51 protein-coding genes and 3 pseudogenes (1 of these 54 only partly in view) are annotated in these 57,060 nt (G+C 70.5%); 38 read left to right on the top strand and 16 right to left on the bottom strand.

All coding sequences use genetic code 11. The features are described 5' to 3' along the window. Window positions 1–472, top strand: partial view of a hypothetical protein gene (locus tag ACFWJB_RS29990; protein ID WP_386926153.1) — the 3' portion only. It extends 368 nt beyond the left edge of the window; 472 of the gene's 840 nt are visible here — the last part of the coding sequence; its start codon lies beyond the left edge, outside the window; the stop codon is at window positions 470–472. Here ACFWJB_RS29990 and ACFWJB_RS29985 read toward each other — a convergent pair. Together ACFWJB_RS29985 and ACFWJB_RS29980 are read right to left on the bottom strand one after the other, a co-directional pair. Then, window positions 396–1,736, bottom strand: coding sequence for a D-arabinono-1,4-lactone oxidase (locus ACFWJB_RS29985; RefSeq protein WP_386926151.1), 1,341 nt, complete (start codon window positions 1,734–1,736; stop codon window positions 396–398). The two genes, ACFWJB_RS29990 and ACFWJB_RS29985, sit on opposite strands and share 77 nt — an antisense overlap. Then, the gene (locus ACFWJB_RS29980) at window positions 1,675–2,937 is read right to left on the bottom strand and encodes an MFS transporter (protein WP_386926149.1); all 1,263 of its coding nucleotides are present in this window, start codon (window positions 2,935–2,937) and stop codon (window positions 1,675–1,677) included. Before ACFWJB_RS29980 ends, ACFWJB_RS29985 begins: the two co-directional genes overlap by 62 nt. A gap of 141 nt (window positions 2,938–3,078) precedes the next feature. On the opposite strand from ACFWJB_RS29980, the gene ACFWJB_RS29975 reads away from it, so the two are divergent. Both ACFWJB_RS29975 and ACFWJB_RS29970 read left to right on the top strand, forming a co-directional pair. Continuing rightward, entirely contained in the window at window positions 3,079–4,206 is a 1,128-nt protein-coding gene (locus ACFWJB_RS29975; RefSeq protein ID WP_386926147.1) for a ferrochelatase, read from the top strand. An 8-nt stretch (window positions 4,207–4,214) separates the two neighbouring features. Then, window positions 4,215–5,033, top strand: a complete 819-nt coding sequence (locus ACFWJB_RS29970) for an inositol monophosphatase family protein (protein WP_386926145.1) — start codon at window positions 4,215–4,217, stop codon at window positions 5,031–5,033. 95 nt (window positions 5,034–5,128) lie between these two features. On the opposite strand, the gene ACFWJB_RS29965 is transcribed toward ACFWJB_RS29970, so the two are convergent. After that, complete coding sequence (locus ACFWJB_RS29965) at window positions 5,129–5,302, bottom strand: hypothetical protein (RefSeq protein ID WP_362490793.1); 174 nt, start codon at window positions 5,300–5,302, stop codon at window positions 5,129–5,131. Between the two features lie 470 nt (window positions 5,303–5,772). Between ACFWJB_RS29965 and ACFWJB_RS29960 the strand changes: the two genes are divergently transcribed. The 4 genes from ACFWJB_RS29960 to ACFWJB_RS29945 all read left to right on the top strand — a co-directional run bounded on the left by ACFWJB_RS29960 (window position 5,773) and on the right by ACFWJB_RS29945 (window position 9,335). Beyond that, complete coding sequence (locus ACFWJB_RS29960; RefSeq protein WP_007387794.1) at window positions 5,773–6,426, top strand: response regulator transcription factor; 654 nt, start codon at window positions 5,773–5,775, stop codon at window positions 6,424–6,426. 6 nt (window positions 6,427–6,432) lie between these two features. After that, window positions 6,433–7,680 (top strand): sensor histidine kinase, encoded by a 1,248-nt coding sequence (locus ACFWJB_RS29955; protein WP_385466983.1) that lies wholly within the window; start codon window positions 6,433–6,435, stop codon window positions 7,678–7,680. Between the two features lie 406 nt (window positions 7,681–8,086). Then, window positions 8,087–8,383: a DUF4193 domain-containing protein gene (locus ACFWJB_RS29950; protein ID WP_003993510.1), complete on the top strand. Its 297-nt coding sequence runs from the start codon at window positions 8,087–8,089 to the stop codon at window positions 8,381–8,383. Window positions 8,384–8,396: 13 nt separating this feature from the next. Continuing rightward, window positions 8,397–9,335: a hypothetical protein gene (locus ACFWJB_RS29945; protein ID WP_386926142.1), complete on the top strand. Its 939-nt coding sequence runs from the start codon at window positions 8,397–8,399 to the stop codon at window positions 9,333–9,335. A 13-nt stretch (window positions 9,336–9,348) separates the two neighbouring features. Here the strand turns inward: ACFWJB_RS29945 and ACFWJB_RS29940 are convergent, their stop codons facing one another. Continuing rightward, the gene (locus tag ACFWJB_RS29940) at window positions 9,349–9,810 is read right to left on the bottom strand and encodes a DUF3093 domain-containing protein (RefSeq protein WP_386926140.1); all 462 of its coding nucleotides are present in this window, start codon (window positions 9,808–9,810) and stop codon (window positions 9,349–9,351) included. A 57-nt stretch (window positions 9,811–9,867) separates the two neighbouring features. On the opposite strand from ACFWJB_RS29940, the gene ACFWJB_RS29935 reads away from it, so the two are divergent. The 8 genes from ACFWJB_RS29935 (at window position 9,868) to ACFWJB_RS29900 (ending at window position 17,336) form a co-directional block, all read left to right on the top strand. Further along, window positions 9,868–10,452: a PaaI family thioesterase gene (locus ACFWJB_RS29935; protein WP_385466974.1), complete on the top strand. Its 585-nt coding sequence runs from the start codon at window positions 9,868–9,870 to the stop codon at window positions 10,450–10,452. Beyond that, on the top strand, window positions 10,449–11,000 hold the full coding sequence (gene dut / locus ACFWJB_RS29930; protein WP_386926138.1) for a dUTP diphosphatase: 552 nt from the start codon (window positions 10,449–10,451) through the stop codon (window positions 10,998–11,000). Before ACFWJB_RS29935 ends, dut begins: the two co-directional genes overlap by 4 nt. A 1-nt stretch (window position 11,001) precedes the next feature. Continuing rightward, window positions 11,002–11,754, top strand: coding sequence for a DUF3710 domain-containing protein (locus tag ACFWJB_RS29925; RefSeq protein ID WP_385466968.1), 753 nt, complete (start codon window positions 11,002–11,004; stop codon window positions 11,752–11,754). 213 nt (window positions 11,755–11,967) lie between these two features. Next, complete coding sequence (locus tag ACFWJB_RS29920; RefSeq protein ID WP_385466965.1) at window positions 11,968–12,660, top strand: ABC transporter ATP-binding protein; 693 nt, start codon at window positions 11,968–11,970, stop codon at window positions 12,658–12,660. A 123-nt stretch (window positions 12,661–12,783) separates the two neighbouring features. Next, on the top strand, window positions 12,784–15,333 hold the full coding sequence (locus ACFWJB_RS29915) for an ATP-binding protein (protein WP_385466962.1): 2,550 nt from the start codon (window positions 12,784–12,786) through the stop codon (window positions 15,331–15,333). Beyond that, entirely contained in the window at window positions 15,327–16,034 is a 708-nt protein-coding gene (locus tag ACFWJB_RS29910) for a response regulator (protein WP_386926136.1), read from the top strand. Before ACFWJB_RS29915 ends, ACFWJB_RS29910 begins: the two co-directional genes overlap by 7 nt. Before the next feature lie 72 nt (window positions 16,035–16,106). Then, complete coding sequence (locus ACFWJB_RS29905) at window positions 16,107–16,505, top strand: OB-fold nucleic acid binding domain-containing protein (protein ID WP_362490820.1); 399 nt, start codon at window positions 16,107–16,109, stop codon at window positions 16,503–16,505. A gap of 3 nt (window positions 16,506–16,508) precedes the next feature. Beyond that, window positions 16,509–17,336, top strand: a complete 828-nt coding sequence (locus ACFWJB_RS29900) for a DUF3159 domain-containing protein (RefSeq protein WP_386926134.1) — start codon at window positions 16,509–16,511, stop codon at window positions 17,334–17,336. A gap of 66 nt (window positions 17,337–17,402) precedes the next feature. Here ACFWJB_RS29900 and ACFWJB_RS29895 read toward each other — a convergent pair whose 3' ends face one another. Both ACFWJB_RS29895 and ACFWJB_RS29890 read right to left on the bottom strand, forming a co-directional pair. Beyond that, entirely contained in the window at window positions 17,403–18,080 is a 678-nt protein-coding gene (locus tag ACFWJB_RS29895; protein ID WP_385466952.1) for a potassium channel family protein, read from the bottom strand. Then, window positions 18,080–18,751: a potassium channel family protein gene (locus ACFWJB_RS29890; RefSeq protein WP_385466949.1), complete on the bottom strand. Its 672-nt coding sequence runs from the start codon at window positions 18,749–18,751 to the stop codon at window positions 18,080–18,082. The genes ACFWJB_RS29895 and ACFWJB_RS29890 overlap by 1 nt, the downstream gene beginning before the upstream one ends. 507 nt (window positions 18,752–19,258) lie before the next feature. Here ACFWJB_RS29890 and ACFWJB_RS29885 point away from each other — a divergent pair. Continuing rightward, a complete protein-coding gene (locus tag ACFWJB_RS29885) occupies window positions 19,259–21,319 on the top strand; it encodes an APC family permease (protein ID WP_385466946.1) in 2,061 nt (686 codons plus the stop codon). Between the two features lie 67 nt (window positions 21,320–21,386). Continuing rightward, complete coding sequence (locus ACFWJB_RS29880; RefSeq protein ID WP_386926131.1) at window positions 21,387–22,739, top strand: class I SAM-dependent RNA methyltransferase; 1,353 nt, start codon at window positions 21,387–21,389, stop codon at window positions 22,737–22,739. Window positions 22,740–22,760: 21 nt separating this feature from the next. On the opposite strand, the gene ACFWJB_RS29875 is transcribed toward ACFWJB_RS29880, so the two are convergent. Continuing rightward, window positions 22,761–23,186 carry a DUF475 domain-containing protein gene (locus ACFWJB_RS29875; protein ID WP_381522804.1) on the bottom strand — a complete coding sequence of 142 codons (426 nt, stop codon included), beginning with the start codon at window positions 23,184–23,186 and terminating at the stop codon, window positions 22,761–22,763. Between ACFWJB_RS29875 and ACFWJB_RS29870 the strand changes: the two genes are divergently transcribed. Together ACFWJB_RS29870 and ACFWJB_RS29865 are read left to right on the top strand one after the other, a co-directional pair. Further along, window positions 23,067–23,459, top strand: a complete 393-nt coding sequence (locus tag ACFWJB_RS29870) for a transposase (RefSeq protein ID WP_381522801.1) — start codon at window positions 23,067–23,069, stop codon at window positions 23,457–23,459. The two genes, ACFWJB_RS29875 and ACFWJB_RS29870, sit on opposite strands and share 120 nt — an antisense overlap. A 23-nt stretch (window positions 23,460–23,482) precedes the next feature. Further along, window positions 23,483–23,739, top strand: a pseudogene (locus tag ACFWJB_RS29865) (LuxR C-terminal-related transcriptional regulator); the annotation flags it as partial. Between the two features lie 358 nt (window positions 23,740–24,097). Here the strand turns inward: ACFWJB_RS29865 and ACFWJB_RS29860 are convergent. Further along, window positions 24,098–24,394, bottom strand: coding sequence for an antibiotic biosynthesis monooxygenase (locus ACFWJB_RS29860; protein ID WP_228126090.1), 297 nt, complete (start codon window positions 24,392–24,394; stop codon window positions 24,098–24,100). 118 nt (window positions 24,395–24,512) lie between these two features. Continuing rightward, window positions 24,513–27,053: an MMPL family transporter gene (locus ACFWJB_RS29855; protein WP_386926127.1), complete on the bottom strand. Its 2,541-nt coding sequence runs from the start codon at window positions 27,051–27,053 to the stop codon at window positions 24,513–24,515. 153 nt (window positions 27,054–27,206) lie between these two features. On the opposite strand from ACFWJB_RS29855, the gene ACFWJB_RS29850 reads away from it, so the two are divergent. From ACFWJB_RS29850 to ACFWJB_RS29835, 4 genes and pseudogenes are all read left to right on the top strand, one after another. Next, complete coding sequence (locus tag ACFWJB_RS29850) at window positions 27,207–27,803, top strand: TetR/AcrR family transcriptional regulator (protein ID WP_133886499.1); 597 nt, start codon at window positions 27,207–27,209, stop codon at window positions 27,801–27,803. A 288-nt stretch (window positions 27,804–28,091) separates the two neighbouring features. Further along, window positions 28,092–28,945: pseudogene (locus tag ACFWJB_RS29845) on the top strand (IS5 family transposase). Between the two features lie 61 nt (window positions 28,946–29,006). Beyond that, window positions 29,007–29,201 (top strand): hypothetical protein, encoded by a 195-nt coding sequence (locus ACFWJB_RS29840; protein ID WP_003973114.1) that lies wholly within the window; start codon window positions 29,007–29,009, stop codon window positions 29,199–29,201. Further along, window positions 29,198–29,487: pseudogene (locus ACFWJB_RS29835) on the top strand (type II toxin-antitoxin system death-on-curing family toxin); the annotation flags it as partial. The gene ACFWJB_RS29840 and the pseudogene ACFWJB_RS29835, both read left to right, overlap by 4 nt. A 427-nt stretch (window positions 29,488–29,914) precedes the next feature. On the opposite strand, the gene ACFWJB_RS29830 reads toward ACFWJB_RS29835, so the two are convergent. Next, window positions 29,915–31,480 (bottom strand): ABC transporter substrate-binding protein, encoded by a 1,566-nt coding sequence (locus tag ACFWJB_RS29830; RefSeq protein WP_133886498.1) that lies wholly within the window; start codon window positions 31,478–31,480, stop codon window positions 29,915–29,917. A gap of 447 nt (window positions 31,481–31,927) precedes the next feature. Here ACFWJB_RS29830 and ACFWJB_RS29825 point away from each other — a divergent pair, with 447 nt between their 5' ends. Further along, window positions 31,928–34,525 (top strand): collagenase, encoded by a 2,598-nt coding sequence (locus ACFWJB_RS29825; RefSeq protein ID WP_386926124.1) that lies wholly within the window; start codon window positions 31,928–31,930, stop codon window positions 34,523–34,525. Window positions 34,526–34,690: 165 nt separating this feature from the next. Beyond that, on the top strand, window positions 34,691–35,926 hold the full coding sequence (locus ACFWJB_RS29820; protein WP_386926122.1) for a protease: 1,236 nt from the start codon (window positions 34,691–34,693) through the stop codon (window positions 35,924–35,926). Between the two features lie 172 nt (window positions 35,927–36,098). Here the strand turns inward: ACFWJB_RS29820 and ACFWJB_RS29815 are convergent, their stop codons facing one another. Further along, window positions 36,099–37,091: a LysR family transcriptional regulator gene (locus tag ACFWJB_RS29815; RefSeq protein ID WP_011030530.1), complete on the bottom strand. Its 993-nt coding sequence runs from the start codon at window positions 37,089–37,091 to the stop codon at window positions 36,099–36,101. A gap of 242 nt (window positions 37,092–37,333) precedes the next feature. On the opposite strand from ACFWJB_RS29815, the gene ACFWJB_RS29810 reads away from it, so the two are divergent. From ACFWJB_RS29810 to ACFWJB_RS29800, 3 genes are all read left to right on the top strand, one after another. After that, the gene (locus ACFWJB_RS29810) at window positions 37,334–37,849 is read left to right on the top strand and encodes an ATP-binding protein (RefSeq protein WP_386926120.1); all 516 of its coding nucleotides are present in this window, start codon (window positions 37,334–37,336) and stop codon (window positions 37,847–37,849) included. Between the two features lie 236 nt (window positions 37,850–38,085). Beyond that, on the top strand, window positions 38,086–38,280 hold the full coding sequence (locus ACFWJB_RS29805) for a ribbon-helix-helix protein, CopG family (RefSeq protein WP_386926118.1): 195 nt from the start codon (window positions 38,086–38,088) through the stop codon (window positions 38,278–38,280). Between the two features lie 5 nt (window positions 38,281–38,285). Next, complete coding sequence (locus ACFWJB_RS29800) at window positions 38,286–38,438, top strand: hypothetical protein (RefSeq protein WP_386926116.1); 153 nt, start codon at window positions 38,286–38,288, stop codon at window positions 38,436–38,438. A 228-nt stretch (window positions 38,439–38,666) separates the two neighbouring features. Here ACFWJB_RS29800 and ACFWJB_RS29795 read toward each other — a convergent pair whose 3' ends face one another. After that, window positions 38,667–39,782, bottom strand: coding sequence for an RDD family protein (locus ACFWJB_RS29795; protein ID WP_386926114.1), 1,116 nt, complete (start codon window positions 39,780–39,782; stop codon window positions 38,667–38,669). Between the two features lie 271 nt (window positions 39,783–40,053). Here ACFWJB_RS29795 and ACFWJB_RS29790 point away from each other — a divergent pair, with 271 nt between their 5' ends. The 6 genes from ACFWJB_RS29790 to ACFWJB_RS29765 all read left to right on the top strand — a co-directional run bounded on the left by ACFWJB_RS29790 (window position 40,054) and on the right by ACFWJB_RS29765 (window position 47,787). Then, a complete protein-coding gene (locus ACFWJB_RS29790) occupies window positions 40,054–40,365 on the top strand; it encodes a trypco2 family protein (protein WP_385470236.1) in 312 nt (103 codons plus the stop codon). 53 nt (window positions 40,366–40,418) lie between these two features. Then, entirely contained in the window at window positions 40,419–43,316 is a 2,898-nt protein-coding gene (locus tag ACFWJB_RS29785; protein ID WP_386926112.1) for a trypsin-like serine protease, read from the top strand. Between the two features lie 103 nt (window positions 43,317–43,419). Beyond that, window positions 43,420–44,079: a hypothetical protein gene (locus ACFWJB_RS29780; protein ID WP_386926110.1), complete on the top strand. Its 660-nt coding sequence runs from the start codon at window positions 43,420–43,422 to the stop codon at window positions 44,077–44,079. 178 nt (window positions 44,080–44,257) lie between these two features. Beyond that, entirely contained in the window at window positions 44,258–44,683 is a 426-nt protein-coding gene (locus ACFWJB_RS29775; RefSeq protein ID WP_385470230.1) for a hypothetical protein, read from the top strand. A gap of 21 nt (window positions 44,684–44,704) precedes the next feature. Beyond that, window positions 44,705–47,065 (top strand): hypothetical protein, encoded by a 2,361-nt coding sequence (locus ACFWJB_RS29770; protein WP_385470228.1) that lies wholly within the window; start codon window positions 44,705–44,707, stop codon window positions 47,063–47,065. 29 nt (window positions 47,066–47,094) lie between these two features. Further along, window positions 47,095–47,787: a hypothetical protein gene (locus ACFWJB_RS29765; RefSeq protein ID WP_385470227.1), complete on the top strand. Its 693-nt coding sequence runs from the start codon at window positions 47,095–47,097 to the stop codon at window positions 47,785–47,787. A 63-nt stretch (window positions 47,788–47,850) separates the two neighbouring features. Here the strand turns inward: ACFWJB_RS29765 and ACFWJB_RS29760 are convergent, their stop codons facing one another. Genes ACFWJB_RS29760 through ACFWJB_RS29745 form a run of 4 tightly spaced genes read right to left on the bottom strand, consistent with a single transcriptional unit; the run spans window position 47,851 to window position 52,366 of the window. After that, a complete protein-coding gene (locus ACFWJB_RS29760; RefSeq protein ID WP_386926107.1) occupies window positions 47,851–49,011 on the bottom strand; it encodes an acyl-CoA dehydrogenase family protein in 1,161 nt (386 codons plus the stop codon). A 26-nt stretch (window positions 49,012–49,037) separates the two neighbouring features. Continuing rightward, window positions 49,038–50,543 (bottom strand): 3-hydroxyacyl-CoA dehydrogenase, encoded by a 1,506-nt coding sequence (locus tag ACFWJB_RS29755; RefSeq protein WP_386926105.1) that lies wholly within the window; start codon window positions 50,541–50,543, stop codon window positions 49,038–49,040. Between the two features lie 51 nt (window positions 50,544–50,594). Continuing rightward, window positions 50,595–51,398, bottom strand: a complete 804-nt coding sequence (locus ACFWJB_RS29750) for a CoA-transferase subunit beta (RefSeq protein ID WP_386926103.1) — start codon at window positions 51,396–51,398, stop codon at window positions 50,595–50,597. A gap of 50 nt (window positions 51,399–51,448) precedes the next feature. Then, window positions 51,449–52,366, bottom strand: a complete 918-nt coding sequence (locus ACFWJB_RS29745; protein WP_385470242.1) for a CoA transferase subunit A — start codon at window positions 52,364–52,366, stop codon at window positions 51,449–51,451. A gap of 250 nt (window positions 52,367–52,616) precedes the next feature. On the opposite strand from ACFWJB_RS29745, the gene ACFWJB_RS29740 reads away from it, so the two are divergent. The 4 genes from ACFWJB_RS29740 (at window position 52,617) to ACFWJB_RS29725 (ending at window position 56,972) form a co-directional block, all read left to right on the top strand. Next, window positions 52,617–53,525: a LysR family transcriptional regulator gene (locus ACFWJB_RS29740; RefSeq protein WP_385470219.1), complete on the top strand. Its 909-nt coding sequence runs from the start codon at window positions 52,617–52,619 to the stop codon at window positions 53,523–53,525. Window positions 53,526–53,635: 110 nt separating this feature from the next. Next, the gene (locus tag ACFWJB_RS29735; RefSeq protein WP_386926101.1) at window positions 53,636–54,895 is read left to right on the top strand and encodes an acetyl-CoA C-acetyltransferase; all 1,260 of its coding nucleotides are present in this window, start codon (window positions 53,636–53,638) and stop codon (window positions 54,893–54,895) included. A gap of 237 nt (window positions 54,896–55,132) precedes the next feature. Continuing rightward, window positions 55,133–56,467 (top strand): MFS transporter, encoded by a 1,335-nt coding sequence (locus ACFWJB_RS29730; RefSeq protein WP_385470215.1) that lies wholly within the window; start codon window positions 55,133–55,135, stop codon window positions 56,465–56,467. A gap of 46 nt (window positions 56,468–56,513) precedes the next feature. Beyond that, window positions 56,514–56,972, top strand: coding sequence for a MaoC family dehydratase (locus tag ACFWJB_RS29725; protein WP_385470213.1), 459 nt, complete (start codon window positions 56,514–56,516; stop codon window positions 56,970–56,972). Window positions 56,973–57,060 lie beyond the last annotated feature (88 nt).

Here is a 57,060-nt window from a genome sequence, read left to right as displayed (position 1 = left end):
GCCGCTGGTCGCGGCGGCCCTCGTCTTCGGCGTCACCATGGGCGGGATCACCGCCTACGAAGCCGCCTCCGGCCACAACCTGAGCGGCGGGCACAGCACGACCGTCGGCAGCGCCTTCTCCGGCCACGGCAGGTCCGCGCCGGACCCGGAGGAGCCGGGCGGCTCCGGCGACCGGGACGAATCCCCGGCCCCGGCGGACTCCCAGGACCCCGGCACCGGCGACGACGCCCCGGCGGCGACGCCGTCGGGGACCTCGAGCGGCTCCGCGGACGGTGCGCCGTCCGACGGCACCTCCCCGGACGACGGCGGTGACGGCCCGGACCCGGCACCCACCTCGAGCGCCACCGGCGGCGACGGGTCCGGCGCGGCCACGACCCCGGCCCCCGACGCCTCGGCTACGACCCCAGAACCCGGCGCAAGTAGTCGTTCTGGAACCGGCGATCAGGGTCAAGACGGTCCCGCAGCGCCGTGAACTCGCCGAAGCGCGGGTACACCCCGGAGAGGTACGCGGCGTCCCGGGTGTGCACCTTGCCCCAGTGCGGGCGTCCCTCGTGCTCGGTGAAGATGCGCTCGGCTGCGGTGAAGTACGCCCGGTAGGGCGTGCCCCGGAACATGTGGACGGCGATGTACGCGGTGTCGCGGCCCGAGGCGGTGGACAGCGTGATGTCGTCGGCCGGAGCGGTCCGCACCTCGACCGGGAAGCTGATCCTGAGCCCCGACCGGTCGACCATCGCCCTCAGCTCGCGCAGCGTGTCGACGACGGCCTCGCGCGGCACGGCGTACTCCATCTCCACGAACCGCACCCGGCGCGGGGAGGTGAAGACCTCGTAGGGGATGTCGGTGTACGTCCGCGCGGACAGGGCCCTGCTGGAGACCCGCGCGATCGCCGGGACGGCGGCGGGCACCGCGCGGCCGACCCAGTTGGCCGCCTGGAAGACGCCGTTGGAGAGGAACTCGTCCTCGAACCAGCCCTGGAGCCGGCCCACCGGCCGGGCCGGGCCCGCGCTGCGGTTGTTGCGCTTGGTGTTGGTGCTGCCGGTGTGCGGGAACCAGTAGAACTCGAAGTGCTCGTTCTCGGCCCACAACGCGTCGAAGTCGGCGAGGACCCGCTCGAACGGCATCGGTTCCTCGCGGGCCGTGAGCAGGAAGACCGGCTCCACGGCGAAGGTGATCGCGGTGACCACGCCGAGGGCGCCGAGGCCGATCCGGGCGGCGGCGAAGACCTCGGGGTTCTCCTTCTCGGAGCACGTGAGCACCGAGCCGTCCGCCGTGACCAGTTCCAGCCCCTTGATCTGGGCGGCGATCGAGGCCGAGTCGCGGCCCGTGCCGTGGGTGCCGGTGCTGGTGGCCCCGGACACCGTCTGCTCCATGATGTCGCCCATGTTCGTGAGCGACAGACCCTCCCGCGCGAGGGCGACATTGAGCCTCTTGAGCGGAGTGCCGGCCTCGACCGTGACGGTCATGGCGTCGCGGTCGACACGGCGGATGCCGGTCAGCAGATGAGGACGGATCAGCACCCCGTCCGTCGCGGCTATGGACGTGAAGGAATGCCCGGTGCCGACGGCCTTGACCCGCAGCCCGTCCTCGGCGGCCCGGCGTACGGCGTCCGCCAGTTCCTCGACGGACGCGGGGGCGACCTCCCGCGCGGGACGCGCGGAGACGTTGCCGCCCCAGTTACGCCATGTGCGGTTCTTCCCGCTCGTCTTTCCGCTCGCCGTGCGGTGCGTGCTGCTCAACGGTGCCTCCCCGACGCGGAGCCGGCCGCTTGAGCCGGCGGTACCCGAGGAAACCGACCGCGACCGCGACGGCCCCGGCCGCCGCCGGAACCCAGTACCCGGCACGCGCCCCGGCCGCGTCGATCACCCAGCCGCCCGCGGACGAACCGAGCGCGACCCCGACCGCGAGCCCGGTACTCACCCAGGTCATGCCCTCGGTGAGCTGCGCGCGTGGTACGTGCTCTTCGATGAGGGACATGGTCGTGATCATCGTGGGAGCGATGGACAGACCCGCAACGAACAGCGCCGCGGCCAGAAACGGCAAGTTTCCGACCAGTAGGAGGGGGATCATACTCACGGCCATCGCACAGACGCCCAGCAGCCAGCGGCGCTCGGGCGGCCCGGCGAAGCGCAGCAGACCGAAGACCATGGCCGCCGTGCAGGAGCCCGCCGCGTACAGGGCCAGCACGAGACTGGCGGCGGCCTTGTGCCCCTCCTCCTCGGCGAAGGCCACCGTGACCACGTCGACGGCCCCGAAGATCGTCCCCGTCGCCACGAACGTCGCGACCAGGACCTGGAGCCCCCGGGAGCTCAGCGCGGTGCCGCGGCCGGACCTGCGGTCGTGCGGGTGCGGCACGGGCTCGGTGGCGCGCTGGGCGGTCAGCCAGAAGACGCCGGCCGCCAGGAAGCAGGCCGCCAGCAGCGGACCGGCCTCCGGGAACCACGCCGTGGACAGGCCGATGGAGATGATCGGCCCGAAGATGAAGCAGACCTCGTCCACCACGGACTCGAAGGAGTACGCGGTGTGCAGCTGCGGAGTGCCCCGGTAGATGGCCGCCCAGCGGGCCCGGACCATCGCGCCGAGGCTCGGCACGCAGCCGATGCCCACACAGGCCGCGAACAGCACCCAGTCAGGCCATCCGTAGTGCGCGGCCGGCAGCAGCACGGCCGCCGCGGTGAGCGAGACAAGCGTCGCCGGACGCAGCACGCGCCGCTGGCCGTACCGGTCCACCAGCCGCGAGACCTGGGGCCCGGCCACGGCGGCGGCCAGCGCGATGGTGGCCGACAGTCCGCCCGCCAGTCCGTAACGGCCGGTGAGCTGCGAGATCATCGTCACCACGCCGATGCCCATCATCGACAGCGGCATCCGGCCGAGGAAGCCCGCGAAGGAGAAGCCCTTGCTGCCGGGGGCGGCGAACAGGGCGCGGTAGGGGCTGGGCAACGAGGTCTCCGATGAGGGGTCGGTAAGGTGCGATCGCAGTCGATACAGATTACGCGCCGGGGTGCCCCGAAAGCACCCCCTCGGACGCACCCCGACCACCCGGCGATGTCCTGTGTCCGTCCCTGGTGGCAGGATCGACACATGCCTGACGTGCTCGATGCCAGCCCCTACGACGCCCTGCTGCTGCTCTCGTTCGGCGGCCCGGAGGGCCCGGACGACGTGGTCCCGTTCCTGGAGAACGTGACCCGCGGGCGCGGCATCCCCAAGGAACGCCTCAAGGAAGTCGGACAGCACTACTTCCTCTTCGGCGGGGTCAGCCCCATCAACGACCAGAACCGCGCCCTGCTGGACGCGCTGCGCGAGGACTTCGCCGAGCACGGCCTGGACCTGCCGGTCTACTGGGGCAACCGCAACTGGGCGCCGTACCTGACGGACACCCTGCGCGAGATGGTGCGCGACGGCCGCCGCCGCATCCTCGTCCTCGCCACCAGCGCCTACGCCTCCTACTCGGGCTGCCGTCAGTACCGCGAGAACCTCGCGGACGCGCTCGCCGCCCTGGAGGCGGAGGGCCTCGAGCTGCCGGAGATCGACAAGCTGCGGCACTACTTCAACCACCCGGGCTTCGTCGAGCCCATGGTCGACGGAGTCGTCCGGTCCCTCGCCGACCTGCCCGAGGAGGTCCGGGACGGCGCGCACATCGCGTTCTCGACCCACTCGATCCCCACCTCCGCCGCCGACACCTCCGGCCCCGTGGAGGAGCACGGCGACGGCGGGGCCTACGTCCGGCAGCACCTGGACGTGGCGCGGCTGATCGCCGACGCCGTCCGGGAGCGCACCGGCGTCGACCACCCCTGGCAGCTCGTGTACCAGTCGCGCTCCGGCGCCCCGCACATCCCGTGGCTGGAACCCGACATCTGCGACCACCTGGAGGAGCGCCACGCGGCCGGCGTCCCCGCCGTGGTGATGGCGCCCATCGGCTTCGTCTCCGACCACATGGAGGTCCTCTACGACCTCGACACGGAGGCCACGGCCAAGGCCGGGGAGCTGGGCCTGCCGGTGCGCCGTTCGGCCACCGTCGGCGCCGACCCGCGGTTCGCCGCCGCGGTCCGCGACCTCGTCCTGGAGCGGGCCTCCGCCGAGCGGGGCCAGGAGGTCGCGCCGTGCGCCCTGGGCGCGCTCGGCGCCAGCCACGACCTGTGCCCCGTCGGCTGCTGCCCCGCCCGCGCCCCCCGGCCCGCAGCCGCGGGCGCCGACAGCCCCTACGCCTGAGGAACCCCGTGAGCGACGTGACGACCGACCCCCTCCACACGGAGCTGCTGAAGACCGCCCAGGAGGCCGCCCACCGCGCGGGCGAACTGCTGCGCGACGGCCGCCCGGCCGACCTCGGGGTCGCGGCCACCAAGTCCAGCCCGATCGACGTGGTGACCGAGATGGACATCGCCGCCGAGGAGCTGATCACCGGCCTGATCTCCGACCGGCGCCCCGACGACGGCTTCCTCGGCGAGGAGGGGGCCGCCGTCGAGGGCACCAGCGGCGTCCGCTGGGTGATCGACCCGCTCGACGGCACGGTCAACTACCTCTACGGGCTGCCCACCTGGGCGGTCTCCATCGCCGCCGAACAGGACGGCGAGCGGGTCGCCGGGGTGGTCGTGGCCCCGATGCGGGGCGAGACGTACTGGGCGGTCCGGGGCGGCGGCGCCTGGGCCACGGGAGCCTGGACCGGCGAACGGCGGCTCGCCTGCCGGGCGGCGGCGCCGCTGGACCAGGCGCTGGTCTCCACCGGCTTCAACTACGTCGCCGAGGTCCGCGCCGAGCAGGCCGAGATCGCGCGGCGGCTGATCCCGCTCGTGCGGGACATCCGGCGCGGCGGTTCGGCCGCGATCGACCTGTGCGACGTCGCCGCGGGCCGCCTCGACGGCTACTACGAACGCGGACTGCACCCCTGGGACCTCGCCGCGGGCGACCTCATCGCCCGGGAGGCGGGCGCCGTGACCGGTGGGCGCCCGGGTGAGCGACCCTCACGCGATCTGACGATCGCGGCCACCCCCGACGTCTTCCAGCCCCTCCAGCGGCTCCTGGTGGACTTCGGCGCCTGACCGGCCCCGACGCCCCGCGGCGCCGGGGCGACGACCCGACACGACGGGGCCCCGGCGCTGGATCCCGCCGGGGCCCCGTCGTTCTCACGGGTCGGTCAGACGCCGGTCGCCCGTACCTCCACACCGTGCTCGGCAGCGAGGCGGCGCAGGTCGTCGAGCTCGCCGAGCTCGACCTCGACGAGGAACTCGTCCCCCTCGTCGCGGGCACGGGACAGGTCGGACTCGGTCGTCTGTATGCGCTGCAGAAGTCCTGCGGTGAAAGCGTCCATGCTGCGCCCCCTCGTCCTGGGTCGTGGGTCGGTGGCACGGGGGTGTGCCGATTCGGAAGGGGCGATCACGTCTCCGGTGGAGTGCCCAGCGCTGCCCTGCTGGGCGGCGACGGTGCCGGACACCCACGCCCGCTCTGCGGAAGCGGACCGCGTCGCACCGCGTGGCGTGCGGTACAGGCAGAGCGTGATCGCGGGATGTACAGCCGTCCTCCCCCTGCTCCCTCCCGCGGAAACCTCAACGGCACCGGAAAATCTCGCATTCCCGGTCCGGCGCTCCTTTCCGGACGACCGCTCCGCGTCCGGCCGCCGCGCCCCCCGCCCGCCCCCGGCCGGCCTCACCGGCCGCTCACCTGCCTTACCGCCGACTTATGACCGAAAAGGGCAGGATGGAGGCCAACACACCCACGAGCCCCCTGCCCGCGTGCGCCCGAACGGCGCCGGCGCGGGCGGACACAGGAAGGACAAGCGACGTGCGCGTACTCGTCGTCGAGGACGAGCAGCTGCTCGCCGATGCGGTGGCCACCGGACTGCGCCGGGAGGCCATGGCCGTCGACGTCGTGTACGACGGTGCGGCCGCCCTCGAGCGCATCGGCGTCAACGACTACGACGTGGTCGTCCTCGACCGCGACCTCCCCCTCGTGCACGGCGACGACGTCTGCCGCCGGATCGTCGAGCTCGGCATGCCCACCCGCGTGCTGATGCTCACGGCCTCGGGCGACGTCAGCGACCGGGTCGAGGGCCTGGAGATCGGCGCCGACGACTACCTGCCCAAGCCCTTCGCCTTCAGCGAGCTCATCGCGCGCGTGCGCGCGCTCGGCCGGCGCACCAGCGTGCCGCTGCCGCCCGTCCTGGAGCGTGCCGGGATCAAGCTCGACCCCAACCGCCGCGAGGTCTTCCGCGACGGCAAGGAGGTCCAGCTCGCCCCCAAGGAGTTCGCCGTGCTGGAGGTGCTCATGCGCAGCGAGGGCGCGGTCGTCTCGGCCGAGCAGCTGCTGGAGAAGGCCTGGGACGAGAACACCGACCCGTTCACCAACGTCGTGCGCGTGACCGTGATGACCCTGCGCCGCAAGCTCGGCGAGCCGCCCGTCATCGTCACCGTGCCCGGCTCCGGCTACCGGATCTGATCCACCGTGGCAACGACACCCGCGCCCCCCGGAACACCTCCGAAGCCCACCTGGGACCCCCGCCAGGCGACCCCCCTGCCGTGGCTGCGCCCCACCATCCGGATAAGGCTCACGCTGCTCTACGGCGGCATGTTCCTGATCGCGGGCATCCTGCTGCTGTCGATCATCTACCTGTTGGCGGCGCAGGCCCTGACCACGGGCAACGAACCGCTGTTCAAGATCGTCGGCGGCACCGACATCAAGGTCTCCAGCGACAAGTGCCCGGTCGTGAACAACGCGAGCAACCTCTCGCTGTCCACGTTCAACGCGGCGATCAGCGAGTGCATCGACCACCAGCGCCAGGTCGCCCTGGACAACCTGCTCAGCCGCTCCCTGCTGGCCCTGCTCGGCCTCGCCGTGATCGCGTTCGCCTTCGGCTACGCCATGGCCGGCCGGGTCCTGTCGCCGCTGGGCCGGATCACCCGCACCGCGCGCGCCGTGGCCGGTTCCGACCTGTCCCGGCGCATCGAGCTGGACGGCCCGGACGACGAGCTCAAGGAGCTGGCGGACACCTTCGACGAGATGCTGGAGCGATTGCAACGGGCCTTCACGGCCCAGCAGCGCTTCGTCGGCAACGCCTCGCACGAGCTGCGCACGCCGCTCGCGATCAACCGCACCCTCCTCGAGGTGCACCTGTCCGATCCGGGCGCCCCGGTGGAGCTCCAGCAGCTCGGCAAGACCCTGCTGGCCACCAACGAGCGCAGCGAGCAGCTCGTCGAGGGCCTGCTGCTGCTCGCCCGCAGCGACAACCAGATCGTCGAGCGCAAGCCCGTGGACCTCGCCGAGGTCGCCGGCCAGGCCGTCGACCAGGTGCACGCCGAGGCGGAGACCAGGGACGTGCGGATCGAGAGCGACTGCGCGCCCGCGGTGGTCCAGGGAAACGGCGTGCTGCTGGAGCGGATCGCCCTCAACCTGGTGCAGAACGCCGTGCGCTACAACGTGGCCGAAGAGGGCTGGGTGGAGGTCACCACGAGGGTCGAGAGCGGACAGGCGGTGCTGGTCGTGACCAACACCGGCCCGGTCGTGCCGGCGTACGAGATCGACAACCTCTTCGAGCCGTTCCGGCGGCTGCGTACCGAGCGCACGGGCAGCGACAAGGGCGTCGGGCTCGGCCTGTCCATCGCGCGGTCCGTCGCCAGGGCGCACGGCGGGCACATCTACGCGCAGCCGCGCGAGGGCGGAGGGCTCGTGATGCGTGTCACGCTCCCGATCTGAGATCATGACCCCGACATCCGGCCGTGGACCGGGGATGTTCGCTTTGAGCGCAATTTCCAGGTCGGCGTCCAGGGTTCGGCATGTGTGATCGATCACAACGACGGCTTTCCCGTTCTGCACTCTCCGTGATCATGCACCCTGTCGGAAGGCCGGGAAAATCCCGGTTTTCAGGGGTCCTGATCACGGGAAGTACACGGTGGGACGCCTTTGAAGTGCGGCGTTCGGACCGTGTACGGTCCCCATCGCCATCCAAGCCGATCACTCTTGAGGAGTCCGGTTGGGTGTCGATTGAGTAACAGACCTTGATGTGAGGCAAAATCTCCGCTTCGGGTCGGGCACAAGTCCGGCCTCTCATGCGTTACGTGCGCTGGAGACACCCGCAGACACCCAGAGGGGGAGAGCGACCATGGCCACCGATTACGACACCCCACGCAAGACCGACGACGACGTCGACTCGGACAGTCTTGAAGAACTGAAGGCCCGGCGGAACGACAAGTCCGCCTCGGCCGTCGACGTCGACGAGTTCGAGGCCGCAGAGGGCCTCGAGCTTCCCGGCGCCGACCTGTCCAACGAGGAACTGGCAGTCCGCGTACTGCCGAAGCAGCAGGACGAGTTCACCTGCATGAGCTGCTTCCTGGTGCACCACCGCAGCCAGCTGGCCCGGGAGAAGAACGGCCAGCCGATCTGCCGCGACTGCGACTGAGGCGGGGTCGGCCGTGACCGGCTCGACCCCTCCCTGGAAGCGCCGCTTCTCCCGGCGAGGAGCGGACCAAGGGCCGTCCGACGGCCCGTATCGCGCGCGTGACGACGAGCGAGGCCCTACCGATGAGGGAACGGCCTCGCTCGAACCGGAGACCGGCCGGGGTGACCTCCCGGCGACCCTCCCCCCGCCGGCGCCCGCTGCCCGGCGCCGGGCAGCGGAGTTCCGGGACAGGGCGGAGCAGGGCGTCCGCAAGGGCGGCGACCGTGCCAGGGCAGCCCTGGCGCATCTCGCGGACCGGGTCGTCGACCTGGCTCCGCGCGTTCCCGTACGAGATTTGGCGACCCTGCGCGAGCAGTTCCCCGGGCTCGGCCCCGAGCAGCTCGCCGACCGGCTCGTGACCGGCGCCACCCGGGGCACCGCCACCGTCGGCGCGGGAATCGGCGCCGCGGCGATGCTCCCCGTGCCCCCCGCGATCCCCACCGAACTGGCCGCCGAGATCACCGGCGTGGCGGCGATCGAGCTGAAGCTGATCGCCGAACTGCACGAGGTCTACGGCGTACGCCCGCCGGGCGCGCTGGCGCAGCGCAGCACCGCGTACCTGAACTCCTGGTCCGACGAGCGCGGCGTCGAGATGACCAGACCGGCGACCCTCACCACGGCGATGAACAGCCACATGAAGCGCCAGCTGCGCCAGCAGATCATGAAGCGCATGGTGCGCAACCTGCCCAACCTGATGCCGTTCATGGTGGGCGCGGCCGTGGGCGCCGTCATGAACCGGCGCGACACCAGGAAGCTGGCCGACCGCATCCGCGCCGACCTGCGCAGACGACAGGTGCCGTGGGAATCCCTGGAGGACCTTCCCGCCCTGGAGAGCCCCAAGGACGCCCTGGACATGGACGCCCTCGGCAGGGACCTCGGACGCCCGCCCCGGCCCGGCAGGGACCCGCGCTGACGCACCGCGTGCGCTACGCCGCGGCCTTCGCCGTCCGCAGCGCCTCGACCAGCCGCTCCGGCTCGCGGGTCGACAGGTACAGGTAGGGAGTCGGGTCATCGGGGTCCGTGACCTCGACGCGCACGGCCGTCGGGATGTAGGCGCGCAGCAGCAGGAACGCGCGGGTGTCGGCCTTGTACGTGCGCCAGGCGCGGGCCTCCTCCGCATCGAGGATCTCCGCCTCGCCCAGGGCAGTCAGCGGCACCCTGGCCTCGCCGGCGACCAGCGAGTCACCCACGATCCGGATGCGGACCGCGCCGTACGAACTCGCCACGACCGCCGCCGCGGCCGTGCCGCCCGCCAGACCGCCCAGCATCGGCAGCGTGCCGAACGGCAGCAGGATCAGGGCGAACGAGAGGCCCACCAGGAAGGAGATCAGCCACCAGGAACGGGGCGCGGTGAGACGTTCTTCGTACGGGGTGGCGGAGAGCTGCATGAAGCAAGCTTGGCACGGTATCGGTGATCGGCCGACGCGCGGGTAAGGTCTGCGCCTGTGAGTGGTACTTCCCCGGCTCTTCAGCCCCCCGCCGACGCCGTGACACCGGTACGGCACCCCGACGCGCCCGCCCCCGGCCGGCTGCTCGGCGCGCACTACGAGCAGTGCTTCGGCTGCGGCGGCGACCAGCCGCACGGACTGCACCTCCAGGCGCGGGCCGGTGAAGGGGTCGCGATCACCGCCGAGTTCACCGTGCAGCCCGCCCACCAGGGCGCCCCCGGACTGGCGCACGGCGGCGTGCTGACCGCCGCCCTGGACGAGGCCCTCGGCTCGCTGAACTGGCTGCTGCGGACCATCGCGGTGACCGGCCGGCTGGAGACCGACTTCCTGCGTCCGGTGCCCGTGGACACGACGCTGTACCTGGAGGCCGAGGTGACCGCGGTGGCCGGCCGGAAGATCTACTCCAGCGCGACCGGCCGGATCGGCGGCCCCGACGGCCCCGTGGCCGTCCGCGCCGACGCGGTGTTCATCGAGGTCAAGATCGACCACTTCGTCGACCACGGCCGCGAGCAGGAGATCCGCGCCGCCATGGACGACCCGGACCAGCTCCGCCGTGCCCGCGCCTTCGAGGTGAACCCGTGAGCCGCGAGCCCCTGGACGTCCTGATCCGCCGCGTCGACCCCGACGTACCGCTGCCGGAATACGCGCAGCCCGGGGACGCGGGAGCGGATCTGCGCACCACCGTGGACTGCGAACTGGCGCCCGGTGAACGGGCCGTTCTGCCCACCGGGGTGTCTGTGGCGCTCCCCGAGGGGTACGCGGCCTTCGTGCACCCGCGATCCGGTCTGGCAGCCCGCTGCGGTGTCGCCCTCGTGAATGCCCCGGGGACGATCGATGCCGGGTACCGTGGAGAGATCAAGGTGATCGTGGTGAATCTCGACCCGCGCGAGAGCGTGCGGTTCGAGCGCTTCGACCGGATTGCCCAACTGGTCGTCCAGCAGGTCGAGAGGGTCCGCTTCCGCCAGGTCGCGGAGCTTCCCGACTCGGCGCGGGCCGAGGGGGGCTTCGGGTCCACCGGCGGCCACGCCGGGACGGACCGTGCAAGCGGCACAAGCGGTCAGGCCGCCGAGGGCGGCCCGACGGGTGGGAATCGATACGCTTCGGTCGTATCCGACCGGGAAGGACAGTGACGTGTTCGGACGTCGCAAGAAGAGGGATGCCGCCGAGGACGCGGCCGGCGAGACCGAGCAGGTCGTCGACAGCGTCGACACCGAGGCGGACGGAGAGCGCGAGCGCGTGCGGCTCGAGCCCGAACCGCGGCCCGACGGGCCCTGGGACAGCACCGAGGTCAGCGACCCGGGCGAGGGCCGGGTTGACCTGGGAGGCCTGTTCGTACCCGGCGTCGACGGCATGGAACTGCGCGTGGAGGTCGCCGGCGACGCGATCGTCGCCGCGACGGTCGTGCTGCGCGACAGCGCCATCCAGCTCCAGGGTTTCGCCGCGCCCAAGCGCGAGGGCATCTGGGGCGAGGTGCGCGAGGAGATCGGCTCCGGCATCACCCAGCAGGGTGGCATCGTCGACGAGGTCGAGGGTCCGCTGGGCTGGGAGCTGCGGGCCCAGGTGCCGGTGCAGCTGCCGGACGGCACGGGCGGCTTCCAGGTCGTGCGGTTCGTCGGCGTGGACGGCCCCCGCTGGTTCCTGCGCGGAGTGATCTCCGGCCAGGGCGCGGTGCAGCCGCAGGCCGCCGGTCTGCTCGAGCAGATCTTCCGGGACACGGTCGTGGTCCGCGGTGACGGCCCGATGGCCCCCCGCGACCCGATCGTCCTCAAGCTGCCGAACGACGCGCAGATGGTCCCCGAGGGCGTCCAGCAGGAGGAGGGCTCCCGCTTCTCCGGCGGCATGGGCCAGCTCCAGCGCGGACCGGAGATCACCGAGGTCCGGTAGGCAGTCCCTACGGCTCTTCGCATGCGCACCGAGAGGGCCGCGCCCCGCACGGGACGCGGCCCTTCACCGTGTCCGGCGCCGCGCGGGCGCCGGAACCGGAGGGCGCGTCCGGGCTGCCCCCGACGGCTCACGGCCGCGATCCCGGCCGCGACGGTTGAAGCGGCGGGCGTCCGCTGGCGATACTGACGCCCGGTTTCCGGCGGGGGAGGACCCATGAACCAGGTGGTCACCGAGACCATGGTGCGCGTCGAGGACGTACACAAGTCGTACGGCCACGGCAGCGCCGCCGTCCACGCGCTGCGCGGCGTCTCCTTCGAGGTGCCGCGCGGCGAGCTGGTGGCCCTCAAGGGGCGGTCCGGCTCCGGCAAGACCACGCTGCTCAACATCGTGGGCGGTCTCGACACACCGGACGCCGGACGCGTCGCGGTCGACGGCCGGAACCTCGCGGAGCTCGACGAGGACGGGCTGCTGGCGCTGCGCCGGGACCGGGTCGGCTTCGTCTTCCAGTCCTTCGGACTCGTCCCGATCCTCACCGCGGCCGAGAACGTGGGCGTGCCGATGCGCCTGCGCCGGACCGCGCCGCGCGAGCGCGACGAGCGCGTGGCGCTGCTGCTCTCCCTGGTCGGCCTCGCCGACCACGCCGCCCAGCGGCCCGGCGAACTGTCCGGCGGCCAGCAGCAGCGGGTCGCCATCGCCCGCGCCCTCGCCAACAACCCGGCGCTGCTGATCGCCGACGAGCCCACCGGGCAGCTGGACGCCGAGACCGGCCACGCCGTGATGGAGCTGCTGCGGGCCGTCGTGCGCAGCGAGCGGGTGACCGCGCTGGTCGCCACCCACGACGCCACGCTCCTCGACCTCGCCGACCGGGTGCTGGAACTGCGGGACGGGGAGATTGCCGAGCACTGACGCCGCGGGCGTCAGAGTTCCGTCAAGGACGGACCGCCTCCCGCACCCGAACCCGTTCCTCCGCGACCGCCGGCCGTAGGGTCGACGCTGCGCAGTCAGCAGTGACCGGAAGACAATGGGGCCATGGGACGCGGCAAGCTACGGATCTACCTCGGCGCGGCGCCGGGCGTCGGCAAGACGTACGCGATGCTGTCCGAGGCCCACCGGCGCGTGGAGCGGGGCACCGACTGCGTGGTGGCCTTCGTGGAGCACCACGGCAGGGCGCGCACCGAGGTGCTGCTGCACGGGCTGGAGCAGGTGCCGCGCAGGGAGCTGGAGCACCGCGGCGCGCTCTTCACGGAGCTCGACCTGGACGCGGTCCTCGCCCGCGCCCCCCGGGTGGCGCTGGTGGACGAGCTCGCCCACACCAACATCCCCGGGGCACGCAACGCCAAGCGCTGGCAGGACGTGCAGGAGCTGCTGGCCGCCGGGATCGACGTGATCTCGACCGTCAACATCCAGCACCTGGAGTCCCTCGGCGACGTCGTCGAGGGAATCACCGGCGTGCGGCAGCAGGAGACCGTGCCGGACGAGGTGGTGCGGCGCGCGGACCAGATAGAACTCGTGGACATGTCGCCGCAGGCGCTGCGCCGGCGCATGGCGCACGGCAACATCTACCAGCCGGACAGGGTCGACGCGGCCCTGTCCAACTACTTCCGCCCCGGCAACCTCACCGCCCTGCGCGAGCTCGCGCTGCTGTGGGTGGCCGACCGCGCCGACGAGTACCTCCAGCAGTACCGCAGCGAGCACCGGGTCTCGAAGATCTGGGGCTCGCGCGAGCGCATCGTGGTCGGCCTGACCGGCGGCCCCGAGGGGCGGACGCTGATACGGCGGGCAGCACGGCTCGCCGAGAAGGGCGCCGGCGGCGAGGTGCTCGCCGCGTACATAGCCCGCAGCGACGGGCTGACGTCCGCATCCCCGAAGGAGCTGGCGGTGCAGCGCACCCTGGTGGAGGACCTCGGCGGCACCTTCCACCACGTGCTCGGCGACGACATACCGGCCGCCCTGCTGGACTTCGCGCGCGGCGTCAACGCCACCCAGATCGTCCTCGGCTCCTCGCGCCGCAAGGCCTGGCAGTACGTCTTCGGCCCCGGCGTCGGCGCCACGGTCGCCCGCGAGTCCGGGCCCGACCTCGACGTGCACATCGTCACCCACGAGGAGGTCGCCAAGGGACGGGGGCTCCCGGTCGCCAGGGGCGCGCGCCTCGGGCGGCTGCGGCTCGTGTCGGGCTGGCTCGCGGGCCTCGGCGGCCCGGTGCTGCTCACGCTGATCCTGAACACCGTCCACCTCGGACTCGCCAACGACGTCCTGCTGTACCTGGCGCTGACCGTCGCCGCCGCCCTGCTCGGCGGGCTGTACCCGGCGCTCGCCTCGGCCGCGGTCGGCTCCCTGCTGCTGAACTGGTTCTTCACACCGCCGGTCAACCGGATCACCATCGCCGACCCCAGGAACATCCTTGCGCTCGCCATCTTCGTCGGCGTCGCGGTCTCCGTGGCCTCGGTCGTCGACGTCGCCGCCCGCCGCACCCACCAGGCCGCCCGGCTGCGCGCCGAGGCGGAGATCCTCTCCTTCCTGGCGGGGGACGTGCTGCGCGGCGAGACCAGCCTGGAGACCCTGCTGGAACGGGTCCGCGAGACCTTCGTCGTGGAGTCCGCCGTCCTGCTGGAGCGGGAGAGCGACATGACGCCCTGGGTCTGCGCCGGCCGGGCCGGCCTCGGCCCACCGGTGGAGCGCCCGGAGGACGCGGACGTGGACATGCCGGTGGGGGACCACATGGCGCTGGCGCTGACCGGCCGGGTCCTGCCCGCCGAGGACCGCCGGGTGCTGGCCGCCTTCGCCGCCCAGGCCGCCGTCGTCCTGGACCGGCGCCGGCTGCGCGAGGAGGCCGACCGGGCCCGCGCCCTGGCCGAGGGCAACCGCATCCGCACGGCCCTGCTGGCCGCCGTGAGCCACGACCTGCGGACGCCGCTGGCCGGCATCAAGGCCGCGGTCACCGGTCTGCGCTCCGACGACGTGGCGTGGTCCGAGGAGGACCGGGCCGCGCTCCTGGAGGGCATCGAGGACGGCGCCGACCGCCTCGACCACCTCGTGGGCAACCTGCTCGACATGTCCCGCCTCCAGACCGGCACGGTCGCGCCGCTGATCCGCGAGATCGACGTCGACGAGGTGGTGCCGATGGCGCTCGGCGGGGTGCCCGATGCGAGCGTCGAACTGGACGTCCCCGAGACGCTGCCGATGGTCGCCGTGGACGCGGGGCTCCTGGAGCGGGCGATGGCCAACCTGGTCGAGAACGCCGTCAAGTACAGCCCGCCCGGCCGGACCGTCGTGGTGGCGGGCAGCGCCCTCGCGGACCGCGTCGAGGTACGGGTCGTCGACCGGGGTCCGGGAGTGCCGGACGACGCCAAGGAGCGCATCTTCGAACCCTTCCAGCGCCTCGGCGACGCCCCGCGCGGGGCCGGCGTGGGGCTGGGCCTCGCCGTGGCCCGCGGCTTCGCCGAGGCGATGGGCGGCACCCTGAACGCCGAGGACACCCCCGGTGGGGGCCTCACCATGGTCCTCACCCTCCGCGCGGCCGCCCCGGACACCGGCACCCTCCCCACCGTGACAGCAGAAAGTCGGACCGCCCGATGCTGAGCTCGACCCCCCGTACCCCCACGAGGGTGCTCGTGATCGACGACGAGCCGCAGATCGTGCGGGCCCTCGTGATCAACCTCAAGGCACGCCACTACGAGGTCGACACCGCGTACGACGGCGCCACCGCCCTGCGGACGGCCGCCGCCCGCCACCCCGACGTGGTGGTGCTGGACCTCGGCCTGCCCGACATGGACGGCGTCGAGGTGATCAGGGGCCTGCGCGGCTGGACCCGGGTACCGATCCTGGTGCTCTCCGCCCGCCACTCCTCCGACGAGAAGGTCGAGGCCCTGGACGCCGGCGCCGACGACTACGTCACCAAACCCTTCGGCATGGACGAGCTGCTGGCCCGGCTGCGCGCCGCCGTCCGCCGGGCCGAGCCCGTCCCGGGCGGCGAGGACGACGTGATCGTGGAGACCGCCGGCTTCACCGTCGACCTGGCCGCGAAGAAGGTCAACCGGGACGGCAGGGACGTGCGGCTGACGCCCACGGAGTGGCACCTGCTGGAGGTGCTGGTGCGCAGCACCGGCCGCCTGGTCGGCCAGAAGCAGCTGCTGCGGGAGGTGTGGGGGCCGTCGTACGGGACGGAGACGAACTACCTGCGGGTCTACATGGCGCAGCTGCGCCGCAAGCTGGAGGCGGACCCCGCGCACCCGCGGCACTTCATCACCGAGCCGGGGATGGGCTACCGCTTCGAGAAGTGATCGGAGGGGCCCGTTCCGGGGCGGGTCCCGAGGGGGTGCGTCGCTCCCGCCGTGCCCCGGTACGCTTCAGGTATGAGTGCTGCTCCTCGTTCCGACAAGCCGGTGGGCCGGTTCCGGCGCATGTTCGACCGGCTCTCCTCTTCGCAGGAGGACCTGGAGTCGGAGGAGCTCCGGGAGGACGCCGACACCGCCGGCTGCACACGCATCGGCGACTGCCAGGACCGGCAGATCGTCACGGTAACTGGTACCTTGCGCACGGTCACCCTGCGTCCGCGTGCCGGCGTGCCGGCCCTGGAGGCCGAGCTGTTCGACGGCTCCGCCGCCCTGGACGTCGTGTGGCTGGGCAGACGCTCCATCGTGGGCATAGAGCCGGGGCGCAAGCTCATCGCATCGGGCCGGATCTCCATGAGCCGGGGCCGCCGGGTGCTCTTCAACCCGAAATACGAACTGAGACCCCTCGGACGGGAGTAGCCGGTGACGTCGCTCGACAAGCCGACCGAAGACAGGGAAGCGGACGACGCCCGGGCGGTGACGGAGGCCGCGCTGTTCGAGGCGTTCGGCGGCGTGCGGGGCATGGTCGAGACGGTGCTGCCGGGGCTTCTCTTCGTCACCATCTTCACGATCAACAACGACCTGCACCTGTCGGCGATCGCGGCGCTGGCCGTGTCGCTGGTGCTGGTCGTCGTCCGGCTGGTGATGAAGGACACCGTCAAGCACGCCTTCAGCGGCGTCTTCGGGGTGGCCTTCGGCGTGGTCTTCGCGATGATGACCGACAACGCCAAGAACTTCTATCTGCCCGGCATGCTCTACACGCTGGGCCTGGCCCTGGCGTACATCGTCACGACGCTGGCCGGGGTGCCCCTGATCGGCCTGATCCTCGGCCCGGTCTTCAAGGAGAACCTCTCCTGGCGCACCCGCAACCCCGGCCGCAAGAAGGCGTACGCGAAGGCGAGCTACGCCTGGGGCCTGATCCTGCTCGCCAAGTGCGCGATCCTCTTCCCCCTGTACTGGTGGGCGGACACCGAACAGCTCGGCTGGGTCCTGGTCGCCCTGAAGATCCCGCCCTTCCTGCTCGCCGTCTGGCTGACCTGGGTCTTCCTGGCCAAGGCGCCGGCCCCCATCGACGTGTTCGCGGAGATGGAGGCGGCGGAGAGGGCCGAGAAGGAGGAGAAGGCCGGGCGCGAGGCTCCGGACCGGGGGCACCCGGCCGAGCTGGTCGGCGAAGGCGCCGACGCCGGCTCCGTGCCGGACGGCGACGCCGGCTCCGCGGACTCGCGCGGCGGCAGACACCGCAGGGCCTGACGCGAACGACGGTGGGGGCGCCCGGATCTCTCCGGGCGCCCCCACCGTCGTACCGCGGTGCGGCCGTCAGTCGTCGGCGTCGGTGCGCCGTGCCGACAGCAGGTCCTCCAGCTGCTCCTCGCGGGCCTGGGCCGCCACGAACAGCAGCTCGTCGCCCGCCTCCAGCGAGTCGTCCTGGGACGGGGTGAGTACCCGGGTGCCGCGGATGATCGTGACCAGGGAGGTGTCCTGGGGCCACTCGACGTCGCCGACCTGGGTGCCGGCCAGGGCCGACTCCTCCGGCAGCGTCAGCTCCACGAGGTTGGCGTCGCCGTGGCTGAAGCGCAGCAGCCGGACCAGGTCGCCGACGCTCACCGCCTCCTCGACCAGGGCGGACATCAGGCGCGGGGTGGAGACGGCGACGTCCACGCCCCAGGACTCGTTGAAGAGCCACTCGTTCTTCGGGTTGTTCACCCGGGCGACGACGCGCGGGACGCCGTACTCCGTCTTGGCCAGCAGGGACACGACCAGGTTGACCTTGTCGTCGCCCGTCGCGGCGATGACGACGTTGCAGCGCTGGAGCGCCGCCTCGTCCAGGGACGTGATCTCGCACGCGTCGGCGAGCAGCCACTCGGCCATCGGCACGCGCTCGACCGAGATGGCGGTCGGCGCCTTGTCGATGAGCAGGATCTCGTGGCCGTTCTCCAGCAGCTCGCCCGCGATCGAACGGCCGACCGCGCCGGCTCCGGCAATGGCGACCCTCATCAGTGACCGCCCTCCTCTTCGGGACCCTGGGCGAACGCCGCCTCGACCTTGTCGACCTCGTCGGTGCGCATCATCACGTGCACCAGGTCGCCCTCCTGCAGGACGGTCTGCGAGGAGGGCAGGATCGCCTCCCCGAGCCGGGTGACGAACGCCACCCGCACACCGGTCTCCTCCTGGAGCCGGCTGATCTTGTGACCGACCCAGGACGCCGAGGTGTGCACCTCGGCGAGCTGGACGCCGCCCGTGGGGTCGCGCCACAGCGGCTCGGCGCCCGAGGGGAGCAGCCGGCGCAGCATCTGGTCGGCCGTCCAGCGGACGGTCGCGACCGTGGGGATGCCGAGGCGCTGGTAGACCTCCGCGCGGCGGGGGTCGTAGATACGGGCGGCGACGTTCTCCACGCCGAACATCTCGCGGGCCACACGGGCGGCGATGATGTTCGAGTTGTCACCGCTGGAGACGGCGGCGAAGGCACCGGCGTCCTCGATGCCCGCCTCGCGCAGGGTGTCCTGGTCGAAGCCGACGCCGGTGACCCGGCGGCCGCCGAACGAGGAGCCCAGACGGCGGAAGGCGGTGGGGTCCTGGTCGATCACGGCGACCGTGTGCCCCTGCTGCTCCAGGGTCTGGGCGAGAGCGGAACCCACACGCCCGCAGCCCATGATGACAATATGCATCGCGTCACACCGCGCTTCCTACGGGCACTGCCACCTTAGTGGATGTCGTGCTCATGTCTCTCTTTCGGCTCGCCTGGCGACATGTCGCGGCCAGCGTGCGGGCCGCAGGAGAACATCATGCCGGTGACCACCGACGGTGACGCCCCAGGGGCCCGTGGAGCCACCACCCCTCGCCCCCCGCCCAACGTAGCGGCACGCCCGTGCGCGCCGCTCACCCCTCGGCGGACGACCCCCGGCGGCCGATGCTGCGGATGCTGGCGACGGTAAGGATTCCGAGGCCGACGAGCGCGACGGCGCCGCCGACGAGCTCTGCGGTCAGATGCATGGAGCCTCCAGGGCGGTCAACGGCCGGGAATCGCAGGGTGTTCGTCATATAGGCATGCCGGGCCCCCGGCCTGCGGAATCCGCAGCCGCGGCACCACCCGAATTCACCCGTAGAGCAGACGGCGGACGGATCGGGGGTGGCGGGTGGGCGGTCGCCCGTTCGAACGCCTACGATCCTCTGTTGTGTCCAAACTGACCGACGTGCCCAAACGGATTCTGATCGGGCGCGCACTGCGCAGTGACCGGCTGGGGGAAACGCTCCTGCCGAAGCGCATCGCCCTACCCGTCTTCGCCTCCGACCCGCTGTCCTCCGTGGCCTACGCCCCCGGCGAGGTACTGCTGGTCCTGTCCATCGCGGGCGTGTCGGCGTACCACTTCAGCCCGTGGATCGCCGTCGCGGTCGTCGTGCTGATGTTCACCGTGGTCGCCTCCTACCGGCAGAACGTGCACGCCTATCCGAGCGGCGGCGGCGACTACGAGGTGGCGACCACCAACCTCGGGCCCAGGGCCGGCCTGACCGTGGCGAGCGCGCTGCTGGTCGACTACGTCCTGACCGTCGCCGTGTCCATCTCCTCCGGCATCGAGAACCTCGGCTCCGCGATCCCGTTCGTCGTCGAGCACAAGGTCTTCTGCGCCGTCGCCGTGATCGTGCTGCTGACCCTGATGAACCTGCGGGGCGTGAAGGAGTCGGGCAAGCTGTTCGCGATCCCGACGTACGTCTTCGTCGGGGGCGTCTTCATCATGATCGCGTGGGGGGCGTTCCGGGGACTGGTCCTCGGGGACAGCATGCGGGCACCCACGGCCGACTACGAGATCAAACCGGAGCACCAGGGCCTGGCGGGCTTCGCGCTGGTCTTCCTGCTGCTGCGGGCCTTCTCCTCCGGCTGTGCCGCGCTCACCGGCGTCGAGGCCATCTCCAACGGCGTCCCGGCCTTCCGCAAGCCCAAGTCGAAGAACGCGGCCACGACGCTCGCGATGATGGGCCTGCTCGCCGTCACCATGTTCTGCGGCATCATCGCGCTGGCCGCCGCGACCAAGGTCCGCATGGCCGAGAACCCGGCCGCCGACCTGTTCCACAACGGCGTCGCCGTCGGCGCGGACTACGTCCAGCACCCGGTGATCTCGCAGGTCGCCGAGGCCGTGTTCGGCGAGGGCAGCTTCCTGTTCGTCGTGCTCGCCGCGGCCACCGCGCTGGTCCTCTTCCTCGCCGCGAACACCGCGTACAACGGCTTCCCGCTGCTCGGCTCGATCCTCGCCCAGGACCGCTACCTGCCGCGCCAGCTGCACACCCGCGGCGACCGGCTGGCCTTCTCCAACGGCATCGTGCTGCTGGCCGGGGCGGCCGTCCTCCTCGTCGTCGTCTACGGCGCCGACTCGACCCGCCTGATCCAGCTCTACATCGTCGGCGTGTTCGTGTCCTTCACGCTCAGCCAGATCGGCATGGTCCGCCACTGGAACCGCCACCTGGCCACGGAGAAGGAGCAGGCCAAGCGGCGCCACATGATCCGCTCGCGGGCCATCAACACCTTCGGCGCCTTCTTCACCGGACTGGTACTGGTCGTCGTCCTCGCCACGAAGTTCACGCACGGCGCCTGGGTCGCCCTGCTCGGCATGTGCATCTTCTTCGCGACGATGACGGCGATCCGCAAGCACTACGACCGCGTCGCCGAGGAGATCGCCGCCCCGGAGGCCGAGGAGCCCCCGAGCGACGACCTGGTCCGGCCGTCCCGCGTCCACTCCGTCGTGCTGATCTCCAAGATCCACCGCCCGACCCTGCGCGCCCTCGCCTACGCCAAGCTGCTGCGCTCGGACTCCCTGGAGGCGCTCAGCGTCAACGTCGACCCGGCGGAGACCAAGGCGCTGCGCGAGGAGTGGGAGCGGCGCGGTATCGACGTGCCGCTGAAGGTGCTGGACTCGCCCTACCGCGAGATCACCCGGCCGGTCATCGAGTACGTCAAGAGCCTCCGCAAGGAGTCGCCGCGCGACGCCGTCTCCGTGATCATCCCCGAGTACGTCGTCGGCCACTGGTACGAGCACCTGCTGCACAACCAGAGCGCCCTGCGCCTCAAGGGCCGGCTCCTGTTCACCCCCGGGGTCATGGTCACCTCCGTCCCGTACCAGCTGGAGTCCTCCGAGGCGGCCAAGCGGCGCGCCCGCAGACGGCAGGACTGGAGCGCGCCCGGCGCGGTCCGGCGCGGTCCCGCGCACCACGACCGGTCGAAGGAGTCCTCGACGTCGACGTAGACTGGTCGGCTGTTGTCCTCCGACGTCGTCCGCTGTTCGTCGTCCCGTTCTCTGGAGTCACCCCGCCATGCAGGCAGAACCGAAGAAGTCGCAGGCGGAGCCCCGGGCGGTCTCGCTGGTGGGGCAGGAGTACGAGGTCGAGATCGGCCCCGTCGCCCACGGCGGCCACTGCATCGCCCGCACCGCCGAGGGACAGGTGCTGTTCGTGCGGCACACGCTGCCCGGCGAGCGGGTCGTGGCCCGGGTGACGGAGGGCGAGGAAGGCGCACGCTTCCTGCGCGCGGACGCCGTCGAGATCCTGGACGCCTCCAAGGACCGCATCGAGGCGCCCTGCCCCTTCGCCGGCCCCGGCCGCTGCGGCGGCTGCGACTGGCAGCACGCCAAGCCGGGCGCCCAGCGCCGCCTGAAGGGCGAGGTCGTCGCCGAGCAGCTCCAGCGCCTCGCGGGCCTCACGCCCGAGGAGGCCGGCTGGGACGGCACGGTGATGCCGGCCGAAGGCGACAAGGTGCCCGCCGGGCAGGTCCCGTCGTGGCGCACGCGCGTGCAGTACGCCGTGGACGACGAGGGCCGGGCGGGCCTGCGCAAGCACCGCTCGCACGAGGTGCAGCCGATCGACCACTGCATGATCGCCGCCGAGGGCGTCAGCGAGCTGGGCATCGAGCGGCGTGACTGGACGGGCATGGAGTCCGTCGAGGCGATCGCGGCCAGCGGCTCCCAGGACCGGCAGGTCATCCTGACCCCGAAGCCGGGCGCACGGCTGCCCATCGTCGAACTGGACCGCCCGGTCTCCGTCATGCGGGTCGGCGAGAAGGACGGCGGCGTCCACCGCGTCCACGGCCGCCCCTTCGTCCGCGAGCGCGCCGACGACCGGACCTACCGCGTCGGCAGCGGCGGCTTCTGGCAGGTCCACACGAAGGCCGCCGACACGCTGGTCACGGCGGTCATGCAGGGCCTGCTGCCCCGCAAGGGCGAGACGGCCCTCGACCTGTACTGCGGCGTCGGCCTCTTCGCGGGCGCCCTCGCCGACCGCCTCGGCGACGAGGGCGCGGTCCTCGGCATCGAGTCCGGCAAGCGCGCCGTCGAGGACGCCCGGCACAACCTCGCCGGCTTCGACCGGGTCCGCGTCGAGCAGGGCAAGGTCGAGGCGGTGCTGCCGCGCACGGGCATCACCGAGGTCGACCTGATCGTCCTGGACCCGCCGCGCGCGGGAGCGGGACGCAAGACGGTCGCGCACCTCTCGTCCCTGGGCGCCCGCAGGATCGCGTACGTGGCCTGCGACCCGGCCGCGCTGGCGCGGGACCTGGCGTACTTCCGGGACGGCGGGTACCGGGTGCGGACGCTGCGGGTGTTCGACCTGTTCCCGATGACTGCGCACGTTGAGTGCGTGGCGATTTTGGAGCCCGCCGCAAAGGGGCTCTGACCTGCATTTTTCTTGGCTGGATCAGGAGCGGCCTGTTGCGCTCGACCTGTTCTCCAAAGCGCACGACGTAGAGCTTGCGGACCGCTCGTGAAAGCCGCCTGACCTGGCGTTGCACGAGCGGTGCCGCGATGTCGGCGTGGTCGGCCCTTCTCCTGGCGCGAGGGGAAACCGAAGGTCTTGACGCTCGGGTGACGCTATTTCTGAAGGGTCGTCACCGACTGGCGAGGCAGGGCCCTGCCTCTCGCGCCCGATGAAGCAGGTTCTCTCTGCTCCAGGTAATCGTCGAGGGTGCCCTGACGGATCAGGTAGACGGTCAGGGACTGCAGGGTGCAGGGCGTCGACGCCCAGGTCGAGGATCATCAGGGCGCTGTCATTGGTGATGGTGAAGGCGCCGATCACACCGTCGACGGAACAGGTTGCGTTCAGGAGTCTGTGCGGGCGCCGCACCGGCACGGTCTGGAAGCTCGGCTCCGACCGCAGCTCGCCACCAGTCCGAGAGGAGCCGATACTGTCCGGTGCCGGGTGACCCTTCGTGCAAGCGTTGCTGCCCCCGCTCGGCAGACCGGGGCAGCAACGCTTGCACGATCGGCCGGTACTCAACGGGATCGTGTGGAGTTTCGGACCGGAACGGCTTGGCAGGACGTGCCCGAGCGGTACGGCTCCTGGGCCATATTGCACACCCGCTTCCGTCGATGGGTGAAAGGCGGCACCTTTCAGTGAAAGGGGGTTCCGCCCCCCGGGACCTTGCGCCCACCGTCGCCGACCGGCTGATGAACCGGCTCCGCGCTCCCGCCACCAACCTGACCCGACGTGAGACCGAAGTCCTCTCACCGGTCGCCGACGGACTGTCCGACCAGGCCATCGGCGCACGCCTCCACTTGACCGAAGGCACCGTCGATATCACCTGGCCTGCATCTATGCCAACCTCGGAACCGACTCGCGCACCGCCGCTGTGGCCACTGTCACCGCCATCGACGACCTCGGGCTCATCCGCCGCTGAACAGTATGTGGTGGGCGGTGTTTCCGTTCTCCACGACTTCAGCGGCGTCCGGAGTTGTGGTGCTGGCTGGGCTTGGTGCCCGCTCCTCTGAACCCATGTGAACGCCCACGGCCAGTTCGAGCCGGACACGCCCCCCGGACCTGGCCTCCGCCGCGGCCAGAATGCCCGGCCCCTGCACCTGGTCTGCCTACCCGTACAGGCGAGGGCGGTCCCTCGGAGCCACTGCCTGTAACTCCGAGGGGCCGCCCTTGGCCGACTCGGCGGTCACCGCGGACGCGGTGCGGTCAGGAGGCACCGTCTGCGTCATCAGGCGCGGCTCGGCCGAGCGAGTTATTCGGCACCCGTGGGACCAGACATGTCAGCCCTGCGTGACCGCTTCGAAGACCGTGACGCGGTTGTCGTCGGAGAGCGAGTGGGTGGGGTCGGCGTGCGCGGCGCGGAATGCCTCCGACGAGGTGTAGGCGGTGAATGCGGCGTCGTCCTCGAAGTCGAGGACGGCCAGGTAGCCGTGTGCGCCCTTGCGGGGACGCAGCAGCCGTGCGTTGCGCAGCCCCGGCACGTTGGAAAGGGTGGCGCGCATTCTGACAGTGAAGTGGTCCTCGAACGCGCCCTGGGCGGGCGCGGCGACGGTGAACTCGGTGACGGCGGTGCTCATTTCTGTCTTCTCTCGGTTGTCGGCGTGATGTCGGTGGCTGTCCCGCCCGGCCGGGGCCCGCACGGCGATGGCGATGATGTGCACCGCGTGTCCGATCGAGTCCCTCCGCGGGGTGCGGTTACAGGGCTGGAGTTGGGCTCGGGTCCGCGGCCGGTTGAGGGAGCCTGCCTGTGCGGCGGGCCCAGATTTCGAACGCGATAGTCATGAACGGGGGTACGGCGGCCAGCAGGGCGAAGATCGTGGTCCGGCCCAGCCGCCACTTCAGCCGGATCGCGGCCAGGACGGTCAGGAACACGTAGGCGATGAAGGCGGCGCCGTGGAGGGTGCCGAAGATCCGTACGCCGAGTTCGGTGGTTTCAGGAATGTACTTGAGGTACATCCCGACCAGTAGACCTGCCCACGTGCACGCTTCGATGACCGCGATCCAGGTGAACGCGCGCAGCAGACGCCCGGACCCGGGTTCGGCAGCCTGAGCGGCCGGCGCGTCGGCGGAAGGCGGTTCGGGAGTGGGCGTGGAAGGCGTCGGGGTGCCTGGGCGTGCGGGCCACAGGGCGCGGTCGCCGAGCAGGCGGACGATGGCGGGGACCAGGAGCGGGCGGATGAGGAAGGTGTCCAGCAGGATACCGAAGGCCATGGCGAAGCCGAACTGGAACAGCTCGCGGATCGGCTGGGTCATCAGGACGGCGAAGGTCGCCGCGAGGATGAGGCCCGCGGAGGAGATGACGCCGCCGGTGCGTGTCAGGGCGGCGGTGATCGCCTTCGCTGGGGGCTGGGTGCGCAGTTCCTGCTTGAACCGGCTCATGATGAAGATGTTGTAGTCGACGCCGAGCGCGACGAGGAAGACGAAGATGTACGCGGTGACGCGGTTGCCGATGCCGTCGTCACCGAGGACGGTCACGGTGAAGAAGGTGGTGGCGCCCAGGGTGGCCAGGAACGACAGGATCAGGGTCGCGACCAGGTAGAGCGGGGCAAGGAGCGAGCGGAGCAGCAGGACGAGGACCGCGGTGACGAGGGCCAGGACCAGGAGCACGATGAAGGTCGTGTCGCGGTCGAGGGCGGAGCGGATGTCGGCGTTCTGCGCGGTCTCGCCGCCGATGAGCACCGTGGCGTCCTGCACTCCGGCGGCCTGGGCCGCGGATTGTGTGGCCTGCTTGAGGGGACCGATCGCGTCGAGTGCCTTCGAGCTGTAGGGGTCGAGGTCGAGGACGACGTCGTAGAAGACGGTCTTGCCGTCCTTGCCCATGCGGGGGTCTGCTACACGGCTGACGCGATCGGCGTCGGTGAGCGCGGTGGCGATGTCGGCGGGTGCGGGGCCGGAGCGCAGGTTGTCCTGGGAATGAACAACGACGGTACTGGGAGCGATCTCGCCGGGCCCGAATTCCTCGTGGATGAGGTGCTGGCCGTGCTCCGACTCGGTGGCGGCGCGGAAGCCGCTGAGGGTGTTGAAGCTCTCCTGGTAGCCGAGCAGTCCCGCGCTCAGCACCACCAGGAGTGCGATCACGGCCGAGGCCACCCTGACGGGAGCCCGTGCGACCAGGGCGGCGATGCGGTGCCAGACGCCTGCGCCGCGACTGCGTTCGGCGGCCTTGTCCACGCCCCCGGGCCAGAACACGCCCTTGCCCAGCAGGAGGACCAGGGCGGGGATGAAGGTGAACGCCACCAGCGCCATGACGGCCACGCCCAGAGCGAGGTACGGTCCGAAGCCGTGAAGTGCCGGGGAGACGGCCACGAGCAGGGCAAACATGGCGAGCACGATGGTCGAGGCGCTGGCGAGGACGGACTCGGCGGTGCGGCGCACGGCGGCCTGCATCGCGCGGGCGCGGTCTGGCTCGTCGAGCAGGGTCTCGCGGTAGCGGGCGGTGATGATCAGCGCGTAGTCCGTGCCCACCCCGAACAGCAGCACGGTCATGATCGAGGCGGTCTGGGAGCTGACCGTGATGACTCCGGCGTCCGCGAGAATCGCGCCGAGAGTCTCCGCCACGCGCATAGCCACGCCCACGGCAAGAAGCGGCACGAGCGCCATCAGGGGCGAGCGGTAGATCGCCAGCAGGATGATCAGGACGAGCACGACGGTGGCCAGCAGCAGGACTTTGTCACCGCCGCTGAAGACCTTCACGGTGTCGGTGGCGATCCCGGCGGGGCCGGTCACCGCGACGTCGGCGGGCCCGGCCCGGTCGGACGCGAGGGCACGCACCTCGTCGACCGCATTCTGGAAGGACTCGTCCGAGGGGCTTCCCTCCATGGGCACGATGACCAGCTGAGCACCGCGGTCCTGCGAGACCAACTCGGCCGCAGCGTCGGGAGCGGTCACCGTGGAGACCACGCTCACGACATGGTCGGGTCGGCTGGTTCCGGAAAGGGCCGAGGTGATGGCGGCGACCGATTGCGTGGCGCTCTTCGCGGCGTCGGTGCCCTTGCCGCGGACCACGATGATCGCCGGCGTCGCGTCCTGGCCCGGAAGCTGGGCGCGGACGAGATCACGGGCCTTCATGGAGTCCGAGGCGGCGGGCGGCAGGTTGGCGGAGGCGTTGTCCTCGACGGATTCCAGGGCCGGGGCGACCCCGGCGAGGAGGCCCGCGATCAGGACCCAGAAGGCCACCACCACGGCGGCGCGCTTCTTCGATCCCAGGAGACATCGCAGCAGAGCGGGGGAGTTCATCGGTTGCATCGGGCAGCCTTCAGCAGGAAGTACGGACAGAACTTAGCGACAGGGTGTCTCTAAGTTGCGTCAAGCTAACACGCCCCCTCGGCCTCTCGGGCGTGGGGGTAGGTTGGCGGGAGACGGCACAGCGTCCGAGGTGAAGCGGAGAAAATGCCCAAGATTGAAGCCGGCAGCGTCCGGGAGCACCGGGCGCAGCGGCTCGCGCAGCTGATCGACGCGGCCGAGGAGCTCCTGGAAGAGGGTGGTGCCGAAGCCCTCACGGCCGGAGCGGTTGCCGCGCGAGCCGGGATCGCCCGCAACAGCATCTACCGCTACTTCAACTCCATCGACGACCTGCTCGAACTCGTCGTCACCCGCGAATTCCCCGCCTGGATCGACGCAGTGGAGCAGGCCATCGCGGCCGAGACCACACCCGCCGCCCAGGCTGCCGCCTACGTCAGGGCCAACCTCGAACAGGCGGCTCGCGGCACCCACGGCTGGCGGGCCGCGCTCTCGCGCGACTCGCTCTCCCCGTCGGCGCGGGAGCGGGTGAGGAATCTGCACATCTCGCTACATGAGGCGCTCGCCCGGGTCGTGCGCGAACTGGGGCTGCCACAGCCAGAGCTGACCGTGGCGGTGGTCCAAGCAGTCGTCGATGCGTGCATCCGCAGAATCGACCAAGGCGACGATCTGACGACCGTGTCCGACTTCGCGGCCGGAGCGACGCGTCGACTGCTCGCGGATGACGACTTGCCACATCACCCGTGACGCACCCCGCCCAGGCGGCTCGCAGGCCCGTCGACAGCGAAGCCCCGGCAGAACGAGCCCGATCTTGAGCCGCACGGGACCGTGACGCAGACCGCTGGTGGCTCATGTCTCGTCTCATCCGATCTTGCCACCGGGCGGCCGACCGGTCAGTGCCCGACGCCCATCGATTACGAGGTCCACGACCCGAACCAGCGCGTTCAGTGCGTTGACGTTCGTGGTGCGCTCATTGGTCACCCGGCCTCTGGGGGTCACCAGCGCTTTTACTGGCTCTAACAAAAGCTGCTGATCATGAGGCTGTCGGCCTCTCTGCTCGTATATGTGGGTATGGGAAACAGTCAGTCGCGGCCGTGGATCGTGTCGGATGAACTGTGGTCGCTGATCGAGCCGTTGCTGCCGAAGCCGGGTCCGAAGAAGGTCCAGGGCAGACCGCGGGTGCCGGACCGCCAGGCCCTGTCGGGGATCCTGTTCGTCCTGCACACCGGCATCCAGTGGGAGTACCTGCCCCAGGAGCTCGGCTTCGGCTCGGAGATGACCTGCTGGCGGCGTCTTGCGGCCTGGAACGAGGCCGGCGTCTGGGACCGACTGCACGTACTGCTGCTGAACGAGCTGCGGTCGAAGAACCAGCTGGACTGGGAACGGGCGGTGATCGACTCCTCGCACGTGCGGGCCGCCCGACGGGGCCCAAAAGCGGGCCCAGCCCGGTCGACCGCGCACGGCCGGGCAGCAAGCACCACCTCATCGTCGACGGACAGGGCATCCCGCTCGCGGTGTCGCTGACCGGCGGCAACCGCAACGACGTCACCCAGCTCGAGCCGCTGCTCGACAAGGTTCCCGCCGTCGCGGGCCGGGTCGGCAGACCCCGTCGACGCCCCGATGCACTGCTGGCGGACCGCGGCTACGACCACGACAAGTACCGCCGCCTGCTCTGGCAGCGCGGGATCCGCCCCGTGATCGCGAGACGGGGCGAGCCCCACGGCACTGGCCTGGGCATCTTCCGCTATGTCGTTGAGCGCACGATCGCCTGGCTCCACGGCTTCCGCCGCCTGCGCATCCGCTGGGAACGACGCGACGACATCCACGAAGCATTCCTCGGCCTCGCCGTCTGCCTGATCACCCACCGTCACGTTCGACGCCTCTGTTAGGACCTCTTTAGGGCACGAGACTCGACGGTGGCGCGTGATACCAGGCAGGCATCATGACCTTATGGCGATGACACTCCGGCTTCCCGACGACCTGGACACGAAGCTTACGGAGCGGGCTCGTGGGGAGGGTTGCAGCAAGCAGGAGCTTGCCATCGGGGCCATTCGTGATGCCCGGGACCGGGCCGAGCTGAAGGTCGATGACGTTCTGGCCGGTCTGATGGACAGCGATGCGGAGATTCTGGACTACCTGAAGTGAGCGGCGTGCGCTACCTCCAGATCGACGAGATCCTGGCCATCGTGCGCACGGTCAACGGTGCCGAGCACAGCGTGCGTGACATGGGCCTCCTTGTGTCGGCGATCGAACGGCCCCGGACGAACGTCTTCGGAGCCGAGCTGTATCCCACCCTGCACGAGAAGCCGCGGCACTACTGCACTCCGTCGCCCGCAATCACGCGCTGATCGACGGCAACAAGCGCACCGCCTGGCTCGCCATGCGCGTCTTCCTGCGGTTCAACGGCGCCAGCGCCAGTACCGTCCCGCCGCACGGGCGCCGGCCCGACGGACCCGAGGCCCGTCACGCGCTGCTCACCAGCAGCCCTCTCCTCAGCAGCGCACTGGGACCGGCGCTGCTGATCGCCCTGTCCGCCCTGGGGGTTCTCGCCCTGGACACGGCGTTGTGGGTCTCGGTGGTCAGTGAGGTGGCGGCGCCGGCCCGGTGGGGCTTCGTGGGCGGGCTGCGTGTCGGCGCCGGGCGTCTGGGAGCCCTGATCGCCGGCGTACTCAACGCCGTGATCGGTCTTGGCGTGGTCGCTGTCAAACTCGTCGCCGGGCATGAGAGGGCCTGTGGTGGTGTTCGCAGAGCGCATACGGTGGCAGACCGGTCGGAATCCTCGGCGCCGCGGCCGGAGCGGTCCCGGCACCCCGGCGAACAGCCGCACGTCCCCGTCCGGTCGGGTCAGGTCCGAGCCGTCAGATCCAGGTCAGTCGCCACAGGCGCAGAAGCCCGGTGCCGTCCACCGCGTACTGGCCGCCGCCCACGTCCTCCCCGGACACCACGAAGTCCTTGGCCTGCCACAGCGGGACGACGGGCACGTCGCGGGCGACGATCCGCTGAAGGGCTTCGAGGTCGGCTTCGGCGTCGCTCCGGTCGGCGAAGCGCTGACTGCTCGTGATCAGCCGGTCGGCGGCCTTGCTGCCGTACCCCGTCGCCATGGTGCCGTCCGTGCCGACGAGAGGACCGCCGAAGGTGTCGGGATCGGGGTAGTCGGCGACCCAGCCGACGGCGTAGGCGTCGAGCTCTCCCTCGGCCCAGCTCTTCTGGAATTCGTCCCATTCATATCCTCTGAGGGTCACCTTGAACAGCCCGTCGGCCTCTAGTTGCTTTTTCACCTCCGCAGCCTCCTCGTGGGCTGATCCGCGTCCCGCCGCGTAACCGTAGGTGAAAGACAGCGGGATTTCCTCACCGGCCTCGACGAGGAGGCGGCGTGCCTTTTCGGCGTTCTTGTGAGGGTAGTTGTCGAAGAAGGAGGTGGTGTGGCCCGTGATGCTCGTCGGGATGAGGGAGTAGAGCGGGTCCACGGTTCCGTCGTAGACGTCGTAGGAAATCCGGTCCCTGTCTATCAGCCAGGCCGCCGCCTGCCGTGCGCGTCTGTCGTGAAACGGCTTGCCGCGGCGGTTGTTGAGATACAGGTTTCGAGTCTCCGCGCTCTGCGCCTCCGTCACGCGAAGCCCCGGATCGCTCGGGTTCAGATCGGCGAGCATTTCGGGGGGAAGCTGTCTGAGGGCGACATCGATGCGGTGGGATATCCAGGCCCGGGCGAGTGAGTCGGGGGTGTCGTAGAAGTGGAGTTCGATCGGCCGGCCGGTGTTCTCGGCGGCGCCCTTGTACCGAGGGTTGGGCGAGAGGGAGATCTTCTCGCCCTTCGCGTAGGAGACGACGCCGTACGGTCCGGTCCCGTCGATCCGGCCGTCCGAGCGCAGGGAGTCCGCCGGGTACGTGGTCGAGTCGACGATCGAGCCCGCCCCGGTCGTCAGCTTGAAGGGGAACGTGGCGTCCGGTGCGGTCAGTCGGAAAGTGACGGTCCGGTCGCGGGCGTCCATCGACTCGATGGTGTCCAGGAGGGACGACGGCCCCACGTCGGAATCTATCTTCTTGACCCGTTCGAACGAGAACCGGACGTCCTTGGCTGTCATTCTGCGTCCGCTGGAGAAGGTGATGTCATCCCGCAGCCGGCATCGATAGGTGCGTAGGCCGGAATCGGTGAAGGAGCAGCTTTCGGCTGCGTCGGGTACGGGCTCCGCCACTCCGGGCTCCAGGGTCAGCAGTGTCTGGAAGACATTGCTGTACAGAGCCGTCGAGCCGGAGTCGTAGCCGCCGGCCGGGTCGAGTGACGTCGGCGGTTCCGTCGTCCCGACCTTGATGGTGGCGCCCTCCTGGTCGTCCGTCGGGTAAAGCAGCAGACCGGCTGCCAGTGCCGTGGCGATCACCGTGGGTGTGACGACGGACGCACGGATGTGCGCACGAATAGGCCTCATGAGGCTCGTCCTCGCAAGATCGAGACGAACAGGAATTCTCGTACCCGTGGGGGGAGAGTGCGTCGGCCAAGTATGCGCAGGCGTCGCTTCCTTCGGAGCCCGACGGCGCTTCCGGAACGAAGTCTTATGACTGACACGGCGGAACTGTTATGCCCCGTTCGGTGAGAGGGCCGCCAGGAGTCGGCACCCCCTCCCAGCAGCCGTTCCGACTCGTCTCCGGTGGTCCTGCGGACCCGCTTGCACCGGTCCCGCCCACGGTCTCACTCCTCGACGCCATTCCCTGTGCAATGTCACCTGTGCCATGTTCCATGTTGCAGGGCGTGGCCATGCCAAGACGGAGAGGACATCCGTCTTCCGTCAGGTGGCAGCGCGGTACTCCGTTTCCCACGCCCTCTCCCCCTTCAGTCGGCCGTGCTCCGCACGGCCGGATCCCTCATGGGAGGCGCTGTGAGAAAGTCACTGGTACGGCGAGGTCTGGGGGCGGCGCTGCCGCTGGCCCTGACCGTCGCCATGAGCGTGGGCCTGCTGTCGCAGCCGGCCGGCGCAGCCGGGAACACCGGGTCCGTCGTGCACGTCGCGGCGGACGACCCGGAGCACGCGGGACCCCCGCCCGTCGCGCAGTCCCCCACCGCCGAGACGGAGCACGTCGCGCAGGGACGCACGAAGGCGTCCGAGCTTCCGCCCGTGGCCGCGAGTAAGGACGCGCTCAAGGAGGTGTACGGCAAGACCGCGAAGGCGCCGGTCCGTCCCTCGAAGTCGACGGACAAGGCGGTCGCCGGCAAGACCGGCAACTCCCGTGCGCGTGCCGCCGCGTGCAACGTCTCCGACTTCACCAGCCGGAGCGGCGGCGCGCTGGTCCAGCAGATCAAGGCGTCCACGACCGACTGCGTCAACACCCTGTTCAACCTGACCGGGAACGACGCCTACTACGCCTTCCGTGAGTCGCAGATGACCTCGGTCGCCTACGCCCTGCGCGACGGCTCGACGTCCTACCCGGGCAACGCCTCCACCGGTATGCCGCAGCTCGTGCTCTACCTGCGCGCCGGCTACTACGTGCACTACTACAACGCCGGCACGGTGGGCACCTACGGCAGCAGCCTGCAGACCGCGATACGCGCCGGGCTCGACGCCTTCTTCGCCAGCCCGCACTCCCGCGACGTCAACGACGCCAACGGCGAGACGCTCGCCGAGGCCGTCACGCTCATCGACAGCGCCGAGGAGAACGCCCGCTACATCCACGTCGTCAAGCGACTGCTGGCGGACTACGACTCCACCTGGAACTCGTCGTGGTGGATGCTCAACGCGGTCAACAACGTGTACACGGTGACCTTCCGCGGTCACCAGGTGCCCGCGTTCGTGAGTGCCGTGCAGTCTGACCCCGGCCTGATCGACGCGCTCTACAACTTCGCGAGCGGCCACCTCGCGCTGCTGGGAACGAACCAGTCCTACCTCACGTCGAACGCGGGACGTGAACTCGGCCGGTTCCTGCAGCATTCCGCACTGCGCTCCAAGGTCAGCCCTCTGGCCGGCGGCCTGCTCAACTCCAGCTCCATCAAGGGCCGGACGGCCCCGCTGTGGGTCGGTGTCGCCGAGATGACCGACTACTACGACAAGGCCAACTGCTCCTACTACGGCACCTGCGACCTCCAGGCACAACTGGCCCGCTCCGTCCTGACGGTGACCTACCCATGCAGCTCCAGCATCACCATCAAGGCGCAGCAGATGACCTCGGGCGAGCTGTCCTCCAGCTGCAGCAGCCTGCGCAACCAGGACGCCTACTTCCACAACGTGGTCCGTGACAACGGCCCCGTCGCGAACGACAACAACAGCACCATCGAGGTCGTGGTCTTCGACTCCAGCACCGACTACCAGACCTACGCCGGCGCGATGTACGGGATCGACACCAACAACGGCGGCATGTACCTGGAGGGGAATCCGTCGGCGGCCGGCAACCAGCCGCGCTTCATCGCCTACGAGGCCGAGTGGCTGCGTCCGGACTTCCAGATCTGGAACCTCAACCACGAGTACACCCACTACCTCGACGGCCGCTTCGACATGTACGGCGACTTCAACGCCAACATCACCACCCCGACCATCTGGTGGGTCGAAGGCTTCGCCGAGTACGTCTCCTACTCCTACCGCGGCGTCCCCTACACCGAGGCCACGACCGAGGCGGGGCGTCGCACGTACGCGCTGAGCACCCTGTTCGACACCACGTACAGCCACGACACCACGCGCATCTACCGCTGGGGCTACCTCGCCGTGCGGTACATGCTCGAGAACCACCGCGCCGACATGGACACCGTCCTCAGCTACTACCGCGCGGGAAACTGGAACGCCGCCCGCAGCTACCTGACCGGCACCATCGGCACCCGCTACGACAACGACTGGTACACCTGGCTGGCGGCCTGCGCGGCCGGCAACTGCGGTGGCGGGGGCACCAACCCGCCCGGGAACCAGGCGCCCACCGCCGCGTTCACCACCGCCGTCCAGGGCCTGAACGTCACCTTCACCGACCAGTCCACCGACGCCGACGGCACCATCGCCTCCCGCTCCTGGAGCTTCGGCGACGGCACCACCTCCACGGCCACCAACCCCGTCAAGACGTACGGGTCGGCCGGGTCCTACACGGTCAAGCTGACCGTCACCGACGACAAGGGAGCCACCGCCACCGCCACGAGGACGGTCACCGTCGGCAGCGGCGGAGGCGGCGGCACCGAATGCACCGGGACCGACACTCGGGAACTGGGCCAGAACTGCCAACGCGGCAACCAGTCCGCCACCACCGGCAACTACGCCTACCTGTACCTCTACGTCCCGGCCGGCACCACCCAGCTGAAGATCACCACCTCCGGCGGGACGGGCGACGCGGACCTGTACTACAGCACCAGCGGCTGGCCCGGCACCACGAGCTACACGCAGCGGGCCACGGGAGCCGGCAACAACCACACCCTGACCATCACCAACCCGCCGGCCGGCGCCAACTACATCAGCCTGCACGCCGTCAGCAGCTTCAGCGGCGTCACCGTGAGTTCCGCCTACTGACCCACGGCTCCGCACCAAGGCACGACCCTCACGACGGCCCGGGGCGGCTCTCCCCGCCCCGGGCGGCGTCCGGTGCGGCGGCAGGGGGGGAGACCTCCGTCGCCCCGGACCGAGAACACATCGCCCGCCCGCACACGGGCATCCCTACCTCCCAGGAGGCAGAGCGTGAAGTCATTACCCGCACGCAGGCGACGCCGCGCCATGTGGTCCCTCATCACGTCCGTCGGTCTCACCTGCGCACTCGCCACACCCGCCGTCGGCAGCGGTGACCAGGGCACGTCACGGCTCAGCGCCTCGCAACAGGCCGCGGCCGGCCAACTCGCAGCGGACCAGCACATCTCCACCCAGGAGGCACAGCGGCGCGTACTGCGGCAGGAGCGGCTCACCGGCGTCGCAACAGCGCTGCGTGAGCGCCTGGGTTCCCGCTTCGCAGGAGCCTGGATCGACCAGAAGCACGGCGGCAGGCTGACCGTGGCCGTCACCCGGTCGACGGCCACGGCCCTCGTCGAGGCCCGGTCCGCGCAGGCTCAGGTACCCGACACGACCACCGTCGTCGTCGACCGCAGCCTGCGGCAACTCGACCGCATGTCCGCAGGACTGGCCCACCGTATCGCCGCAGCGAACAAGGGCGCCGCCCACGGCCTGCAGTCCGCGGTGGTGGTGCAGGACAACAAGGTTCGTCTGGACCTGCCACGGGGCAAGACCCTCACCCCCGCCCAGCACGCAGTCGTGGAGTGGGCGAAGCGGACCCTCGGCGATGGCCTCGAGGTCAGCACCTACGCGCATGCCTCCGAACCCTTCTACTGCGGCGGCCAGTACTCGTGCGACCCCCCGCTGCGCTCGGGCCTGGCCATCTACGGCACGAACGTCCGCTGCTCCAGCGCCTTCATGGCGTACAGCGGCAGCAGCTACTACATGATGACCGCCGGCCACTGTGCGGAGGACAGCTCGTACTGGGAGGTCCCCACCTACAGCTACGGCTACCAGGGGGTCGGTCACGTCGCCGACTACACCTTCGGCTACTACGGCGACTCCGCGATCGTCAGGGTCGACGACCCCGGCTTCTGGCAGCCGCGCGGCTGGGTCTACCCCTCGACCCGCATCACCAACTGGGACTACGACTACGTCGGCCAGTACGTGTGCAAGCAGGGCTCCACGACCGGCTACACCTGCGGGCAGATCACCGAGACCAACGCAACGGTGTCCTACCCAGGCCGCACCCTGACCGGCATGACCTGGTCCACCGCATGCGACGCTCCCGGTGACAGCGGCAGCGGCGTCTACGACGGCTCAACGGCCCACGGCATCCTCAGCGGGGGGCCGAACAGCGGATGCGGCATGATCCACGAACCGATCAGCCGAGCACTGGCGGACCGCGGGGTCACGCTGCTGGCCGGCTAAGCAGCCCGGGCGGACCGTGAGTACGCCGCCCCGGTCACATCACGAGGACGTCGACCGCCGCACGCGCGGTCGGCGTCTTTCCCCGTGCTCCGCTCCGTCCGCCACCCAGCGGACTGGGGGCGGGGGCGTGGCACGTCGTGCACGCCGCAGCGCGGTGGAACCCGTCGGCCGATTAGACCGTACCGGGGAGCGCCTTTCCGGCTCCGTTCGTGGGACGGGCGGGTGCGTATGCGCGCGTCACCCATTTCTGGAAGTGCGGAGCCTGCGACAGCAGTTGCCAGTGGGCGCGTACGGCATGATGGTGCACCACCTCGACGGCCGACGCCTCGACCGAATCCCGCCGCCAGACGAGCAGATGCCGCTGCCACAGCGGATCCCCCGCGAGGGGTTTAACCAGTACTCCGCCCACCGGGCGCATGGTGGGCTGGACGGCAGCCACCCCCAGACCCTTGGCGATCATCGACTGCAGTTGGTCGAGCATGTGGAACTCGTGGGTGACGGCGGGCCTGAACCCCGCGGCCCCACAAGCGTCGTAGAAGGCGCCGGGCCAGCCCACCCCGTCGTCCGCGGAGACGAACCACGCGTCCTCCGACAGGTCGGCCAAGGACACCTCCAGCCGGTGCGCCAGTGGGTGATCGGCAGGGGTGGCCACGAACACCGGGACGGTTCTGATAGCTCGGTGGTCCAGCTTCGGAGAGTGTCGAAGAGGCAGCCCTGGGTAGTCGCAACCCAGGGCGACGTCGAGCTCGCCGGCCTCTAGGAGATCGATGAGTTCTCCGGTCGCGTACACACTGCTGACCGAGACGGTCAGATCGGGGCAGGCTTCACGGAGGACGTCGAGCAAGGTGGGTACCACCGGTGTGTTGATGGCCCCGAGGCGAAGCCGACGTGTCGCCCCGGACGAGCGGGGAGGCCGCAGCCGTGCGAGATTGTCGGAGAGCGCCAGGATCTCCCGGGCCCGGCCGACGACCTGGGCGCCGTAGGCGGTGAGCTCCACGCCCGCGCTGCTGCGCAGGAAGACCCCCTCGCCGAGCAGTCCCTCGATGCGGCGCAGTTGGGTACTCATCGCCGGCTGGGTGTATCCGAGCGCCGCAGCAGCCCGGCCGACGCCCCCCGCGTCGGCTATCGCACACAGCACGCGCAAGTGGCGCAGCTCAAGTTCCACGGGGGCACCTCGCTCCGGGCGAACAGAGTTCCATTATGCGCCAGGAGGAAGGCGGTGGGGAATCCGGGACGGCCTGACGCCTTCGGTCGACCAGAAGCCCGAGGGTTATGGATGAGCCGGAGCCTCTGGTATGGCCTGGCCGGTTGTTCCCGGGTGACCGCCGTGGAAATCTCGGACCTGCGTGTTGGTCCGCAGAGGCGACTGCGGAAGCCTGAAGCGCACCGCCATCGAGGAGCGACATCATGCCTCACACCTGCATCAGCTTCACCGTCGAAGCGACCGGGGCCGCGGTTCACCGCGCCCGCCACCGCGTCTCCACCGCGCTGAGCTGGTGGGGAGGGCCGGTCGAGGAAGAGCTCCGCTTCAGCGCGGAACTCGTGACCTCCGAGCTCCTCACCAACGGGCTGCGGCACGCGGGCGGGCCCATGACCGTCGAGTTGACGCTGGTGCACGACATGGTCGTCGTCGCGGTCCTCGATGACAGCCGGGAGCTGCCGCGGCCTCGGCAGACGGAGGCGGACGACGAGTGCGGGCGGGGACTCGCCCTGATCGAGGACCTCAGTCTGATACGGGGAGTCGAGACCACTTCCCGCGGGAAGCGCTGCTGGGCGGTTCTGCCGCTGCGGACGCCACAGGAGCGGGCTATCGAGTCGGCTCCGGCTGAGGAGGCGGACCACGGCTTCGAGGCGCACCGGGAACGCTGGTCACTGGCTCCCCAGGGAAGCGGACTACTGGCGAGTCTGTTTCCGGCGATGTGAGCTCGTCCTCCTCGGGCGGCCCAGTAGCCGACCCAGGGCAGGCGGGTGTGCCTGAGGGCGTGATGACGCTCGTCTGACGCTCTGGCCGCTTTCAAGCTGCACAGCGAGCCGAGAAACAGCCCTTGACCTGGCCTTTTCTGCGGCTGCCTCAGGCCGACATCTTTCCGATGACGCACCACGTGGAGTGCGTGGCGATCCTCGAACCTGCGGTCAAGGGTTCCTGACCTCAGCTCTGTATGACGATGACACTCCGGCTCCCCGACGACCTTGACGCGAAGCTCACCGAGCGGGCTCGTCGGGAGGGCCGCGGTAAGCAGGAACTCGCCATTGAGGCCATCCGTGAGGCCCAGGACCGGGCCGAGCTGAAGGTCGATGACGTCCTGGCCGAGCTGATGGACAGCGATGCGGAGATCCTGGACTACTTGAAGTGACCGGCATGCGCTCATCCAGGCGGTTCAACGGCGTCGGCGCCAGTACCGTCCCGCCACCCGTCTCCGTGGCCGGCCCGTTCATCGAGGATGTCGCACAGGACAACGTCGAGGTGGAGGCCATCGCCAAGCGTCTGTCGACCTGGTTCCCCGTGAGTTGACGCTCGGCTGACGGGATCCGGACCACTGCCGTGACGATCAAGGCCGAGGAGAACCTCGACGGCACGTGCCCGCCGCGATGCTCCGACCCGGACGTGTCCGTCGGGACATCGCGCTTGGCTACAACCGCACACGGGTCGCCTGACCTGTGCGCGGTGGGGACGCACCTGGAGTGCGCGACGATTCCGGAACCCTCTGTCGGCCCGCGGTTTGCTCTCCAGGTCGCGTCGTTACGGCGGATCGGTGGACGAGGTGTTCTCCGCGTGCGCCGGGGGGTAAGGGACGGGGTCCCCGGGAGAGGCGAAGCCGAGGGGAGGGGACTGGGGCGGAGCGAAGGGAGGGGGCTGGGGCGGAGCGAGGGGAGGGGGTTGAGGCGGGGCGAAGGAAGGGGGCTGAGGGGGAACCAAGGGAGGGGGTTGAGGCGGAGCGAAGGAAGCGGGCTGAGGCGGAGCGAAGGGAGGGGGTTGAGGCGGAACGAAGGGAGGGGGTTGAGGCGGGATCGGGGGCGTGTTGTCGCGGCGCTTGCGGGTGGCGGCGGCCTTGGCGCGGTCGAACGCGGCCCGGCCCTTGTCCGCCGCGGCGCGGTGCAGTTCGGAGTCGACGACTCGCCGGACGGTCTCGTGCCCGGCGATCCGCTGCCGGCTGTCCTGGGCGCTTTGAACCGCGTTCTCCCAGGCCGCCCGGCCACCGCGGACCCTGGTGCGCCCCAGGTCCATCGTCTGGCGGACGCCCTGCCGCGCGGCGCCCCAATCGGGCTGGGGCAGCGTGATGTTGCCGACGGTGGTGCCGGCCAGGCGGTCGGCGAGGGAGAGCCGGCGGCCCCGGAGGGCGGGGACGCCATTGGCCCAGAAGACGGCCACCGCGACCATCCAGCACAACACCGACAGCGCGAACGAGCCGCTGATCAGCACGAAGCAGGCCACCGCGAAGCAGCCGACATCGGCGAGCGTGGTGACACCGGCTCGGATCGCGGCCCGACGAGGCCCGAGGACACCCGGCTGGGTGGGGGAGACGCGCAGGCCGAGCAGCAGCTTGCCCACGGTGCGGTTGGTCAGCACGAGCGCCGTGAAATGGTAGGCGAAGGTGATGAGTACCAACGCGACGAACGCCTGCTGGACGGCACTCACAGCGGAGCCCCAGATGTCGTCCCACACCTGCTCGGGGACATCGAGCGGCTGACCGCCCGAGGTGAGAACCTCCCAGGCACTGCTGCCGACCAGCTCGGTGGTGTCGGTCATCAGCGCGCTGATGCGATGGAAAGTGAAGGAGGCGAGAAGCACGGCCACCGCGACCACGAGGGCGAAATCGATCAGCCAGGCCATGATCCGTCGACTGGCCCCAGGCATGTGCGGCCCGTAGGCTAAGCCGAATTCTTCGGCTGCTCCTGTCCTTGCGGACCTCGAATATTGAGACACGTACGCCCCCGTGATGACGAAGAGTCAGCAAAAGCCGAGTGGCACAGGTTAGCGCAGCCCCATGGCACCGGGCAGGTGCGCGTGAGAACCCGGACGCGGACCGGGGAGTGGTCGTGCGCCATGCAGGGAAGACCGGTGTTTGCTGATTGCGGCTCCCGGGGAGATCGGGACCGGATACGGTCCTGACCGAAGGGGTATTGACGTGCCGCAGGAATCCTGGGCCGAGCTGGGGGAGACCATCAGCGTCATTCGAGCCGAGTTGCAGAGCGCCATGGAAACGGGGAGGGGGGAGTCCGTCAGATTCAGGACCGGGCCGGTCGAGCTCGAGTTCACGGTGGAGGTCAAGAAGGACGGTGGGGCCAGGGCCAAGGTCTTCGTTCTTCCATGGACGGTCGAGGCCCAGGGCGCCGCAAGCGTGGGTCGGACCCATCGTGTCAAGCTCACCCTGCAGCCGGTCGACGGCGACGACAACGACTTGAGAATCTCCGCCGACTCCCCGCGGCGTCCGAAATAGCGCCAACGGCCCCGCGTGGAGATCAGCTCGTCTGGTGAGGGACAGGACGGGGGATGGACCAGGCACGGGTCATGGAGATCTGGAATCCGGCCTCAGGGAGGTCGGGCAGCGGGTACCTGATCGGCGACCACGTCGTGCTCACCGCACACCACATCGTGGACGGGGTTCCGATGCGCGGTGGCGTGGAGGTCCGGCAGCTGGATCCGGAGAGCCGCACGGACTGGACGGCTGCCGAACTGGTGTGGCTGCCGGAAGAGGCCGCTTCGGGGGTGCTGCCGGACGCGGACGGTGCGCTGCTGCGGATCACCGGGCCGGACTGGCGACCGCCGGTGACGCCACCGGTGCGGTTCGGGCGGGTCGTGGGCAAGCACCGAGTGCCCTGCGTCGGACTGGGCTTTCCCGACGCGGTGACACGTCCCGACCATGCGCGGGACACCATGCCTGTACGCGGCCATGTGGACCCGTTGCACGGCATGAGATCGCGGATGACGACGGTGCAGGTCGACGTCGGCATCGTGCCGAGCCGCTCGGGATGGCGCGGCAGCTCGGGGACCGGGCTGCTGTGCGGACCGCATCTGATCGCGGTCGTGACCACGGAGAAGGGCTTCGCCCCCGGCGTGCTGGAAGCCGTCCCCGTCAGCGTCCTCGCCGAACTGCCGGGATTCGAGCAGACCTTGCGTGCCCACGGTGTCCACTTCGTCGTCGAGGACGTCGACGGGGCGCCTCCTGGGCCCGACGACGAGCCGGACCACACGCCGATCGCCCTGCCTCCACCCTCATCACGGCAGCGCCTGAGGAAGCTGCTGGCGCCCGCAGCGGCAGGGACGACGACGATCCTGGCGCTCCTGGCGCTGTCCCCGCCCTCGCCGGGCGTCAGTTGGCCGGTCGGGTCGACGCTCTCCGGCGTTCTGGCCGGATGGGGTATCGATTGGTTCCGTGGCCCGCGGCCGGCAGGAGCCGGCCGGGAAGACGCGGTCCGAGGGCTGCGCGAGGTCGTCCGAGGTGAGGTGGGGCGACGTCGCTGGCAACTGCTGGGCAACGACCGCAAGGCCATCAACGTCACTTTCGTCACCCTGCCACAGGGCGGCAGGGACGCGGACAGCGCCTGGCCCCGCGGGGATTTCGACGGCATCGCCCATTACCTGGACGCGCTCCGGCCCAAACGCCTGGTCATCACCGGCGGTCCCGGCTCGGGCAAGACGCTCCTGGCTTATGAACTCGTTCACCGGTTGCTCGCACGCACGCACTACGACGGTCCGGTTCCGGTCCCGGTCGACCTGTCGGAGTGGGACACCGGCGTGGTGTTCGCCGACTGGTTCACCGCTCGCCTGGGTCAGGAGTACCTGGGCGGCTCCGAGGCCAGGGCACGGGACCTGTTGGCCTCCGGCCGAGTGATGCCGGTCCTGGACGGCCTCGACGAGATGGACCCCGCGGACGGTGAACGACCCAGGGCCGTCACCGCACTCGCCGAACTCAACCGGTTCGCCGGTCCGTTGGTGCTGACCTGCCGTGCGGACGAGTACGCCGAGCTCAGCCGCGCCGATCAGCGTCTGCTGGACTGTGCGACGGTGCGGATCGAGAGGGTCCAGCCCGTCGACGGCTGGCGGTTCCTGAACGAACGGACCAGGGACAGGGCCCGGCTCGCCGAGCTGGAGAGCGAGCTCCGCGCAACGGGGACGGCCATGAGAGCCGTGCTGTCCTCACCATGGATGCTCACCCTGGCGTCACTGGCCTCGCAGACGGAGGCCGGAGCCGCGAAACTCCTCTCCTTCGTCGGTGCCCCCGCCTCGGACGGCCGAGCGCGGGAGGAGCTGCGGGCGACCTTGCTGGAGGAACTCGTCCCGGCCTTGTGCGAGCCGGATCAGGGCGAACGGCGCCGGCGGTACCAGGCGGAAGCCGTGACCCGGTGGCTACGGCTGCTCACCACGAGCCTCCGCGGCGGCCACGCCGCCCCGGCCGACGACGGCGGCGCCGTCATGCCGTCCCGAGACCTGGCCATCCATACGCTGTGGCCGGTCGCCGGGCCGCGCAGCGCCCGTTATGCGGCCGCGGCGATCACCATCGCCTGCTGGCTTCCCGCGCTGCTTTCCCTGGCGGTATGCCTCCACCGCAACCACGCCCTGCCACTGCCCGGCGCGGTGCTGCTCGCACTGCTGACCCCCGCGCCGCTGCTGTCGGCCTGGAACGCACGCGCACGGTACGTCCAGCCCCGCCGGATCCTGTTCCAGCGGCTGTGCAGCGGACTCGGCTGGAGCCGGGTACTCCTGGGAGCCACACTGGGCGGCGTCCTCATGCTGCCGCTGACGCCCGTGTTCGGTCCGGGCTTCGCGCTGGCCGCGGGCACCGGATTCGCCGCCGTCTTCGGCTTCGGCCTGGCGCTGGCGGTGCGCGCGGACATCGACCGCCCCCGCCTGCTGGCCGTCGCTACCCCGACAGCCCTGGCGGTGACAGCGGGGGCCGGATTCCTCGCCGGCCGACTCGGCGATTTCATCGGGCTCACCGCGGGATGCGGTGCCGGAGCAATCGGGCTGGCGGTGGGGGTACCCGCGGGGCTGCGCGCCGCCCGGCGCAAGGACGGCGGAGACCCGGACCCGGATCCGCCCGGGGTGCCCACGCCGCTGTCTCCCCTGCGCAACGACGCGATGGCAGGGGTGGTGTCCGGCGTCGTCGTCGTGATCCTCACGCTCTACGGGACGCTGTGCGTCGAATGGCTGCGGGTTCCCTGGCCCCTCGCCGTCGTCACGGCCCTGGCCTGCGGCGTTGCTGCCGGGCCCGGCTTCGTCGCGGTCACCAGCCGCCAGTACCTCGGTCTGCTCCTGGCCATGCACGGAAGGCTGCCGTGGCGCCTGACCGCATTCCTCCGCTGGTGCCACGAACGCGGTCTGCTGAGGTCAGCAGGAACGGTCTACCAGTTACGTCACGACGAACTGCTCGACTGGCTCCGGCGCTGACCGGTCACTCGCGCCGGCAGCCGACGGTCTCGGTCCATGGGCGGCGCCCTCTGTGTGCAGACGGTCCACGTAGGATCTCCGCTCGGAGGGTGGTGGCATGGTCATGAGGGACTACCGGTGGTGCGCGGCGGTCGCGGCGGCACTGCTGCTGGCCGGCTGTGGCGGTGGCGACGGCGGTGACGCGGAGGGCGGCAGCGGGGGCGGCAAGGCGGTGGCGCTCACGAAGGAACAAGTACGGGAGACGCTGCCGGACGGCGAGGCCATGCCGGGCTGGAAGGAGTCCGCCCGGCCCACGGCCGTCGAGATGGACGAGCTCTACCGTTCGCAGGCCTGCCCCATCAAGGGCAACGCGGGGTGCGAGAACTCCCGCTTCTTCGGCGCCTCGACCTTCCGGAACGACGACAGCGCCGCCACCGTCACCTTTCTGATCGTCGCCTACGACAGCGAACGGTCCGCCCGGAACGCGTACGACGTGCTCTGGGACGGCTTCTACAGCAAGAGGGCGGGACAGAGCCCCAGGACGTTCGGCCTCGGTCCGGTCGGTGACGAACGCGACGCCCGGTTCGGTGCCTCCGGTTTCCTCGGCGAGCCCGGTGCCGTGACCCAGACCCGGGTCGGCACGACGCTGCTGTGGACCGAGGCGGTCTCCACGGACAAGGGCGGCATCGACGAGGACGGTGCCCGGGACCTGGCAACGATGCTCGCCCAGCGCGCCCGGCAGGCCCAGGACGGGGACGAGCCCTCCGCCGCGCTCGACGGCTGACCGGGGCGCAGGGTCATGCCGGGCCGGGAGCTGTTCGGGGAATCGTGTGAGAGGGCTGTCCGGGGTTCGGGGATTCAACCACCGGCCGCCCCGGGTGATGATACAAGCGACAGGTGATCAGGCCGGTGGCCGCGTGGATACGGTGGAGTGGCCTGCCCGGAGGAAGTTGGGGGAGTTCATGACGTTCGAGCAAGAATGGGCCGAACTGCGCGAGGCGTCGGCCACACGGACGGCCATGCAGATCGACAGCATTCCGGCCGAAGGCGGCGGAGGCGGTGGTGGGGACCTGGTGGTCCACCGGGACGACCTCGGCGCCATCGGCAGCGACGCGTACGACCTGCTGGGACGGCTGGGCAAGGACGGCGACATCGCCCGTGCCTCCACCTTCGACGCGGCGACGGCGCTGACCAACGGGAACTTCGTGAGCGGTGCGGCCGTGCTGAAGGTGCACGACTTCTGGCAGACCCACCTGAAGACGCTGCTGGACTCCTGCGCGCAGATCTCGAACCACCTCGATTACAGCAAGGCCCGGCACGCCAAGGACGAGGCGAAGATCGAGGGCGATCTGACGCGGATATCCGTACTGTCGGAATACATGAAGTAGGGCTCGGGGGAGCGCGCGACAATGCTGAAGTACGAGGACATCATCGACGCCCCGGTGGCGAAGCTGAAGGCCGCCGCCGACGACTGGTCCGAAATGGCGGGGAAGCTGGACAAGCTCGCCACCGACGCCGCCGACGGGATGAAGGCGAAGGCGGACAAGGCGGCCTGGGAGGGCGTCAACGCGGGGGTCACCAAGGCCTTCATCGGCAAGACGGTCAAGGAGTTCGCGGACGCCGCCGCCGAGGCCAAGGGCGTGAAGCTGATCCTGGAAGAGGGTCACGCGGCCATCAAGAAGGCCAAGGACGACCTGGTCAACATCCGGGACCACGAGGGACCCGCGGCCGGCGTCCGCGTGGACGGCAAGGGCAAGGTCACGGCGAAGAACCCGTTGTCCGAGATTCCCGCGGCGCGGCACGACCCCGACTACAGCCAGCTCCTCCAGGAGGAGAAGAAGAACATCGAGTCGTGGCAGAAGCGGATCGACCTCATCGTCGACAACTGCAACGACACCGACCTCTCCTTCAAGAACACCCTCGAGGCCAACGTCACCGACCGCAAGGACTTCAGCGCTCCGAAGTACACGAAGCTGGACCAGGAGGAGGCCGCCCGTGCCGCCGCCCTGGCGGCCAAGGGCCAGGACCTCACGCACAAGCAACTTGAGCAGCTCAACGAATTGCTGAAGGACAACAGTTCGTCGGAGGAGTTCGCCAAGAACTTCTATCAGAAGCTCGGCCCCGAGAAGTCGCTCGCGTTCTTCGGTCAGCTCGCGATGGACACGCAGGAGTACGGCAAGGTCGACGCGGAGCGCCTCAAGGACGTGCAGGAGCTTCAGAAGAACCTGGGCCTCAACCTGGCCACCGCCTCCCACGACAAGCAGTTCACCGAGAAGTGGGGCCCCGAGCTGCGCAAGTTGGGTACAGAGCACATCGAGTTGTCCAAGTACCAAACCGGCGGGCCGTTCGGGTACCAGCTGCTCGGCGGGATCATGCGGTACGGGAACTACGACGCGAAGTTCCTCAACCCGATCGCCGAACACGTGGCGCAACTGCACGCGAAGAAGCCGGACCTGTTCGCCGAGACCAAGATGGTGAACAGCTGGTTCAAGAACCCCTACAACCCCTCCGGGGTGAACGGTGCCGGCTACGACCCGGCCACCGCCATGCTGGAGGCGCTCGGCAACAGTCCGGAGGCGGCGAAGAAGTTCTTCGCCGACCCCCCGACCGCCTACAACGAGGACGGTACGGTCAACCACGGCGCCACGGCCGACCTCGGCAAGGACAAGGACGGCGAGGCGTTCGACAACTACCTCGACTTCTTCACCAACGAGAAGTGGGAGTCGTTCGGCGACGTCAACACGCTCGACCCGAAGGAGCTGGAGGCGTCGGTCAACCACATGCCCGACGCCCTGGGCCACGCCCTCGAGGCTGCCACGCTCGGCTACCCCGCCGGGCACCCGGACGCCCACGTGGTGCGGGACGCGGACAACGCCGCGATCATGCAGAAGGTCATGGAGAAGTACAGCGAGGAGCCGGGCCTGCTCAAGGAACGCCACGAGGCGATGGCCGACAGCCTGGGCGTCATGGGCGCTGGCTACATCGACGACATCAACTGGGCGCTGGCCGAGAACGATCCGGGCAGTGTGTTCGCGCCGGGCAAGAACCCGGACGGGCACATCGACTTCGGGGACAGCGTGGACGGGAACGGGCGGAGCGTCGTCCGGGGCTTCCTCAGCACCCTCGGGCAGCATCCGGACGCCTACGCGACGCTCTCGACCGCGGAGCAGGTCTACACCCGCAGCGTGCTGGAAGGGACAGTGGGGCCGGACGGAAAAATCACCGAGGAGGTCGAGGCCAGGGCCAGGGCGACCGTGCGAGTGGGCGCCGAGGTGCAGGGCATGCTCGACCAGTCCCGGGCCGATCAGGTGGAGGCGACGAACCTCAAGACCCACGAGGACTACGAGAAGGCGGTAGCCAAGCGGTCGGGCTGGATCGAGTTCGGGGCCACGGCGGGTATCGCGGCGGGCGTCGCCTTCCTGCCCGCGACGGCGGCCGTGGGCACGGCCGCGGTGCTCATCCCGCTGGCGACCGACACCGCCAGTGGCGCTGCGGAACAGGTCATAGGCCAGATGATCGGTGATATCTCGGACAAGTCGGTGGATGAGCACAAGGAGAAGATGGAGGACCTCACCGACCAGGAGAGGAAGGCGGTCTACTCCGCCGGTGAGAACATGGCCGAGGCCCCGATGGAGGAATTCCTGAGGCGTCACGGCTTGGACTCCGACAAGAACGTGTTCAAGCAGGACCTGCACGAATCAATGCTGATTGGCTACGGGGTCGGCAACGACCGGGCGAAGCAGCAGGGCAATGGTCCGGAGACCGGCTGAGGCCGGTGGACGGCCGAGGACACGTGAGGATGCGGACAGTGATCAGTCGTAGGTCGGTACGCCGGGGACTCCTCTCCGCGGCCGTGGCCGGCTCGTTGTTTCTCGGCACCACGGGGTGCGGAGGTGACGGGAACGAGGACGGGGTTCCCGACGACTACAAGGTCGTCGCGGGGACGGAACTCTGCGGTGGCAAGGCCGTGTCCGCCGACGCGGCCAAGGCCCTGAAGGTGATCACCGGGTCGTCGCGCTTCGAGGCGTCGGCGGAGAAGGACACCGTCGCGCAGGCCGCGGAAGCTCTTGCCAACGCGTTCTTGGACCCCAAGACGTACGACGGGGACATCTGCCGTGTCTACATGCCCATCGGCACGCCGGATTTCGATCTCAGGATCACCTGGAGGCTGGCCGACGGCGCCCCGACGGACGACCCGGCGGCCCCGAAGTTCACCGTGCTGAAGATGGGTGAGGAGGCTCTGGCGGCGGCGGACATGGCGTACGTCCAGTTCGCGTGCATGAGCGACAAGCTGGCCGGCGAGTCGGAAGCGGCCCACATCGCCATCGGCGTGGAGCGCTGGATGATGCCGACCGAGCCCGAGGGCGACGTCGAGGCGTTGAAGGACGCCTACGCGACCGTGGCCCACTCCTTCTCGCTGGCCATGGCCAAGGAACTGCGCTGCGAGAAGAACGGCGGGCTCCCCGCGCGGCCCGTGCTGGAGCCCGCGTAGCCGCCGGCGTACGCGGCAACGACCACGAGCAGGCGGCCCCTCCTTAGGAGGGGCCGCCTGCCGTCAGGCCAGGGCGTCCACCCCGGTCAGCGCGCGGCCGATGATGAGCTTCTGGACCTGGCTGGTGCCCTCGTACAGGGTCAGCACGCGCGCGTCGCGCAGGTACTTGCCGACCGGGTACTCGTCGATGAAGCCGTAACCGCCGAAGACCTGGAGGCAGTTGTTGCTCACCCGCACCGCCGTCTCGCTCGCGTGGTACTTCGCGGCCGAGGCGTCGGTGGCGTACTCCTTCGGGGAGGCGCCGGCGTCCGCCATCCGGGCCACGTGGTGGGTGAGCAGCCGGGCGGTCTGCACGTCGACGGCCGAGTCCGCGAGGAGCTCCTGGACCAGCTGGAAGGAGGCGATCGGCTTGCCGAACTGGGTGCGCTCCGTGGAGTAGCGCACCGCGGCGTCGAGTGCGCCCTGGGCGAGGCCGACCGCGCCGGCCGACACCGATATCCGGCCGCGGGAGAGGGCACCGAGCGCGATGCCCAGGCCCCGGTCCACCTCGCCGAGGCGGGCCGAGTCGGGCACGCGCACCGACTCGTAGGTGAGTTCGGCGGTCGCCTGGCCCCGCAGCCCCAGCTTGCCGTGGATCTCCCTGGCGGTGAAGCCCGGCGTGTCCGTAGGGACCAGGAAGGCCGTGACGCCCCGCTCGCTGGTCCGGGCGAACGTCAACGCGACCGCGGCGACGGTGCCGTTGGTGATGAACATCTTGCTGCCGTCGATGATCCAGTCGTCGCCGTCGCGCCTCGCCCGGGTGGTGAGGGAACCGGCGTCGGACCCGGTGCCCGGCTCGGTGAGGGCGAAGCAGCCGAGCGCCTCACCCGCGGTGAGCCGGGGCAGCCAGCTCTCCTTCTGCTCGTCCGTACCGTGCGACGCGATGGTCTTCGACACCAGCCCCAGCGAGACCGACACGATGCCGCGCACCGACGAGTCGCCCCGGCCCAGCTCCTCGGTGACCAGGACGTACGACAGCATGTCGGCCTCGACGCCCCCGTACTGCTCGGGGAGCATCAGCCCGAGGATGCCGAGGTCCCCGAGGCGCTTGGCGATGCCCGGGTCGACCCGCTCGGCCCGGTCCCAGTCGCGGGTGTGCGGCACGATCTCGTTGTCGACGAACTCCGCCGCCAGGGCGCGGAAGTCCCGCTGGGTCTCGGTCAGCCCGAAGTCCCTTGTCAGCACGGTGTCTCTCCTTCAGTGGGTGGTGTTCAGCGCGCGGCGGGATCGGTGCCCGGCTCGGTGAGGGGGAGACCGAGCTGCGCCCGCTCCGTCAGCCACCGGGTGGGGCGGTACCGGGGGTCGGCGGTCGTGGCGTGCAGGGCACGCTGGAGGTCGAGCATGCGCCGGGCGCCGACGCGTTCGCCCCAGGCCAGCGGTCCGGTCGGGTACCCCAGGCCGGCCGTGACGGCGGTGTCGATGTCGGCCGGGGCGGCGATCCCGCGCTCCGCGATGGACGACGCCACGGACACGATCGACGCGAGCAGCCGCTGCGCGACGGAACCCGCCGTGTCACGCACCGGGGTGACACGGTGCCCGCCGCCGGCCAGGACGGCGCGGGCGTCCCGGGCGGCCTCCGGGTCGGCAGCCGGGGTCACCGACAGGACCCGGCGTGACGTGCCGAGGGACAGGGGGTCGACGCCGAGGGTGCGGGCGGCGGGCAGCCCCAGCTCGGCGACCGCGGCGGCCACGGAGGTGCCCCACACCGGTACGAGGACGAGCGCGTCCCCGGTGAGCGGTGCCGGCGTCGCGCCGGAGGCGGTCAGCGCGTCCCGCAGCGCGGCGGCGTCGGCGCTGTCACCGGGTACGTGCACGGGACGGGTGGCGTTCCCGGTGGGGGCGGGTTCGGGCTCCGCCGCGGGTGCGGCTGAGCCGTAGGTGTGGAAGCCGCGCCCGGTCTTGCGTCCGTGCAGCCCGGCCGCGACGCGGTTGGGGGTCAGGTACGAGGCGCGCAGCCGGTCGGAGTAGCGGAAGCCCTCCCAGATGGTGTCGATCACGGTCGCCGTCACGTCGAGCCCGGTGAGGTCCATCAGCTCGAACGGGCCCATGCGCAGCCCGAGCACGTCACGGGCGATCCGGTCGATGCCGGCCGGGTCGCCGACGCACTCCTCGAGGAGGGCGAGGGCCTCGGTGACGAGCCCGCGCCCGGCGTGGTTGATGAGGAAGCCCGGGGTGTCGGCCACGACGACGGCGGCGTGCCCGCCGGCCCGCACCATCTCCGCGAGCTTCTCCGGGAGTCCGGGACGGGTGAGGGCGCCGGGGATGACCTCGGCGACCTTCATCAGCGGGACCGGGTTGAAGAAGTGCAGTCCGGCCAGGCGGGAGGGGTCCTCCAGCCCGGCGGCGATCCGGGTGACGGGCAGCGACGACGTGTTCGTCGCGAAGACGGTCGAGGCGGGCAGGACCTCCTCCAGCTGCCGGAAGAGGGCGGTCTTGACGTCGAGGTCCTCCAGGACGGCCTCGACCACCAGCTCCACGTCGTCACCGGGCGCGGCCGGGGAGTCCACCGGGACCAGGCGCCCGACGGCGGCTTCCGCGGCCTCGGCGCTCATCCGGCCCTTCTCCGCTGCCCGTTCGAGCATGGTGCGGACGAAGAGGACGGCGTCGTCCACGGACTCCCGGCGGGCGTCGGCGAGTTCGACGGTGTGTCCGGCCGTCACCGCCCACTGGGCGATGCCGCGGCCCATGACACCGGCACCGACGATTCTGATGCGCATACGCGTTGTCTCCTGCTTCGGTACGGTTCGGCTCGGCGGTCTCGCGGCCGGTCAGCGCAGATAGACGCGCTCGGGGTCGACGTCCTCGCGCAGCAGGCGGAGTTCGGGGTCCGAGGGAGGGGCGACGACGGTCACGTCCTCGGCGACCTTCAGGTCCCAGCCGGTGGCTTCTCGTACCTGGTCCACGGTCACCCCGGGGTGCACGGCCACAAGCCTCAACTCGTCGCCCACGCCCCGGCGCTCGAGCACACCGAGGTCGGTGATCACCCGGGTGACGCCCGCGCCGAGTGGACGGATGCCGTCGGCCAGGGCGCGGTCGGGCCCCGGGGAGGTGCAGAAGTCCAGCCGCTCGGTGAACGAGCGCGGGGTGTGGCGGCGCATCACCACGAAGATCTCCCGCGCGTTGGCCATCACCTCCATCGCCCCGCCGGAGCCGGGAAGCCGCACGTCGGGGGAGTGCCAGTCGCCGATCACGGACGAGTTGAGGTTGCCCCACCTGTCGATCTGCGCGGCCCCGAGGAAGCCCACGTCGATGTGCCCGCCCTGCAGGACGTAGCCGAACAGCGCCGGGATCGTCAGCACCGCCTCGGCGCCGGTGATCAGGACGGCGTCCGCGATGGTCTCCGGCAGATGCGAGGGATGAGCGCCGCACACCCCGGACTCGTAGACGATCTCCAGACCGGGCGCCACCGTCAGATGGGCCAGCGACGCCGCGAGGGTGGGCAGCCCGATACCGGCGAAGACGGTGCGCCGGCCCGCCAGGGCGCGCGACGCCACGACGGCGAGCAGTTCGGACGAGGTGACCTCCGGCGCGTCCTGTGACGCGTCGGGCGTGGTCGTCGTCGCGGTGGTCATCCTGGGCTCTCCTTCGGGTGCGGTCAGGTGCGGCGCCGGCCGTGCGGCGGTCACAGCCGCCGCCCGTAGTTCACGGGCAGGCTCATGGCCTCGCCCACCGCGAGGGAGGCCCAGTGCTCCTCGCCGAGCTTCGCGGTGTACTCGGCGTGGTCCTTCGTGCCGTACACCCACTCGGCCATCCATTCCCGCAGCCGTACGGGGTCCTTGCTGATGGCCGACCAGGCGCGGTAGAAGGCGTTGTCGCGGTCGTAGTAGCCCTGGGCGAACGACGGGTGCGCGCCCCGGGGGCACTCGACCACCGCGTCCACGGCGTGCGCGGGGATCACGGTGCGGTTGGGGTCGGAACGCACCACCTCGTCGTCGACGACCTCCTCGACGACCACGACGGCCGTGCGGGCCGCGTACACGGCTTCCGCCTGGACGCCGGTCAGGCCCCAGACCTGGGTGTTGCCGCTGCGGTCGGCGCGCTGGGCGTGGACGATCGTCACATCGGGGTTCACCGGCGGCACGACGTAGATCTGCTCGGGCTCGCCGTCGGGTCCCGGGTAGGGCGACGTCACCTTGCGCAGGCCGTCGTTGACCTTCGTCAGGTCGCTGCCCGCGTAGCTGCGCAGCGGGAAGAACGGCAGCCGCTGCGCGCCCGCCAGATAGCGGCAGACCATCCCGTGGTGGCTGTACTCCTCGAACACGAGCGGTTCCGGGTCGGCCCGCTCCACGCGCCGGCGCAGCTCTCCGAGCGAACCGGCCGACGAGTTGCCGACGAAGGAGGACACCAGCCGGGACACGCACCCTCCGGCCAGCATCTGGTCCACGACGATGTCGGCGGTCATGCGGACCACGGTGAGGTCCCTGCGGCCCTGGCGGATGATCTCGTGTCCGGCCGCGGTCGGGATCAGGTGGGTGAAACCCTCCAGGCAGACGGTGTCGCCGTCGTGCACGAAGGCGGCGATCGCCTCCCTCATCGACATCGTCTTGTCCGCGCCGCCGCCCGGACTCCTCGCGGGAGCCGGAGGCGCGACGGCGACGTCGGCTCCCTGGGAGCCGTCGGGGGCGGAGTCCACGGATCGGTTCACGGGTGGCAGCTCCTCGGGGGGTGCGGGTGTCGCGTCACACGGTGCCAGGAGCCATTGATTGCCGTCCAATACCGAATTAAGGTGAGATCGAGACGCTGAACGAATCAATGCTGTGCCGTGCCGAGGACGGCAGGGAGAAGGCTCCGTGGAACTGCGCTACCTGACCGCCTTCGTGGCCGTCGCCGAGGAACTCCACTTCGGACGGGCCGCCCGGCGGCTCCAGATGGCGCAGCCGCCGCTCAGCCAGCAGATCCGGCAACTGGAGAAGGAGCTCGGCGTCCAGCTCTTCGAACGCAGCACCCGGTCCGTGCGGCTCACCAGCGCCGGGGAGTCCTTCCTCGGCCCCGTCCGCACCGTGCTGAGCGACCTCGACCTCGCCACGCGCGCGGTCAAGGCGGCCGGCCGCGGGGAGTTCGGCAGGGTGACCGTCGGATTCGCCGGAGCGTCCAGTCACGAGGCGCTGCCCCTGCTCACCCGCGCCGTCCGCGCCTCCTATCCGGGCATCGAGCTCGTCCTGGCCGGGCAGACGTACGCGAACACCGCCCTCGCCCGCGTCGCCGAGGGCACCCTCGACCTCGGCTTCGTCCGGCTCCCCGCCCGCCGTCCCGGCGTACGGACCCGGGTGATCTACGAGGAGGAACTGATCTGCGCCCTGCCGTCGGACCACCGCCTCGCCCGCCAGGAGCGCATCGCGCTCGCCGACCTCGCCGAGGAACCCTTCGTCACCTTTCCCGCCAACGCGGGATCCAGCCTGCGCGACGCCATGACCGAGGCGTGCGAGAAGGCGGGCGTCGTCCCCCGGATCACCCAGGAGGCGCCCGACTCGCACACCATCCTGGCGCTGGTCGCGGCCGGCGTCGGTGTGACCCTCACCCTGACCTCCGTCCAGCACGTCCAGGGCACGGGCCTCGTCTACCGGCCCCTCGAAGGGGACCCCGTGCGGCTGCACGCCGCCCTCGCCTGGCGGGCCGACAACCCCTCCGCCGCGCTGCGCACCGTCCTCGCCGTCGCCGAGGAGGCCCTGCCCACGCCGCCCGGTCTCACAGCGGACTAAGACGGAATCGGTATCAGTCGGCAAGCAACTGAGTATTGGAGTTGAAGGGCCGGGGGATGCGAGGGTCGGCCCAGACGCCGTTGTCTGCCTGACCGGAAAGGCCCCACCGCATGCCCGCACAGCCAGCGAATCCCCCTCGGCCGACGCCGGCGGCGGGAACCGATGTCGTCGTCTGCGCCCCCCTGCGCACTCCCATCGGCCGCTTCGGGGGTGCGCTCGCCGGTCAGCGTCCCGCGGCGCTCGCCGCGCAGGTCGTCTCGGCCGTCGTCCGGGAGAGCGCCGTCGACCCGGAGCGCATCGACGAGGTCGTCCTCGGCCACGCGTACCCCACCGCCGACGCCCCCGCCATCGGCCGCGTCGCCGCACTCGACGCCGGCCTCCCCGACCGGGTGACGGGCGTGCAGATCGACCGGCGCTGCGGCTCGGGCCTGCAGGCCGTACTCGACGCCGCCATGCAGGTCAGGTCCGGTTTTAGCGAGGTGGTCGTGGCCGGCGGCGTCGACGTGATGAGCGCGGCGCCCTATTACACGCACGAGGGGCGGTGGGGAATCCGCGGCGCCGGACTCCAGCTGCACGACTCCCTGGCGCGTGGCCGCGTCACGGCCGGAGGGGAGCACCACGTCATCCCCGGCGGCATGATCGAGACGGCCGAGAACCTGCGCCGCGAGTTCGCCATAAGCCGCGAGGACCAGGACGCGCTCGCCCTGCGGTCGCAGCAGCGCGCCGCACGGGCCATGGCCGAGGGCCTGTTCGACGACGAGATCGTGCCCGTCACCGTACGCACCCGCAAGGGCGACGTCGTGGTGGACACGGACGAGCACCCCCGCCCGGACACGACCGCCGAGAAACTGGCCTCCCTCAAGCCCCTCATGCACGCCTCCGATCCTGAGGCGACCGTCACGGCCGGCAACGCCAGCGGCCAGAACGACGCGGCAGCCGCCTGCCTCGTCACCACCAGGGAGACCGCCGAGCGGCTCGGCCTGACCCCGCTCGTACGCCTGGTGTCGTTCGCCCGTGCGGGCGTCCCCGCCGAGACGATGGGCATCGGACCCGTGGAGGCCACCCGCGCCGCGCTGGGCCGCGCCGGACTGACGCTCGCCGACCTCGACCTGATCGAGCTCAACGAGGCGTTCGCCGCGCAGGTCCTCGCCTGCACCCGCGCCCTCGGACTGTCCGACGCCGACCACGAACGCATCAACGTCAACGGCTCCGGGGTCTCCCTCGGCCACCCCGTCGGGGCGACCGGTGCCCGCATCCTGGCCACCCTGACCCGCGAGATGCACCGCAGGCAGGCGCGCTTCGGCCTGGAGACGATGTGCATCGGGGGCGGACAGGGCCTGGCCGCGGTGTTCGAGCGCATCGCCCCGTAGGCGACGGCGCGTCCGCTCCCGCCCCGCACCGGGCGGGGCACCGCGCTCACTGATACGCAGATCGTCTCACTGAATCCGTCATTCAGTATTGGACCGCTATGGGCGGCGACTGGCAGCGTTGCGCCATCGAACGGGACGGACGCCCCGTCCCGTGGCCGGCACGTCGCCGCCGCCCTCCGGAGCCCCCACCTCCACCCCCTCCAATTCCCCTGATCACCGCTGCCCATGGGAGCCGTCATGAGCACCATCCCAAGCCAGGAGCGGAACACAACCGCGCGCAGAGCCGGAATCGGAGCCTTCATCGGCTCGACCATCGAATGGTTCGATTTCTACATCTACGGAACCGCGGCCGCACTGGTCTTCGACAAGGTCTTCTTCCCCGAACTCGAAGGCGCCCTCGGCACCCTCGTCGCGTTCTGCACCTTCTGGGTCGGCTTCCTCGCCCGGCCTCTCGGCGGCATCGTCTTCGGCCACTTCGGTGACCGGCTCGGCCGCAAGAAGACGCTGGTCATCACTCTCCTGATGATGGGCCTGTCGACCACCGCCATCGGTCTGCTCCCGGGCTACGCAAGCATCGGTGTGGCCGCTCCGATCCTTCTGATCCTCATCCGCATGATCCAGGGCATCGGTCTGGGCGGCGAATGGGGCGGCTCCGTCCTCATCGCCTCCGAACACGCGCCCAAGGGCAAGTCGATCCTGTACGGCGCCTTCGCCCAGCAGGGCTCCCCGGTCGGCAACACCCTCAGCACCGTCAGCTTCCTGGCGATCAGCCAGCTGCCCGACGATGCCTTCGTCTCCTGGGGCTGGCGAGTGCCGTTCATCGCCTCCGCCGCCCTCGTCTTCGTCGGACTCCTCGTCCGGATGAAGGTCGAGGAATCGCCGGCGATGGCCGGCATCATCGAGAAGAAGGAAGTCGCGAAGGTCCCGGTCCTCGAGGTCTTCCGCAAGCACCCCGGGCTGATCGCCCTCGGCATCGGCGCCTGCACCATCGGTCTGTCGGCCACCTACTTCAAGGGGACCTTCGCCCTGTCCTGGGCGACCAGCAGCCTCGACTTCGACCGCAGCTCGTTCCTGACGATCCTCCTCGTCGCGAACATCACCCAGGTCCTCGTCCAGCCCTTCGGCGCCGTCATCGCAACGAAGATGAAGAGCAAGTCGCGCGCGGTCGCCGTCATGCTGGTGCCCGAGCTCGTCCTGATGCCGCTGATGTTCATGCTGATCGCCAGCGGGAACTACGCCCTGGCCATGCTCGGCGTGGTCGTCGCCACCGTCCCGCACTGCCTCTACTACGCGGCCCTCGCCGGCCTGCTCGCCAGCCGCTTCCCGGCGCACCTGCGCTACACCGGGATCTCCCTGAGCTACCAGCTCTGCGGCACCATCCTCGGCGGCACCACGCCGATCATCGGACAGTTCCTGCTCAACCAGTCGGGCTCCATCGCCACCGTGATCGCGTACGCACTGTTCCAGGTCGCCCTCACCCTCGTCTGCATGCTGTTCCTGCTCAAGCGCCCCAACTACGACGAGACGGCCGCGACGGACGAGAAGCCGGCCGACGCGATGGCCGCCGCCTGACCGCGTACCGCCCAGGAGCACCGCACCACAGAAAGGCCCCCACCCCATGCCCCGCATCGTCCACGGCATCGACGGGATCACCGGTCTCGCCGGCCAGGATCTCGGTCACTCAGGCTGGAGGCGGGTGACCCAGGAGCTCATCGACGCCTTCGCCGAGGTCTCCGGTGACCACCAGTGGATCCACACCGACACCGAGCGTGCCGCCGCCGGACCCTACGGCCGGACCATCGCCCATGGCTACATGGTCCTCAGCTGGGGCATCCCGATGTTCTCGGAACTGCTCGAGGTACGGGATGTCGGCATGGCCCTCAACTACGGGGTCAACAAGGTGCGCTTCCCGGCCCCGGTGCCCGTCGGCAGCCGCGTCCGCCTGCACGCGGCCGTCGCCGCCGTCGAACCGGTCAAGCGGGGCGGAGTGCAGGTGACGCGTTCCTTCACCTTCGAGCTGGAGGACTCGGCCAAGCCGGCCTGCGCGGCCGAGTCCCTCACGCACTACTACCCGTGACGGGCACGACGGGGCACTGACGGCGCCGCCCTCCGCACCCGGGAGGGTCCCGGTCGCCGTGCAGGCGTGGGCCCCGGACCGTCCGGTC

Origin of the sequence: Streptomyces sp. NPDC127100, from assembly GCF_042724095.1 — a bacterium.
Classification (GTDB): Bacteria; Actinomycetota; Actinomycetes; order Streptomycetales; family Streptomycetaceae; genus Streptomyces.
Note: the sequence above shows the minus strand (reverse complement) of the source record. Positions and strands in the feature narration are given on the sequence as shown.

Coding starts and splice junctions, on each gene's coding strand:
- ACFWJB_RS29975 (WP_386926147.1), top strand. CDS start 3,079: ATGCCTGACGTGCTCGATGCCAGCCCCTACGACGCCCTGCTGCTGCTC.
- ACFWJB_RS29965 (WP_362490793.1), bottom strand. CDS start 5,302: ATGGACGCTTTCACCGCAGGACTTCTGCAGCGCATACAGACGACCGAG.
- ACFWJB_RS29950 (WP_003993510.1), top strand. CDS start 8,087: ATGGCCACCGATTACGACACCCCACGCAAGACCGACGACGACGTCGAC.
- ACFWJB_RS29940 (WP_386926140.1), bottom strand. CDS start 9,810: ATGCAGCTCTCCGCCACCCCGTACGAAGAACGTCTCACCGCGCCCCGT.
- ACFWJB_RS29920 (WP_385466965.1), top strand. CDS start 11,968: ATGAACCAGGTGGTCACCGAGACCATGGTGCGCGTCGAGGACGTACAC.
- ACFWJB_RS29915 (WP_385466962.1), top strand. CDS start 12,784: ATGGGACGCGGCAAGCTACGGATCTACCTCGGCGCGGCGCCGGGCGTC.
- ACFWJB_RS29910 (WP_386926136.1), top strand. CDS start 15,327: ATGCTGAGCTCGACCCCCCGTACCCCCACGAGGGTGCTCGTGATCGAC.
- ACFWJB_RS29905 (WP_362490820.1), top strand. CDS start 16,107: ATGAGTGCTGCTCCTCGTTCCGACAAGCCGGTGGGCCGGTTCCGGCGC.
- ACFWJB_RS29895 (WP_385466952.1), bottom strand. CDS start 18,080: ATGAGGGTCGCCATTGCCGGAGCCGGCGCGGTCGGCCGTTCGATCGCG.
- ACFWJB_RS29890 (WP_385466949.1), bottom strand. CDS start 18,751: ATGCATATTGTCATCATGGGCTGCGGGCGTGTGGGTTCCGCTCTCGCC.
- ACFWJB_RS29880 (WP_386926131.1), top strand. CDS start 21,387: ATGCAGGCAGAACCGAAGAAGTCGCAGGCGGAGCCCCGGGCGGTCTCG.
- ACFWJB_RS29860 (WP_228126090.1), bottom strand. CDS start 24,394: ATGAGCACCGCCGTCACCGAGTTCACCGTCGCCGCGCCCGCCCAGGGC.
- ACFWJB_RS29855 (WP_386926127.1), bottom strand. CDS start 27,053: ATGAACTCCCCCGCTCTGCTGCGATGTCTCCTGGGATCGAAGAAGCGC.
- ACFWJB_RS29850 (WP_133886499.1), top strand. CDS start 27,207: ATGCCCAAGATTGAAGCCGGCAGCGTCCGGGAGCACCGGGCGCAGCGG.
- ACFWJB_RS29840 (WP_003973114.1), top strand. CDS start 29,007: ATGGCGATGACACTCCGGCTTCCCGACGACCTGGACACGAAGCTTACG.
- ACFWJB_RS29830 (WP_133886498.1), bottom strand. CDS start 31,480: ATGAGGCCTATTCGTGCGCACATCCGTGCGTCCGTCGTCACACCCACG.
- ACFWJB_RS29810 (WP_386926120.1), top strand. CDS start 37,334: ATGCCTCACACCTGCATCAGCTTCACCGTCGAAGCGACCGGGGCCGCG.
- ACFWJB_RS29805 (WP_386926118.1), top strand. CDS start 38,086: ATGACGATGACACTCCGGCTCCCCGACGACCTTGACGCGAAGCTCACC.
- ACFWJB_RS29800 (WP_386926116.1), top strand. CDS start 38,286: ATGCGCTCATCCAGGCGGTTCAACGGCGTCGGCGCCAGTACCGTCCCG.
- ACFWJB_RS29795 (WP_386926114.1), bottom strand. CDS start 39,782: ATGCCTGGGGCCAGTCGACGGATCATGGCCTGGCTGATCGATTTCGCC.
- ACFWJB_RS29785 (WP_386926112.1), top strand. CDS start 40,419: ATGGACCAGGCACGGGTCATGGAGATCTGGAATCCGGCCTCAGGGAGG.
- ACFWJB_RS29780 (WP_386926110.1), top strand. CDS start 43,420: ATGAGGGACTACCGGTGGTGCGCGGCGGTCGCGGCGGCACTGCTGCTG.
- ACFWJB_RS29775 (WP_385470230.1), top strand. CDS start 44,258: ATGACGTTCGAGCAAGAATGGGCCGAACTGCGCGAGGCGTCGGCCACA.
- ACFWJB_RS29770 (WP_385470228.1), top strand. CDS start 44,705: ATGCTGAAGTACGAGGACATCATCGACGCCCCGGTGGCGAAGCTGAAG.
- ACFWJB_RS29765 (WP_385470227.1), top strand. CDS start 47,095: ATGCGGACAGTGATCAGTCGTAGGTCGGTACGCCGGGGACTCCTCTCC.
- ACFWJB_RS29755 (WP_386926105.1), bottom strand. CDS start 50,543: ATGCGCATCAGAATCGTCGGTGCCGGTGTCATGGGCCGCGGCATCGCC.
- ACFWJB_RS29750 (WP_386926103.1), bottom strand. CDS start 51,398: ATGACCACCGCGACGACGACCACGCCCGACGCGTCACAGGACGCGCCG.
- ACFWJB_RS29745 (WP_385470242.1), bottom strand. CDS start 52,366: ATGTCGATGAGGGAGGCGATCGCCGCCTTCGTGCACGACGGCGACACC.
- ACFWJB_RS29735 (WP_386926101.1), top strand. CDS start 53,636: ATGCCCGCACAGCCAGCGAATCCCCCTCGGCCGACGCCGGCGGCGGGA.
- ACFWJB_RS29730 (WP_385470215.1), top strand. CDS start 55,133: ATGAGCACCATCCCAAGCCAGGAGCGGAACACAACCGCGCGCAGAGCC.
- ACFWJB_RS29725 (WP_385470213.1), top strand. CDS start 56,514: ATGCCCCGCATCGTCCACGGCATCGACGGGATCACCGGTCTCGCCGGC.